We start from the raw sequence: 54,519 nt of genomic DNA, 5'->3' as shown, positions 1-54,519 counted from the left end.
TTGAGCAGGCTCGTCCCGTATGACCGATAACCGTCTCGGCGATTACCTTGACCATATGCGTCAGGCCGCTGGGGATGCGCTGATCTTTGTCGAAGGTTTGAGTAAAGAAGAGTTCTTCGACGACAAACGAACCCCAGCAAGCCGTCATCATGAGCCTCATCATTATTGGCGAGGCCGCGACCAAAATCATGGATCGTTACGTCGAGTACGCCACGCAGAACCCTCAGGTGCCATGGCGCAGCATGCGAGGTATGCGCAACCGCATTGCTCACGGCTACTTCGTTATCAATCTGGAAGTGGTGTGGGATACGGTTCAGGCTGCTTTGCCTGAACTTCTGAAGGTGTTACCCACCGATAAAGACTGATCGCACCTGCCTCACAGCAGGTGCAATCAACACCGTTTAAGGCATCACCGGCGCCGTATACGTCAGCGTCGTCCCCAACGCCCACAGTAGAAACAGCACCAGCGGCGTGTGCACCAGCAGTTGCACGAACGAAAACCCGATCAAGTCCCGTGCCTTCAACCCCAGTACGCCCAGCAGCGGCAACATGTAGAACGGGTTGATCAGGTTCGGCAGGGCTTCGGCGGCGTTGTAGATCTGCACGGCCCAGCCCAGGTGGTAGTTCAGGTCGGTGGCCACTTGCATCACATACGGCGCTTCGATGATCCACTTGCCGCCGCCCGACGGAATGAAGAACCCGAGGATCGCCGAGTACACGCCCATCAGCAGGGCGTAGGTGTCGTGGGACGCGATTTGTACGAAAAAGGTCGAGATGTGGTGCGCCAGGGTCTGCGCGTCAGTGCCTTTGACCGTGGTCATCAACGCAGCGATCGAACCGTACAACGGGAACTGGATCAGCACGCCGGTGGTGGTCGGCACCGCGCGTGACACCGCATCGAGGAAGCTTCGCGGGCGCCAGTGCAGCAAGGCACCGAGCATGATGAACAGGAAGTTGTAGGTGTTCAGGCCGGAAATCGCACTGATCGCCGGTTTGGTCGAGAACTCGTGAAACAGCCACCCGGCCGCCAGCAACACCAGCAGAATCGTCAGCAACGGGCTGTGTTCCAGCCATTCGCCGGGGCGGGTGCGCGGTTGCAATGGCGGCAGGTTGAAGCTCGGGTCGATGCCGCAGGCTTCGGCATCACGGGCCGAGTTCGGGCCGGGTGCGGTGGCGTAGGCAATGATCAGCGAGACCACGATCAGCGCGAGCAGCATGACGCCGGACTGCCAGAGAAAGATCGTTTGTGTGAAAGGAATCACCCCGGTGATCGACAGAATCGACGGCGGCAGGCTGGCCGGGTTGGCCTGCAATTGCGCGGCGGAAGACGACAGGCCCAAGGCCCACACGGCGCCAAGGCCCAGATACGCTGCTGCGCCGGCCGCGCGGTAATCCATTTTCAGATCGACGCGACGGGCGAGGGCACGCACCAGCAAGCCGCCGAATACCAGCGACAGACCCCAGTTCAGTAGCGACGCGACCATGGAAATCAACGCCACCCATGCTACGGCGGAACGGCCGTTCTTGGGGATGCGCGCCAGGCGGTCGATCAGTTTCACGGCGGGAGGCGAGCTGGCAACCACATAGCCGCCGATCACCACGAAGGCCATCTGCATGGTGAACGGGATCAGGCTCCAGAACCCGTCACCGAATGCCATCGCCGCGTCGGTGGGTTTGGCGCCCATGAACAGGGTGGCCACGGCGACGATGATCACCGCCAGCGCGGCGAATACCCAGGAGTCGGGAAACCAGCGTTCGGCAAAACTTGAACAGCGCAGGGCAAAACGGGCGGAGCGGGTATCTTCGATATCAGCAGCCACGGGAGTACCTCGAATTTTTATGTTTGTTGTGGTCTTCAGGGCCGCAGAGGCCCATCTGGACAGGTGCCAACAGTAAATCAATCGGTCACGATTTGTGACGAAGTTTTTAGCCATACGGGACGATGGTCTAACGGGTTGTCCGCTGGCGCATTTGCGTAGACCATGGGCGCCTTGGTTTCTTGTCCATGCCAGAGTTCTTTTTGATGACTGCTCTCAACGATTCGCGCCCGGCACCGTTCAGCCGCTCGGACTACAAGACCCTCGGCCTTGCGGCCCTTGGCGGTGCGCTGGAAATCTACGATTTCATCATTTTCGTGTTTTTCGCCCTGACCCTCAGCCAGCTGTTCTTTCCGCCGGAAATGCCCGAATGGCTGCGCTTGCTGCAAAGTTTCGGGATTTTCGTCACCGGTTACCTGGCGCGGCCGTTGGGCGGGATCCTGATGGCGCATTTCGCCGACCGGCTGGGGCGCAAGAAAGTCTTCAGCTTGAGCATTTTGATGATGGCGCTGCCGTGCCTGCTGATCGGCATCATGCCGACCTACGCCCAGATCGGCTATTTCGCGCCGCTGCTGCTGTTGGCCCTGCGGATTCTGCAAGGCGCGGCGGTGGGCGGAGAAGTGCCGAGTGCCTGGGTGTTTGTCGCCGAGCACGCACCGGTCGCGCACCGTGGTTACGCGCTCGGTTTCCTGCAAGCGGGGCTGACCTTTGGTTACTTGATCGGCGCGCTGACGGCGACCTTTCTGGCGCAGGCGTTCACCCCGGCGGAAATCCTCGATTACGCGTGGCGTTACCCGTTCCTGCTGGGCGGCGTGTTTGGCGTGATAGGCGTCTGGCTACGCCGCTGGCTCAGCGAAACCCCGGTGTTCATGGCGATGCAGTCGAAACGCGATGACGCGGTCGAACTGCCGCTACGCACGGTCTTGCGCGAACATCGCCTGGCGATTTTGCCGGCGATGATTCTCACCTGCGTGCTGACTTCGGCCGTGGTGGTCTTTGTGGTCATCACCCCGACCATGATGCAGAAAACTTTCGGCATGACCGCCAGCCACACCTTTGCCCTGAGCGCGTTGGGCATCGTGTTCCTGAACATCGGCTGCGTGCTGGCCGGTTTGCTGGTCGACCGCATCGGCGCCTGGCGCACGGTGATGCTGTATAGCCTGCTGCTGCCGCTGGGCATTGGCGTGCTCTATACCAGCCTGATCATTGGCAGCCACTGGATCGGTCTGGCGTACGCGATTGCCGGCCTGAGTTGTGGCGTGGTCGGCGCGGTGCCGTCGGTGATGGTCAGCCTGTTCCCGGCGCGGATTCGCGTGTCGGGGATTTCCTTCACGTACAACATTGCCTACGCCGCGTGGGCGAGTATCACACCGCTGTTGCTGATCGGCCTGATGCCGTGGAGTCCGTGGATTTGCGTGATCTTCTGCGCGGTGATGGGCGCGGTGGGTGTGAGCAGCGCGTTGTATTTCGGTGCGCGCATGCCGAGGACAGGCAACTGCCCGGCGGCTGGTGCCATCTGATTGAAGGCGGCGTGGCGCACATGACGAATATTTTTGTAGGACAACCCTGAAACACTCTTCAGAAAATACTCCCAAGGCCGATGGTTAGGCTGCATGCCGCTTTCTATCCCTGCCCATCGGTGCTTTCCCATGTTCAACAAACGCTTGAAGCAAGAGTTGTCGGCTCTTCGCGAAGAACTCTCCAGCCTTCAGCAAGTGAAGGAAAGTCTGGAAAGCGAAATGCTGGTCCTGACCCTTGATCCCGATGGGCGTATTCAATCGGTCAATCAGAATTTTCTCAGCGAGATGCTCTACAAGAGCCACGACCTGATCGATCGTCCGATCGAAGACATCGTGCCGCCCCACGTGAAGTCCGATGAATTCCACCACCGTTTCAAGGCCGCGCTGACCCGTGGCGAGCACTTCTCCGGTGCAGTGCGCCTGCTGCGAGGTGATGGCCAGGAAGCCTGGTTGCGCTCGATCGTGCAGCCGGTGCGTTCCTCGGACGGGCGGATCAAGCATTTCTCGATTTTTTCCAGTGACCTGACCCGCACCATCGAGGCGTCCCGTGAGCATGAGAACCTGATCGGCGCGCTGGTGCGCTCGACGGCGGTGATCGAGTTTGACCTCGCTGGCAACGTGCTCGCAGCCAATGAACGGTTCCTCAACGGCATGGGTTACAGCCTGGCGCAAATCAAGGGCAAACATCACCGCACCTTCTGCGATGCGCAGGAGTACAGCAGTGCCGAGTATCAGGACTTCTGGCGTCGCCTGAATGCCGGAGAGTTCGTCGCCGGCCGCTTCAAGCGCGTGGATAGCCACGGGCGTACGGTCTGGCTGGAGGCGTCCTACAACCCGGTGGTCGACGCCAACAACAAGCTCTATAAAGTGGTGAAGTTCGCCACCGTGATTACCGATCAGGTCAATCAGGAACACGCCGTCGCAGAAGCGGCCAACATTGCCTACGGCACCTCGCAACAAACCGATCAAAGCGCCCAGCGCGGCACGGCCGTGGTGACACAAGCGGTGAACGTGATGCGCGACCTGGCCGAGCACATGCAAACCGCCGGCGAGGGAATCGAAGCGCTGAATGAGCAATCGCTGGTGATCGGCACCATCGTCAAAACCATCAGTGGCATCGCCGAACAGACCAACCTGCTGGCGCTCAACGCGGCCATCGAAGCCGCCCGGGCCGGAGAGCAGGGGCGTGGTTTTGCCGTGGTGGCGGACGAGGTCCGGCAACTGGCTTCGCGCACAAGTCAGGCCACCGATGAAATCGTGTTGGTGGTGCGTCAGAACCAGGACATGGCGCGTAACGCCGTAGCCCTGATGACCGACGGTAAACTTCAGGCCGAACAAGGCCTGGCGCTGGCGGCAGAGGCGGGCACGGTGATTGTCGAAATTCAGGACGGCGCGCAGAAAGTGGTGAATGCGGTCGGACAGTTCGCCAATCAGCTATCGAGTTGATGCCTGCCAACCGGGTGGAAATCGCTACAATCGGCATCTTTCCCCAGGAGCAGATGCCCATGAGCGCTTCCCATCGCCGCCCGGTTCCCTTGTCCAAGGCTTATCGCCTGCTCAATCATGGGCCGACCGTGCTGGTCAGCGCCGCCCATGACGGGCAGCGCAACATCATGGCGGCGGCCTGGGCCATGCCGCTGGATTTCGAACCGCCGAAAATTGCCGTGGTGCTGGACAAGTCCACCTGGACCCGGCAATTGCTGGAAGCGTCGGGCACGTTCGTGCTGAGCGTACCCTGCGCCGCCCAGGCCGATATCGTGCAAACCGTTGGCTCGACGTCCGGCCTGGAGCTGACTCAGGGCCAGGGCCGAGACAAATTCCAGACCTATGACTTGCAGACTTTCAGCGGCGAGCTGATCGATGCGCCGATGCTCGAAGGTTGCGTGGCCTGGCTGGAATGCCGACTGCTGCCGGAGCCCGGCAATCACCAACAGTACGATCTGTTCCTGGCCGAAGTGATTGCCGCCCAGGCGGACGAGCGCGTGTTCAGCGACGGTCGCTGGCACTTCGAGGGGCACGATGCATTGCGCACCTTGCACCACGTGGCGGGAGGGCATTTCCTGACAATCGGTGATCCGGTGGACGGCAAGACCTTACAGCCGTAAGACGTCACACCCAGAGGTCGTTCTGCGCCGTGCGTTCGCCACCCTTGTCACCGGTGTTCAACACGCCTCGGGGTTCGATCAGCAGGAGTTTCACCTCCTGCCCGGCGAACGGCTTGTGCTCGACACCCTTGGCCACCACATACATTTCGCCGGCATTCACCAGCACGTGACCATCGCGAAAATCGATGCGCAACTGGCCTTCCAGAACGATGAAGGCTTCGTCGGTATCGTGGTGGTCGTGCCAGATGAAATCCCCCAGCAACTTCACCACCTTGAACTGATAGTCGTTCATTTCGGCGATGACCCGCGGTGTCCAGTGCGAGTCGATCCGGGAGATTTTTTCGGCGAAATTCAGGCTTTCGTAGGCTTTCATGGCGCAGCTCTCATGGTTGATCGTCAAGCCACGATAGCCAGCGCAGCAGCGTGCTTCTTGTACGATTGTGCGTGGCTCAGCGCCGGTGCATCTTCATCCAGCGCGCGGGCGACAAACCGTAGGTTTTGCTGAACTGGCGGGTCATGTGGCTCTGATCGGTGAAGCCGGCGATCAGTGCGGCGCTGACCAGCGACTGCCCTTGAATCAGCAGCGAACGAACCAGATCGAGTCGGCGCATGGTCAAGTAACGGTAAGGGCTGGTGCCGAACAACAGGCGAAAATCTCGCGACAGACTCCAGCGATCCCGGCCGCTGTGGTGCGCCAGTTCTTCCAGCGTCACGGTGCGATCCAGTGCGCTGTGCATGTATTCCCGCGCGCGCTCCGCGGCCCTGTAGTCGAAGCTTGCATGCCTGGCAGTGACTCCGCCAGCGCTGTTCAAGGCTTGCGCCAGATCGAACAGCGCGTCCTGCGCTTCCAGCGGTTCGAGGGGTATATCGAGGCTGCGCAGCAGGACTTCGGTGGCGGCGAACAGGCGCGGGTCGGGCGACAAGCCGTTCTTGATGAACGGTAGCGGCTGACCGCCGAGCATCTGCTGGATCAGCGCCGGTTCGATGTACATCATTCGGTACTGAAACCCGGTCTCGGTCCCGGCCTCGCCATCGTGGACTTCGTCCGGGTGCAGCACCATCGTCCCGCCGGGCAGGCTGTGGCGCCAACCGCCGCGGTACTGGAAGCGCTGCACGCCGGCGAGGGTGTGGCCGATGGCGTAGGTGTCGTGGCGATGCAGGTCGTAGCCATGTCCGGCAAAAAATGCCTCGAACCGCTGCAGACCCGCCACATCGGGCGCGCGGTGGAACCAGTCATTGTGCGGTGGGTGTCTGGTCATGCTGATCGTTGCCTGGAACTCGATACGGATCACGTTAACCCAGTGATCGGTCGTCTGTCTTCTGGCCGATGGAAGGCCTCGTGCAAGTAGAAAACCGAAGGGAAATGTTGCACTGTGTTGCACATCTTCTGCAGCCACGAAGGCGACCCCCATCATGGAAATGTCCCACCTGAGCTACGCCGCACCCTTGTTGTCGCTGGCGCTGCTGTGGACCGTTGCGGTGGTGACGCCGGGACCGAATTTTTTCAACATCGCGCAACTGGCGGCCAGTCAATCCAAGCGTCATGGCGTGGTAGCCGCGCTGGGCGTGGCGACGGGCACGGTGCTCTGGGGGCTGGCGGGCGGGCTGGGCATCAAGTCGCTGTTCAGCGCGGCGCCGACGCTTTACCTGGGTTTCAAGATTGCCGGTGGCTGTTACCTGATCTATCTGGGTTTGAAGCAGTTCAAGCGCAAAGCGCCGGTGACTGCGGGCGACAACCGCTTGATTGCCGATGCGGGGCGCACGTTGTGGTCGGTGTATGGCCAGGGTTTTCTGGGCAACATGACCAACCCCAAATCCGCACTGTTCGTCGCGACGATCTTCGCGACCGCCATGCCTGCGACGGTGCCGCCGATGTTGCTGGCGCTGGCCGTATTGACCATGGCGACGTTGTCGTTCAGTTGGTATTGCAGCGTGGCGCTACTGTTCTCCAGCCGTCGGATGGCGCGGGTGTACGACCGTTCGCGCACATGGCTGGATCGCTTTGCCGGCAGTTGCTACCTGTTGTTCGGTGCGCATCTGGTGGCCAGTCGTTGAGGAGTTCTGAATGAGTAAACTGCGGATTGGCATTATTTTTGGTGGCCGTTCGGCTGAACATGAAGTGTCGCTGCAATCGGCGAAAAACATCGTCGACGCGCTGGACCGGTCGCGTTTCGAACCGGTATTGATCGGCATCGACAAGCAGGGCCACTGGCATCTCAACGATCCGTCGAACTTCCTGCTCAACCAGGAAAACCCGGCGCTGATCGCCCTCAACCAGTCCAACCGCGAACTCGCCGTGGTGCCGGGCAAGGCCAGTCAGCAATTAGTGGAAACCTCCAGTCAGGAACTGTTGGGGCATGTTGATGTGATCTTCCCGATCGTTCACGGCACGCTGGGCGAAGACGGTTGCCTGCAAGGCTTGCTGCGCATGGCCGATCTGCCGTTTGTCGGCTCCGATGTGCTGGGCTCGGCCGTGTGCATGGACAAAGACATCAGCAAACGTCTGCTGCGCGACGCGGGGTTGGCGGTGACACCGTTCGTCACCCTGACTCGCGCAACGGCCAAGCGCACCGGGTTCGCCGAGGTCCAGGCCAAACTCGGCCTGCCGCTGTTCGTCAAACCGGCGAATCAGGGTTCTTCGGTGGGCGTGAGCAAGGTCAACGATGAAGCCGAATACACGGCAGCAGTCGAACTGGCTCTCGGCTTCGATGAGAAAGTGCTGGTCGAATCAGCCGTCAGTGGCCGCGAGATCGAGTGCGCGGTGCTCGGCAACGAAGACGCCATCGCCAGCGGTTGCGGCGAAATCGTCATCCGCAGCGGGTTCTATTCCTACGACAGCAAGTACATCGACGCACAGGCCGCTGAAGTGGTGGTCCCGGCCGACATCAGCAGCGAAACCAGCGAGCGCATTCGAGCACTGGCTGTCGAGGCGTTTCAGGTGTTGGGCTGTTCCGGGTTGGCGCGAGTCGATGTGTTCCTGACCGACAGCGGCGAAGTGCTGATCAACGAGATCAACTCGCTCCCCGGTTTCACCCGCATCAGCATGTACCCCAAGCTGTGGCAGGCCACGGGCATGACGTACAGCGAGCTGGTCAGTCGTCTGATCGAGCTGGCGCTGGAGAAGCACAAGGCGCGGCAGGCGCTGAAGATTTCTCGCTGAGAAAAGTTAACTGACATCATGAAGGCCTGCGCACGTAACGTATTCAAAGAGGAAAAGGCTGCGCAAGCATGAGGATCAGGATGGGTTCTCCATGGAAAAGGCCTACCACCCGGTAAGCCCTTTCCATGCCGCGCAGGACTCAATCCCCCAACGCTTCTCCCTCCCGCCGCGGATCCGCTCCGCCTGCCAGCGAGGCTTTCCCCTGCGCATCCTTGACCCGGACAATCGCCTGAGTGCCGCTGGTCATGTCGATCTCGGTCACGCTGTGCCCCTTGTCCTTCAACGCCTGAATCAAACCCGCACTGAACTGCCCCTGTTCCAGTTCGGTCGGGCCGTTGCGGCTGCCGAAGTTGGGGAGGTTGATGGCGGTTTGCGGGTCGAGGTTCCAGTCGAGCAGGCCGACCGTGGATTTGGCGACGTATTCAATGATCTGCGAGCCGCCGGGAGAGCCGAGGGTGGCGAGGAATTCGCCGCTCTGGCGGTCGAAGATCAGGGTGGGCGCCATGGACGAGCGCGGGCGTTTGCCGGGTTCGACGCGGTTGGCGACTTTCTGTCCGTTTTCTTCGGGAATGAATGAGAAGTCGGTCATCTGGTTGTTGAGCAGGAAGCCCTGAACCATCAGGTGTGAGCCAAATGCGGATTCGACCGTGGTGGTCATCGACACCGCTCCGCCCAGGTCATCGACGGCCACCACTTGCGAGGTGGAAATGCGCAGCGGCGAACGGTCCGGCGCGTAGGCGACCTGAATGCCCGGCGGCGTGCCAGGCTGGGCCGTGCCCATGCTGCGATCGCCGATCAGGGCGGCGCGGCTGGCGAGATAGGTCGGGTCCACCAGGCCCTTGACGGGGACGGGCACGAAGTCGCTGTCGGCGACGTACTGTGCGCGATCGGCGTAAGCGAGGCGCTCGGCTTCGGAGATCAGGTGCACGGCTTCAGGGGCCGGTTCGATGCCTGCGGGGAGGGTGCTTTTGACTGGCTTCAGTGGCGCCAGGGCATAACGCGGGTCACGGGCTTCCAAGGCCTGCAAGGTGCCGAGGATCTGCGCCACGGCGATTCCGCCCGACGACGGCGGCGGCATGCCGCAGACTTGCCAGCGTTTGTAATCGGTGCACAACGGCGCGCGTTCCTTGGCGGTGTAGCCGTTGAGATCGCTCAGCGACAGGCTGCCGGGGTTGGCGTGGCCCTGAACCTTGGCGACGATTTCCTGCGCGATGGGACCTTTGTACAACGCATCGGGACCTTCCTCTGCGATGCGTTTGAACGCAGCGGCCAGCGCCGGGTTTTTCAGTGAGGTACCGACGGCTTTCGGGCTGCCATCGGCGTTCAGGAAGTACGCCATCATGTCTGGCGAGCGCTGCATCGACGAATCCGACGCGATCAACTGATGCAGGCGTGGCGAGATGGGGAAACCTTGCTCCGCGAGTCTGATCGCCGGCTCGAACAGCTGCGCCCATGGCAGGCGCCCGTGTTTCTGATGGGCCAGTTCCAGGGCCCGCAACACGCCGGGGGTGCCCACGGAACGACCGCCAATCTGCGCCTGAGTGAACGGCATCGGTTTGCCGTCGGCTTGCAGGAACAGCTTCTCGGTGGCGCCGGCCGGCGCGGTTTCACGACCGTCGTAGGTGCGCACGGTTTTGCCGTCCCAGAGCACGATCAATGCACCACCGCCAATCCCCGAGGATTGCGGCTCGACCAGCGTCAGCACCGCTTGCATCGCAATAGCGGCGTCAATCGCCGAACCGCCCTGACGCAACATCGCTCGTCCGGCTTCGGCGGCGAGCGGATTCGCCGCTGCGGCCATATGTTTTGAGGCATGCCGGGTCTGCAGATCGGAGCGATAGCCCGAGGCGGTTTCCGGTGCGAGAGGTAACGTCGAAGCGGGCGGAACGTTGCACGCCGCGAGGGTTAATGCGCCGACAATCAGCGAAAGGGCTGGCAGGCGATAGCGATTCAAGCGAAGGGCTGAGAACACGCGGGGCACTCCGTCCGTGGGAAAGGTCAGAGGACTTTATCGGCCGACAGCCAGTGACGCAAACCACGGGACGTTTTTGTCCTTCTTCCATTGGTAGATTTTCTGTAGGGTCAAGGGCAGCAGACGAGTCAGAAGATCAACAAGAGGCAGGCATGCAGACCGACTTCCCCGCACAGCCGAGCTATGGCGCTCAGCGTGAACAGTTTCTGGCAGCAGCGAATGCGGCCGGCGCGATACTGACCGAGTATCCGCACCCGCTCAAAGGCCCGTTCGGTGAACCTCTGAGCACCGATGTGGCGGTGCTCGGTGATCCGGCCGCCCAGCGCTTGCTGGTCGCGCTGAGTGGCACTCACGGGGTCGAGGGCTTCTATGGCTCGGGTTGCCAGATCAAGTGGATGCAGGAGTTGGGCAAGCGTTCATTACCGGCCGATGTCGCGGTGGTGTTTGTCCATCTGATCAATCCCTGGGGCACGGCGTGGCTGCGCCGGGTCAACGAAGACAACATCGACCTCAATCGCAATCACCTGAACTTCGAACATCCGCTGCCGGACAATCAGGCCTACGCCGCGCTGCACGAAATCTATGCCTGCACTGAGTTGGCAGGCCCCGAGCGTGATCGCGCCGATGCGCTGCTTGATCAGCAGATCCACGAACACGGCTGGCCGGCGGTGATGTCGATTGTCGAGGGCGGCCAGCACAGTCATCCCGACGGTCTGTTTTACGGCGGGCGGGCACCGAGCTGGTCGAACCGCACGTTGCACCGGATCCTTCAAAAACATGTCGCCCACGCCGATGTCGCGATGTGCTTTGACTTGCACACCGGCGCCGGGGAATACGGCCATCCGATGTTGCTGACCATTACCGAGTCCGCTTATCCAGCGTTGCCGGATGCGCAGGCGATTTACGGGCCGTGGCTCTATACGCTGCTGACCGGCGCCGACACGCTGAGCGAAACCGGCGTGGCTGCGACAGCCACCGGCTACACCTCGCAGGCGTTGATCGACGCGCTGCCGCAGGTGCGATTGATGCCTTTCGTGATCGAGTGCGGGACTTATCCGGGGGCCGAGGTTCACCGTCATTTGCGCGATGACCATTGGTTGCATCTGCACGGCAATCCGAGTGATGCGGTAGGGCGTGAAATCAAACTGAATCTGCTGGAGCAGTTCTATCCCGCCGACAGCGACTGGCAGGCGATGGTCTGGCTGCGTACGTGGCAGATATGGGAGCGGGGGTTGTCAGCGTTGGCGGTGATGCGTTCCTGAGGCGTGCTTTCGTTGCCCGAACCCGGCTCGTGGTTCGGGCAACTTTTCTCGAGGCATAAAAAAACGGCCTACCTTTCGGTAAGCCGTTTTTAGTACTTGGTGGCTACACAGGGACTTGAACCCCGGACCCCAGCATTATGAATGCTATGCTCTAACCAACTGAGCTATGTAGCCAAGTGGCGCGCATTATTCACCGGTAATGAAGATGCGTCAAGCGCAAATCTAAAATATTTCTCTACGCTTTCAACCGCTTATCCATCTGAGCCGAAAAACCGGACCGGGGAGGGCGTCAACCGAGCTGGAATCTCCCGGTATTGGCGCTCAGGGCCTTGCTGCCCTGACTCAAGGTGTCAGCTGCCAGGTTCACCGCCCGCGCGCCTTCGAGCAAGCGCACTGCCGCCTGATCGACTTGCTGGATGTTGCCGCTGACTTCGTCGGCAGTGGTTGCCTGCTCATCGACCGCTGTGGCGATCTGCGCCAGGGTGTCGGTGACGCTTTGCACGGCGCTGGCGATTTCCCCCAGTCGCTCGCCGAGGCCGGTGACCGCTTGCGCATCGGATTGCGCCTGGCCGCAGGCGGCTTCCATCAGGCTCACGGCTTCATTCACCGTGTTACGCAAGCTGTCGACGGTGCCGGCGATCTGCGCGGTGGACGATTGGGTGCGTTGCGACAGGCTGCGCACTTCATCGGCGACCACCGCAAAGCCTCGACCCTGTTCACCCGCACGGGCGGCTTCGATGGCGGCGTTGAGCGCCAACAGGTTGGTCTGCTCGGCGACGCCGCGAATGGTGTCGACCACCAATTGAATCTGCTGGCCTTGTTCGCTGACCCGTCCGAGCGCCGCCGCCGTGTCGTTCAAACGCTGGTTGAGCTGTTGAATGCTCGCGGTGGTGCGTTGGCTGTCACGGCTGCTGTCGGCGGCGATGCGCTGAGTGTGCTGAGCGCTGCCGGAGGCCTGTTCGCAACTCTGGGCGACGCCTTGAGAGGTCGCGGCCAATTGCGTTGCCGCTGCGGCGATCTGACTGATCTGCAATTGCTGCGCTTCGACCTCGCCCAACGCACCACTGGAGTGATGGTTGAGCGTGCGCACCGCGTTACTCAGTTGCAGGGTTTCGTGGTCGACCCCCAGCAAGCTGTTGCGCAGTTGCACCACGGCGACGTTGAGCGCAGTGCTGATCGCCGCCAGTTCGTCGCGGCCTTCAACCGGCACTTGCAGGCTCAGATTGCCGTCACGCAAGGCTTCGGCCAGCAGCGTGATGCCACTGGCGCTGCGGCGGATCGAGGCCTGCAAGCAGATGAACAGGTACAACGCGGCCAGCAACAGGCAACCAAAGATCGCTGCCACCACAATGAACTGGCGGATCGCCGAGCCATGGTAGTAATCCAGACGCTGATCCAGCGAGACCAACGATTGCTGCCGTAATGAAGCGAGGTCGGTGAGCAGGCTGTCGAGACTACGTTCGAATTCTTCAGGCTTGAGTTTGATGCTGCCGCCAAACACGCCGTCATCGAGGACTTTCAGCTCGGCGTCGAGGTGTTTGAGGCTGTCATGGTATTGCCCGGCCCAAGTCTGCAAGGCACTGGGCAGGCGCGCTTCGAGCAGGCCAGCGGTTTTAGCCAGCTGCTCACGGGCGTCGCCAATGCGGCTGCGCAGGTCGCGCAACTGCAGACGGCTTTGCAGGGTGAACTGACCGGACACCACCGACGCCTGGCCGACGCTGGCCAGACGGCCTACGCGCTCGATCAGGTCCGGCGCGTGTTGCGTGGAGATCTGCGTCAGCAGATAAGTTTCCAGCCATGGCGCGAGCGTCAGGCGATTGTCCATGGCGATCTGTTCACGCAAGGCTTGCAGCGCGCTCAAGGCATTGGTGAAACGATCGTAACCGTCCGGCCACCAGCCGACGCTGCTCAGGCTTTTCGAGTCGAGGCCATTGAGGGCGGTTTGCAAGGCTTGATAGCGGGCCAGGGTTTCGCCCTCGGCGCCTTCGGCTTGCAAGGCGTTGCCGAGGTCCGTGGTGGCTTGGGCGACAGCGGGTTGAACCGCATCGAACGCCGCCATCGCGGCAAGCGTTGCCGGTGTCGGCTGGCGATTGGTCTCGGTGGCACGCCATCGCGCGGCGCGGTCACGCTGGGCGGCGAGCAGGTTATCCAGTGCATCCAGTGCGAGCAGTTGCCGAACCCCGGCACGCTCGCCGGAAATCAGGTTCAGTTTGGCGCGATAGTCCTGACCGATCATCAGCAGGCTACCCGCCAGCGGCAGGATAAACAGCAGAAACAACAACTGAAATTTACGGGCGAAGCCGAAACGCCCCAGCAACCCGATCCCCGGAGATAAAAAAGCCTGCATGCCCCATGACTCCTCTGGACACCACGCACCAATGGCGTGCGTCGAGGTCATTGCGACCGCGACTCGTGCCCTTTTTAAAGGCCTCGAAAGTTCACCCTCGTCAGCTCTGTAGGCCGACTCTGTAGCGAAACTTCCCATTCTCGGTGCCCTTTGTAAGGGCGCCGCGTTGAAGCGGATAAACAAGGCAAGATTCAGACCATGGCGTTGCGCTATTACTTGCGCAATTTAGTTCGTTAGCTGGCTAAGGGGATGGCGCTGCTGCACTGAAAAATGGCACATTGAGGCACCTGCCCGTGTGCACCCATCTGCTGTACGGAAATTCCCATGGCTATCAGCAATGCCCAGACCGGCACACCGCCGGCGTCCGCGACTTCACAAAGCAGCCCCTTGGTCATGCGCATCATCGGCGCGGTGGCGCTGGCGCATTTGATCAACGACCTGATTCAGTCGGTGCTGCCGTCGATCTACCCGATGCTCAAGGCCAACTACGGTCTGACCTTCACCCAGGTCGGACTGATCACCCTGACCTTTCAGTTGACGGCCTCGCTGTTGCAACCGTGGGTCGGTTACCACACTGATCGTCATCCCAAGCCCTGGCTACTTCCGGCCGGGACGGTGTGCACGTTGATTGGTATTTTGATGATGTCGGTGGTCGGTAACTTTCCGATGATCCTGTTGGCGGCGGGGTTGATCGGTATCGGTTCTTCGACGTTTCACCCGGAAGCTTCTCGTGTGGCGCGATTAGCCTCAGGTGGGCGTTTCGGCTTCGCACAGTCGACGTTTCAGGTCGGCGGTAACGCGGGTTCGGCCTTCGGTCCATTGCTGGCGGCGGCGATCATCATTCCGTTCGGTCAGGGCCATGTCGCATGGTTCGGCCTGTTCGCGGTGTTTGCGCTGTTTGTGCTTTACCGGATCAGCCGCTGGTACGCCAATCACTTGAGCCTGTTCAAGCTCAAGCAAGGTCAGGCGGCGACGCATGGTTTGTCGAAGGGCCGAGTGATCAGTGCGCTGGTGGTGCTCGGGTTGCTGGTGTTCTCCAAGTATTTCTACATGGCAAGTTTCACCAGCTACTTCACCTTCTACCTGATCGAGAAATTTGACCTGTCGGTGGCCAGTTCGCAACTGCATTTGTTCCTGTTTCTGGGGGCGGTGGCGGCGGGGACCTTCTTCGGCGGGCCGATTGGCGACAAGATCGGGCGTAAGGCGGTGATCTGGTTCTCGATCCTCGGCGTGGCACCGTTCACGCTGATCCTGCCGCATGTTGATTTGTTCTGGACCAGCATTCTGAGCGTGGTGATCGGCTTCATCCTCGCCTCTGCATTCTCGGCCATCGTGGTTTATGCGCAGGAATTGGTACCGGGCAATGTCGGGATGATCGCAGGGGTGTTCTTTGGGCTGATGTTCGGTTTCGGCGGGATTGGCGCGGCATTGCTCGGGCATCTGGCAGATGTCCACGGCATCGAATACGTGTACTTCCTGTGTTCGTTCTTGCCGCTGCTTGGGGTGTTGGCAATCTTTCTGCCACGAACCAAAAAAGTCTGACCCGTACCGACCGGTATAGAGATTTTTAGTATTAAAGCGCGCTTGCAGCTGTGATTGCCGTTTGCGCAAATCACTGTCCTGATGGAAACTTCGCGCCTTTCTGGACTCGATAAGGATGCGAGCAGTGGAGTTTGACAGGAATCAATTTATCGCCAATCACGGCATTGTCTTCAACGTCACCCGTTTCAGCGTCACCCCCAGTGATCGAGGTGGCCTCAGGACGCTCCATTTCGGGGAAGCGAAATCGGCCCATTTTGAGGTCAGCAGTTTGCTAGTCGAGCTGTATGACAAGATGCTCGCCCAAGACCTGCCCTGCGTGATGATGGTAGGTATCTCCAACCCGCTGACCCGCAAGCAGGGTGACCTGCTCAACAACCAGCGCATGAGTATTGCCAACATTACTGCCGGGGTCTTTACGGCGGCTGGCTCTAAAGTGCCGGTTATTGGTCTCGCTGTCGGACCGGCGGCAGGCTATTTTGGCCGAGAGTTGGTAAAGAGCAAGTTACCGACCTATCACGCTGGCGATGTCATCGTCAGTCTGGATGCTCAAGTCAGTGGCGGCATCGGACCACAGCGCTCGGTGTCTTCCATGATCATCAAGTCACAAGGGGCATAGACCCATGAGTCTCTATAGTCAGTATGCGTTGGCAGGCGTGGGGATGCTGCTGCTATACACTTGCGTAAGGAGCTACGTACTCAGGAAATGGCTGGGTATTGCTCTGGTCGGTTTGGGCTTTTGCTTGATGCTTGTGCTGCCGCCCTATATAGGCAGTATTGATGTCGGGATCTTTGCAATCGCGGTAGTGGGGGCGGGCGCTTCGATGTTCTTCAATCGGAGGAAGTACCAGGTGTGAGATAGCGGAGCCGCCGTCGCATTTGGTGTGCTGGTTTGATCCATTAAAAAACAGGCACAAAAAAGCCGCGTTTAAACGCGGCTTTTTCTTGGGTCAGTGCTTCGTTCTGAATAACGTCAGACGTTAAAACGGAAGTGCATCACGTCGCCGTCTTTCACGATGTAGTCCTTGCCTTCCAGACGCCATTTACCGGCTTCTTTGGCGCCGGCTTCGCCCTTGTACTGGATGAAGTCGTCGTAGGCGATGACTTCGGCGCGGATGAAGCCTTTTTCGAAGTCGGTGTGGATCACGCCAGCGGCTTGCGGTGCGGTGGCACCGACGCGGACGGTCCAGGCGCGGACTTCTTCGACACCGGCGGTGAAGTAGGTCTGCAGGTGCAGCATTTCGTAGCCGGCGCGGATTACGCGGTTCAGGCCTGGTTCTTCGAGGCCCAGGGCTTCGAGGAACATGTCTTTCTCTTCGCCGTCTTCCAGTTCGGCGATTTCGGCTTCGATCTTGTTGCAGACCGGAACCACCATGGCGCCTTCTTCTTCGGCGATGGCTTTGACGATGTCCAGCAGCGGGTTGTTCTCGAAACCGTCTTCAGCGACGTTGGCGATGTACATGACCGGCTTGGTGGTCAGAAGGTGGAAGCCACGGATCACCGCCTTGTCGTCGGCCGCCATGTTCTTCATCAGGGTGCGCGCAGGCTTGCCGAGGGTGAAGTGAGCGATCAACTGCTCCAGCAGGCCCTTCTGGACAACGGCGTCCTTGTCACCACCCTTGGCGTTACGGGCGACTTTCTGCAGTTGCTTTTCGCAGCTGTCGAGGTCGGCGAAGATCAGTTCCAGATCGATGATTTCGATGTCGCGTTTCGGGTCGACGCTGTTGGAGACGTGAATCACGTTCTCGTCTTCGAAGCAGCGGACCACGTGGGCGATGGCATCGGTTTCACGGATGTTGGCGAGGAATTTGTTGCCCAGGCCTTCACCTTTCGAGGCGCCGGCAACCAGGCCAGCGATGTCGACGAATTCCATGGTGGTCGGCAGGATGCGCTTCGGATTGACGATGGCCGCCAAGGCTTCCAGACGTGGATCCGGCATCGGCACGATACCGGTGTTCGGCTCGATGGTGCAGAAGGGGAAGTTCTCGGCCGCGATCCCGGATTTGGTCAGGGCGTTGAACAGGGTGGACTTGCCGACGTTAGGCAGGCCGACGATGCCGCAATTGAATCCCATGGTGTTTCCCCTCGGGTAAAAGTCAGGCCTTCTGGCTGTGCAGGTTTTTCATCGCGCGGTTCCATTCCCCGGCGAGGATATCCGGCAGCACGCCGAGGGCAAAGTCGATGCTGGCATCGAGTTTTTCCTGTTCGGCGCGTGGCGCACGACCCAGGACGAAATTTGAAACCATACTGGCTACGCCTGGGTGGCCAATGCCAAGCCGCAAGCGGTAGAAGGTATTCTGATTGCCCAGTTGCGCGATGATGTCGCGCAACCCGTTGTGACCGCCATGGCCGCCGCCCTGTTTGAGTTTGGCAACGCCCGGAGGCAGGTCGAGTTCGTCATGCGCCACGAGTATTTCTTCAGGCTTGATGCGGAAGAATCCTGCGAGTGCCGCGACGGCCTGGCCGCTACGGTTCATGTACGTGGTAGGAATCAGCAGACGAACATCCTGACCCTGGTGCGAATAGCGCCCGGTCAGGCCGAAATATTTGCGATCTGCCACAAGGTTGACGCCTTGTGCGTTCGCGATGCGCTCAACAAAAAGGGCCCCTGCGTTATGCCGGGTCTGTTCGTATTCAGCGCCTGGATTTCCCAGGCCAACGATCAGTTTGATGGCAGTCACGATAGGGGCCCTTCCTTGGAGTGGTGGATAACATCGCCGCGACCAGAGTGTGCGGCGAAAGTGGACGACAAGTGCTCATTTACCATTATGTAAACTCCGCGTTCTCGCCCGCTTTCTCGCTACGTTCCAGTCCGCGATGTTACCTGGTCACTCCGGCATCACAGAGTGAATTACTCTGCAGCGCCTTCAGTAGCTTCTGGAGCAACACGTGGAGCGTGGACGTTGGCAACAGCCTTGTCATCGCCGTGTGCCAGAGCAACAAACTCAACGCCTTTAGGGGCTTTGAGGTCGGACAGGTGAATGATCGAACCGATTTCGGCGTTAGCCAGGTCGACTTCGATGAATTCAGGCAGGTCTTTCGGCAGGCAGGAAACTTCGATTTCAGCAACAACGTGCGAAATTTCGCCGCCTTTCTTGACCGGTGCTTCTTCGTTGACGAAGTGCACTGGAACGATAGCGGTCAGCTTTTGGCCGGCAACTACGCGTACAAAGTCAGCGTGCATCACGTGGCCTTTGGCCGGGTGACGTTGCAGAGCTTTGATGATTACGTTTTGCTTGGTGCCGCCAACGTTCAGCTCGATGATGTGGCTGTAAGCCGCTTCGTTTTCGAGCAGTTTGGCAACTTCTTTAGCCAGCATGCTGATGGATTCAGGGGCTTTTTCGCCACCGTAAACTACAGCTGGTACCAGGCTTGCGAGACGACGCAGGCGGCGGCTCGCACCTTTCCCCAGGTCGGAACGCACTTCAGCATTCAGAGTAAATTCGTTCATGTTGTATCTCCAAAATAACCACATTCGCCCCAGCGTTTGCGACCAGCGCTAAAGGCGATATGGGCAAAAAAGCCCCGCCCCGACAGGAATGCCGGGGCGGGGCGCTTTTCGTCAACGAGCTGTACGAGAAGGGCAGGGCCCTTAACGGAACATCGCGCTGATCGATTCTTCATTGCTGATGCGGCGGACCGCTTCGGCAACAACCGGCGCGATATCCAGTTGACGGATACGCGAGCAGGCTTGAGCAGCAGCGGACAACGGGATGGTGTTAGTCACCACCAGTTCGTCCAGCATGGAATTTTCAATGTTTTCGATCGCCCGACCGGACAGCACAGGGTGTGTGCAGTAGGCGAAAACCTTGGCAGCGCCATGCTCTTTCAAAGCCTTTGCCGCGTGGCACAGAGTGCCGGCGGTATCGACCATGTCATCGACCAGAATACAGGTACGCCCTTCGACATCACCGATGATATGCATCACTTCAGAGTGATTGGCTTTTTCACGGCGTTTGTCGATGATCCCGAGGTCCACGCCCAGGGATTTGGCAACAGCCCGTGCACGCACGACGCCGCCAATGTCCGGGGACACGATCATCAGGTTTTCGAAGCGCTGATCTTCAATGTCATCCACCAGAACCGGGGAGCCGTAGATGTTATCTACCGGAATATCGAAGAAACCCTGAATCTGGTCAGCATGCAGATCAACCGTGAGAACACGGTCGATGCCGACTACGGTAAGCATGTCAGCAACGACTTTCGCGCTGATAGCCACACGTGCGGAACGCGGACGGCGATCCTGACGGGCATAACCAAAGTAAGGAATAACAGCAGTAATACGAGTAGCCGAGGAGCGGCGGAAGGCATCAGCCATCACTACCAGTTCCATCAGGTTATCGTTGGTCGGAGCGCAAGTCGGCTGAATAATGAAGACATCTTTACCGCGGACGTTTTCATTGATCTCGGCTGTAATTTCGCCGTCGGAGAACTTACCGACAGAGATGTCACCGAGAGGGATATGCAGCTGACGTACAACACGCCGAGCCAGATCGGGGTTAGCATTCCCCGTAAAGACCATCATCTTGGACACGCGCAGTACCTAGAGGCTGAGGGTAACCTGGATGAGTATAGAAAATGGCAGGGGCGGCTGGATTCGAACCAACGCATGGCAGGATCAAAACCTGCTGCCTTACCGCTTGGCGACGCCCCTGTATCTGTTGCAACGATTACCCAGTAATCGGTTCCTTTAGAGCAGACTTTGCAGCTTGCGATGCAACATCGAAATGTTGCTTCCCTTTGCTACAAACCCTGTAAGGGTCTCTGTAAGAAGGGCCGAGACTTTATCAGCTTCAGCTTTGCTTGGGAAGCCCCCAAACACACAACTTCCAGTTCCGGTGAGTTTTGCTTCGGTAAATTTACCTAACAAATTCAATGCGTTACGTACATCTGGATAACGCCTTGCTACCACCGGTAAGCAGTCATTTCGACTGTTTCCCTTGGGAACGGGGCGCACTTTAATGGGAGAAGAGTTACGTGTCAACAACGGATCTGAAAAAATTTCTGCTGTACTTACAGAGACTTGCGGAACAAGCACGACATACCACGGTTCTTCGGGGTCTACAGGGGTGAGTTTTTCTCCCACGCCCTCGGCGAAAGCCGCGTGTCCACGCACGAAAACCGGGACGTCGGCGCCCAGCGTCAGGCCCAGTGCGGCCAGCCGATCCTCATCCCAGCCCAGTTGCCAGAGATGATTCAGACCGAGCAAAGTCGTCGCGGCGTTTGAGCTGCCGCCACCGATTCCACCGCCCATGGGCAGAATTTTTTCGATCCAGATGTCGATGCCGAGCGAACAACCGGATTGCTCCTGAAGTTTTTTTGCGGCACGAACAATCAGATTGCTGTCGTGAGGCACACCGTCGAATTCAGTGTGCAGTCGGATCACACCGTCGTCGCGCACAGCAAAGGTGATTTCATCGCCGTAGTCGAGAAACTGAAAAATCGTCTGCAACTCGTGGTAACCGTCTTCGCGGCGGCCGAGGATGTGCAGCATCAAATTGAGTTTGGCCGGGGAGGGCAGCGTCAAGCGTGGGGCAGTCATGTTCATTGCCCCAGTTTGCGCGGTTGCCATTCCTTGATCACCAGCGTGACGTCAAGGTCGGTGCCATGCAGTTTGATCCGCTCGGGCAGCCAATAGCCGTTTTGCTCGGCATAACTCAGGTATTCGACTTGCCAGCCATCCTGTTCCAGATTGGCCAGGCGGCTATCGGTATCCAGTGTCAGGCGGCTCTTGCTGTCGGGCGCCGGGAGTCCACGGACCCACCACGCCAGATGGGACACCGGCAACTTCCAGCCAAGCTGTTCTTCGAGCAGCACTTCCGGCGTCGGCGCTTCATAGCGCCCCTGATTGGCGACTTCCAGCGAGACCTTTCCGGGATGTCCGGTCAAGCGTGCGGCGCCACGACCCAGAGGGCCCGAAAGGCGAATGTCGTAATACGACTGGCGCTGCAACCAGAACAGCGTGCCGCTGCCCGAATCTTTTGGCGCGCGAATGCCTATCTTGCCGTTGATCTGCCAGCCGTCGAGACCGGTCAGTTGCTCTTTGTGAATGCGCCACAGACCGGCGTCACCCTGGCCCTGTACCGATTCGCGGGCGCCGAAGCCCGCGCAACCGGCGAGCAGGGCGATGAAACTGAAAACGATGAAGTGGCGCAAAAACATATTCTTAAAGAGTCTCTGATCCGGTCAGGCGCTTGATGGTGCCGCGCAGGATTGGGCTATCGGGTTGTTCCTTGAGGAATTTGCCCCAGATTTGTTTGGCTTCTCGCTGCTTGCCATTGGCCCACAGGACTTCGCCGAGGTGAGCGGCCACTTCCTGGTCGGGAAAGCGATCGAGCGCCTTGCGCAGCAGTTTTTCCGCTTCGTCGAGATTGCCCATGCGGAAATTCACCCAGCCGAGGCTGTCGAGTACCGCCGGGTCTTCCGGATTGATCTGGTGCGCCTGTTCGATCAGGGCTTTGGCTTCGGCATAACGCGTCGTGCGGTCGGACAGGGTGTAGCCGAGGGCGTTCAGCGCCATGGCGTTGTCCGGGTCGCGCTTGATGATCAGCCGCAGGTCTTTCTCCATCTGCGCCAGGTCATTGCGTTTTTCCGCCTGCATGGCGCGGGTGTACAGCAGATTCAGATCGTCCGGGTATTGCTGCAAGGCTTTGTGCAGAACATTCCAGGCCTTGTCCCCCTGTTTATTGGCGGACAACGTTTCGGCCTCGATCAGATACAGCTGAATCGCGTAATCGGGTTGTTCTTCGCGCTCGGTCGCCAGACGGCTTTGCGCCTCGGCGGTTTTGCCGTTGTTCATCAGGATATCGGCCTGGCGCAACTGCGCGGGCAGGTAGTCGTTACCGGGGCCGACCTGGGCGTATTCGATCAATGCGCCTTGGGGATCGTTACGCTCTTCAGCGATACGGCCAAGGTTAAGGTGTGCCGAGTCGACATGGCTTTCCCGGGCGATCAAGTCTTCGAGGTAACCCTTGGCTTCGTCCCAGGCCTTGGCTTCCAGGCACACCAGCGCCAGGGAGTAACGCAATTCGTCATCTTCCGGGTACTGCTGAACCAGGCTGGAGAACTCCGCTTTGGCGTCGTCCATGCGGTCCTGTTCGACCAGCATGCGGGCGTAGGTCAGGCGCAGGCGTTTGTCGTCCGGGTACTTCTTGATGCTTTTTTGCAGCAGCGGCAGGGCTTCATCGCCACGATTGAGCGTTTGCAGCAGGCGTGCGCGCAGCAGAATCGGGGCGATTTCACCGTCGTCCGGCGGATTGTCTTCCAGCAAGGCCAGCGAGCCTTTGCTGTCGCCGTCCTGTTGCATCAACAAGGCCTTGCCGAAAATCAGCTGGCTGTTGTTGGGATGACGCTGCAACAAACGGTCAAAACTTTTCATCAGGCCGTTGCGGGTTTCCTGATCGGTATCGGCCGCGGACAGGGCGAGGAAATCGAAATGCGTGTCGCCCTTGCCTTGCAGGACTTTCTCCATATAGACCATGGAGTCGTCATAACGCCCGGCGCGCGCCAATTGCACGGCCGCGGCTCGTTGCGCCTCGAGGTCGTCCGGAGCGTTTTTCGCCCAGATCAGCGCAGTGTCCAGGGCCGCCTGATCGGCGCCCAGGTACTCGGCGATGCGGAAGGCCCGCTCGGAGATGCCCGGATCCTGGGTGTTGATGGCCTGGGTCACGTAGTTGTCCAGCGCAATGTCGAAACGATTGCGTTGGCCAGCCAGCTCAGCGCTCAACAGGCTGAAGATGGTTTCTTCACTGAATGAGCTATAGACCTTGGGCTTTTCAGGGGCCGGAGTACTGTCTTCGACCGGCGGCGTACCGTCCGGTGAAACGGGTGCCATGACCTGGCAGCCGCTGAGGAAGACAAAAGCGAGGAGCAACGCGGAGGATCTATTCATATAGGAAGAGGACGACTAACCTGCGGTCGGATCATCATGACACAAGCCTTCGGCCAAACATAACCGGCCGGCCATTTTCCCGAATACGCCACACCCTGCAGGAGCTGGCTTGCCAGCGATGGTCGTCAACGATGACGTGTTTCCACAGGAAAGGCGCGGCGTCCGTGAGTCCAGCGCCGGCAAGCCGGCTCCTGCAGCGGGGCGGTATGCGGGGCAAAGTTTGTGTAAACGAGAAGCGCTCGCAACCCCGCGCATCGCCTGCCAAGGCAATAGAGATCGAGTGGTTGTTCTGAATCTGTCGAAGTAGGACAATTGCCGGCTTCACGTCACCATCAGCGACCTTGAATGGCCTTCCTTGCACTCGGTATTAACCACAAGACTGCTTCAGTAGACGTCCGCGAGCGCGTGGCCTTTACCCCTGAGCAACTGGTGGAGGCCTTGCAGCAGCTCTGCCGACTCACCGACAGCCGCGAAGCTGCGATCCTCTCCACCTGCAATCGCAGTGAGCTCTATATAGAACAGGATCACCTTTCGGCTGACGTTGTGTTGCGCTGGCTGGCCGATTATCACCATTTGAGCCTCGAAGAGCTGCGCGCGAGCGCTTATGTGCACGAGGATGATGCGGCAGTTCGTCACATGATGCGGGTCGCCTCCGGGCTCGATTCGCTGGTGCTGGGCGAGCCGCAGATCCTCGGCCAGATGAAATCCTGCTACGCCGTGGCCCGCGAGGCCGGCACCATCGGTCCGCTGCTCGGGCGTTTGTTTCAGGCGACGTTCAACGCGGCCAAGCAAGTGCGCACCGACACCGCCATCGGCGAGAACCCGGTGTCCGTGGCGTTTGCCGCGGTCAGCCTGGCGAAACAGATTTTCAGCGACCTGCAACGCAGCCAGGCCTTGCTGATCGGTGCCGGCGAAACCATCACCCTGGTCGCCCGCCATCTGCATGAGCTGGGGGTCAAGCGCATCGTCGTGGCCAACCGCACCCTGGAACGTGCAAGCATTCTGGCCGAACAGTTTGGCGCGCATGCCGTGTTGCTCTCGGACATTCCGGCAGAGCTGGTGCGCAGCGACATCGTCATCAGTTCCACTGCCAGCCAGTTGCCGATCCTCGGTAAAGGCGCGGTGGAAAGTGCCTTGAAACTGCGCAAGCACAAACCGATCTTCATGGTGGACATCGCCGTACCGCGTGATATCGAGCCTGAAGTCGGCGAGTTGGACGACGTTTACCTTTATAGCGTCGACGATCTCCACGAAGTGGTCGCCGAAAACCTCAAGAGCCGTCAAGGCGCTGCGCAAGCGGCGGAAGAGATGGTCACGGTCGGCGCCGAAGATTTCATGGTCCGCCTGCGCGAACTGGCAGCTGTGGACGTGCTCAAGGCCTATCGCCAACAGAGCGAGCGCCTGCGAGATGAAGAATTGCAGAAGGCCCAGCGGATGCTCGCCAACGGCAGCAGCGCCGAAGACGTCCTGGTGCAACTGGCGCGCGGCTTGACCAACAAACTCCTGCACGCCCCGAGCGTGCAGTTGAAAAAGCTCTCAGCCGAAGGTCGCCTCGACGCACTGGCCATGGCCCAGGAACTCTTTGCCCTCGGTGAGGGCTCATCGGATAGCTTTTCGGATAAAAAACCGCAATGAAAGCGTCACTGCTCAATAAGCTGGACATCCTCCAGGACCGTTTCGAGGAATTGACCGCGTTGCTTGGCGACGGCGAGGTCATTTCCGATCAGACCAAATTCCGCGCCTATTCCAAGGAATACGCGGAAGTCGAGCCGATTGTCGACGCCTATAAACAGTTGCTCAAAGTACAGAGCGACCTTGAAGGTGCCCAGGCACTGCTCAAGGACAGCGACCCGGACATGCGTGAAATGGCCGTGGAAGAAGTCCGCGAAGCCAAAGAGCAACTGATCGACATCGAAGCCAGCCTGCAACGCATGCTGCTGCCCAAGGACCCGAACGACGGGCGCAACGTGTTCCTTGAAATCCGCGCCGGCACCGGCGGTGACGAGGCGGCGATTTTCTCCGGCGACCTGTTCCGTATGTATTCGCGTTACGCCGAGCGGCGTGGCTGGCGGGTGGAGATTCTCTCTGAGAACATCGGCGAACACGGCGGCTATAAAGAAGTCATCGCCCGCGTCGAAGGCGACAACGTTTACGGCAAGCTGAAATTCGAATCCGGCGTGCACCGCGTGCAGCGGGTTCCGGCCACTGAATCCCAGGGGCGTATCCATACCTCGGCGTGCACCGTGGCAGTATTGCCCGAGCCGGACGAGCAGGAAGCGATCGAGATCAACCCGGCGGATTTGCGGGTCGATACCTACCGTTCTTCGGGTGCCGGTGGCCAGCACGTCAACAAGACGGACTCGGCGATCCGCATCACGCACTTGCCGTCCGGTATCGTCGTCGAGTGCCAGGAAGAACGTTCCCAGCACAAGAACCGCGCCCGGGCGATGTCCTGGCTGTCGGCCAAACTCAATGATCAGCAGACCAGCGCCGCCGCGAATGCCATCGCCAGCGAGCGTAAACTGCTGGTCGGTTCGGGGGATCGCTCCGAGCGCATCCGCACCTACAATTTTGCCCAGGGTCGGGTCACCGACCACCGGGTCAACCTGACCCTGTATTCGCTCGACGAAATTCTCGCGGGCGGTGTCGATGCCGTGATCGAACCGTTGCTGGCCGAATACCAAGCCGATCAATTGGCAGCGATAGGTGACTAAATGACGATCATTGCCAGTTTGTTGCGCGCTGCTGATTTACCCGACTCTCCGACGGCGCGCCTGGATGCCGAATTGTTGCTGGCGGCGGCGTTGGGCAAGTCCCGCAGTTTTTTGCACACCTGGCCGGAGCGCATCGTTCCGAGCGACGCCGCGCTTAAATTTGCCGAGTACCTGCAACGCCGTCGTGGCGGTGAGCCGGTGGCCTACATTCTGGGGCAGCAAGGTTTCTGGAAACTTGATCTGGAAGTCGCGCCGCACACCTTGATCCCGCGCCCGGACACCGAGTTGCTGGTTGAAGCCGCGCTGGAATTGTTGCCCGCCACCTCCGCGAAGGTCCTCGACCTTGGCACCGGCAGCGGTGCCATTGCGTTGGCGTTGGCCAGCGAGCGTCCAGCGTGGAACGTGACCGCTGTGGATCGCGTGCTCGAAGCCGTGGCCCTGGCCGAGCGCAATCGTCAGCGTTTGCACCTGAACAACGCCACCGTGCTGAGCAGTCACTGGTTCAGCGCTCTGGAAGGTCAGCGCTTTCAACTGATCATCAGCAATCCGCCGTACATTTCATCCACCGATCCGCATCTGGTGGAAGGCGATGTGCGTTTCGAACCGGCCAGTGCCTTGGTGGCTGGGGTCGACGGGCTCGACGATCTGCGTTTGATTGTCGCCCAGGCCCCGGATTATCTTGAGGCGGGCGGCTGGTTGATGCTCGAGCACGGTTACGATCAAGCCGAAGCCGTGCGCGATTTGCTGCAGACGCGCGGTTTTGATGAAGTCCACAGCCGCACCGATCTGGGCGGTCACCAACGGATCAGCCTGGGGCGCCTGCCGTGCTGAATGATCAGGAATTGTTGCGCTACAGTCGGCAGATTCTGTTGCAACACGTCGACATCGACGGCCAGTTGCGACTGAAAGAAAGCCGCGTGTTGATCGTCGGTCTCGGCGGACTCGGTTCGCCGGTTGCGCTGTATCTCGCCGCCGCTGGCGTCGGTGAGTTGCATCTGGCGGATTTCGACACCGTCGACCTGACCAACCTGCAACGCCAGATCGTTCACGACACCGACAGCGTCGGCCAGACCAAGGTCGATTCGGCCATTCGCCGACTGAGCGCAATCAACCCCGAGATCACCTTGGTCGCCCATCGCACTGCGCTGGACGAAGATTCTTTGGCGGCAGCGGTTGCCGCCGTGGATCTGGTGCTGGACTGTTCCGACAATTTTTCCACCCGCGAAGCGGTCAACGCCGCCTGCGTGGCCGCGGGCAAGTCGTTGGTCAGCGGTGCGGCGATTCGTCTCGAAGGTCAGTTGTCTGTGTTCGACCCGCGTCGCCCGGACAGTCCGTGCTACCACTGTTTATACGGGCACGGCAGCGAAGCTGAACTGACGTGCAGTGAAGCGGGGGTCGTCGGGCCATTGGTAGGACTGGTCGGCAGCCTTCAGGCGCTGGAAGCGCTGAAGCTGCTGGTGGGGTTCGGCGAGCCACTGGTAGGACGGCTGCTGTTGATCGATGCCTTGGGCTCGCGCTTCCGCGAATTGCGCGTCAAGCGTGATCCTGGCTGCAGCGTCTGCGGGCCGAAACATGCGTGAAGCGCCCATTGGCGTGTTCGACTCCGGGGTCGGTGGGCTGTCGGTGCTGGCCGAGGTCCAGCGTTTGCTGCCCAACGAGTCTCTGTTGTACGTCGCCGATTGCGGCAATATTCCCTACGGCGAGAAAACCCCGGAATTCATTCGCCATCGTTGCAGCGTGATGGCCGAGTTTTTTCAGGAGCAGGGCGCCAAGGCCCTGGTGCTGGCCTGCAACACGGCGACGGTTGCCGGTGTTGCCGATTTGCGGCGCGACTTTCCCGAGTGGCCCATCGTCGGCATGGAGCCTGCGGTCAAGCCGGCCGCCGCCGCGACCCGCAGCGGAGTGGTCGGTGTGCTCGCCACCACCGGCACCTTGCAGAGTGCCAAATTCGCCGCGTTACTCGACCGCTTCGCCACTGATGTGCGGGTGATCACTCAGCCGTGCCCGGGGCTGGTGGAGTTGATTGAAAACGGCGATCTGCACAGTCCTGCCCTGCGTGAGTTGCTGGCCCGCTATGTCGGGCCGCTGCTCGCGGCGGGCTGCGACACGATAATTCTCGGCTGCACGCATTACCCCTTTCTAAAGCCGTTGCTTAAGCAGATGATCCCTGAGGACATCAGCCTGATCGACACCGGCGCCGCCGTAGCGCGGCAACTTCAGCGGCTGTTGGCCGAGCGTGAATTGCTCGCTGACGGGCCTGTTCGCGCAGCACAATTCTGGACGAGTGCCGATCCGGAGCATTTCAGAAATATCTTGCCGATCCTGTGGAATAACCCGGGTGTTGTGCGAAGCTTCAACAGGTAAATGAATTTTTGGGGGACACGGGTAATTGGGGTGAACTTCTGATTAAGCGTCGACTTCTATAGTTTTAGTTTCGCTGAGCAACAAAAAAACCATACGAAATCGTTCGGGAAAGGATGTTTCTAATGAAGCGACTATTCTGCTTGGCCGCGATTGCGGCTGCTCTGATGGGGCAAAGTTTTACCGCGCAGGCGGCGGGCGTGGAGTTCGGGGTCGGCCAGACCAGCGATTCGACCATGACCTATCGACTGGGTATGCAGTTCGACTGGGACAAGAGCTGGTTGCAAAGTGATGTCGGTCGCCTGACTGGTTACTGGAGTGGCGCCTATACCTATTGGGAAGGCGACAAGACTTCCAGCAACAACAGCCTCTCGTTTTCGCCGGTCCTTGTTTATGAGTTTGCCGGTCAGAACGTCAAGCCCTATGTAGAACTCGGAGTTGGCGTGGCGTTGTTCTCGAATACCGAACTTGAAGACAACAAACTGGGCAGTGCCTTTCAGTTCGAAGACCGTTTCGGCTTCGGTCTGCGTTTTGCGGGCGGGCATGAAGTCGGGGTTCGTGCGACGCATTATTCCAATGCGGGGCTCAGCAGCCCGAACAATGGTGTAGAAAGTTACGCGTTGCACTACACGATGCCGTTGTAAGGCTCGGTCAAATGTGGGAGCGAGCCTGTTCGCGATAGCGCTCTAACGGTCAACGCTGATGTTGAATGTTAGTCCGTCATCGCGAGCAGGCTCGCTCCCCCATTAGTTCTTCGGTGGTCTGACTTTCAGCGATACGCCGTGGTAATCCCCTGGCGCTCTTCGATGCACTCCGGTGCGCCCATCTCGAACTCCCGGCAGATCAGCGGGCGTTTTTCGTAGATCGTGCACATCATGCTGTTGCGATCCAGCGCGGCGCACCAGCCGTCATCCAGGCGCAGCATGACTTCCCCACCCCAATCATCGGTATCGATAAAACGTTCGGGCACGCCGGTGTCGGTGATCAGCATCACTTCGAGCTGGCAGCAGCAGGCTGCGCAGGTCGAGCAGGTGACCGCCGGCTCGGCGATTTGCGTGTGGGGAATGGTTTTCATGGCGCGCAGTGTAAGTCAGTCGGTCAGCGCTGTGTGAAAGGCCTGACGGACGCTCAGCCGTGGGTGTTGGACGACGCCAGCCGTTGGGCCATGAAATGCAGCGTGGGAAACAGCAGCGCCCAGAGTAATCCGATACCGATCAGCGTCGGTAATTGGCCGTAAGGGAATTGCACTCCCGCCAGTTGTCCTCCCGCGTAATACGACAACGGTCCACCCACGGCGCCCAGCAAGCTGCCCAGCCACCAGGGCGTCGCGGTCCATTGCAGGCAATGCCGCAACGTCGTTGCCAGCAGCGCCCACAACAGCATCAGCCATAGAGGAATCAGCGGCGCGACATCGTTGAACTCGAACACCCCCAGCCAGCGCAATGAACTGTCGACGGTCGTGCCCAGCAGCACAACGCTGAGAATCAGCCGGCCTTCGTCCGCCCAACGACTTATCCACAGCAGATGAATCAACAAAGCGCCCAGCGCCACCAATAACCAAAGACTGTTGCCGCCGATCACGCAGGCAAGCCAGCCGAGCTGGAACAGCGCAGCGTTGGCCAGGCGTTCAAGCATCGAAACGGCCGAGCAGTGGCGCGGTAATCGCCGAAGGCTTGGCCAGCAGCAACTGCGCAGTGCCGATGGTGCGTTCCAGAAAGCCACCTTCGCAGTAGCACAGGTAAAACTCCCACAACCGCAGGAAATAATCGTCGTAGCCCAATTCGCTCAAACGGCCTTGGGCGCGGCGAAAGTTCTCATGCCACAGGCGCAAGGTTCGCGCATAGTGCAAGCCGAAATCCTCCATGTGCAGCAAGTTCATGTCGGTGTCGCGGCTGACGATCTCGAGCATTTTCTGCACGCAGGGCAGCGCACCGCCGGGGAAGATGTAACGCTGAATGAAGTCGACGCTGCCCTTGGCCTGCTCGTAGCGCTGCTCGCGGATGGTGATCGCCTGCAACAGCATCAAACCATTGCTCTTGAGCAAGTGCGCACACTGCTTGAAATAGGTCGGCAAAAAGCGATGGCCCACCGCTTCGATCATCTCGATCGACACCAGTTTGTCGTACTGCCCGGTAAGGTCGCGGTAGTCCTTGAGCAATAACGTGACCTGATCTTGCAACCCGAGGGTATCGATCCGTTGCGCGGTAAAGGCGTACTGCTCTTTCGACAGCGTGGTGGTGGTGACTTTGCAACCATAATGCTGCGCCGCGTACAGCGCCATGCTGCCCCAGCCGGTGCCGATTTCCAGCAGGTGATCGCTGGGTTTGAGGTCGAGCTTCTGGCAGATCCGCTCCAGTTTGTTCAACTGCGCCTGTTCCAGACTGTCCTCGGGGCTCAGAAATTGCGCCGCCGAATACATCATGGTCGGGTCGAGAAACTGTTCGAACAGGTCATTGCCCAGGTCGTAGTGCGCAGCGATGTTTTTCTGCGAACCCTTGCGCGTATTGCGATTGAGCCAATGCAGGCCTTGAACGAACGGACGGCCGAGTTTTGCCAGGCCGCCTTCCAGCGCATCCAGCACATCAAGGTTGCTGACGAACACGCGAACCACCGCCGTCAGGTCCGGCGAACTCCAGTAACCGTGGATGAACGCCTCGCCCGCGCCAATCGAACCGTTACTGGCCACCAGTCCCCACGCTGCGGCGTCGAGGATATGAATTTCCCCCAGCAAATGGCTGCCAGCGGTGCCGAAGACATGCCGCTCGCCGTCTTCGACGACCACCAGTTGCCCGTGCTTGAGGTGCGCCAGTTGCCGCAACACACCGCGACGCAGCAACGTCCCGGTCAGGCCGTTGGTGCGTCGCGTTGTGGCTTTGGCCGAGACACTAGAGGATTTCATGGCGGCGATCCTTGGGCGGAACGGTGGCGGTTTGAAAGCTGCCATCGGCAGCTTGATGAGCAAATATCGGCGCGCGTTTGAGCAGCAGGCGCAGGGCCTGCCAATAAATCGCCAGACAGGTTTTCGCGGTCATCCACGGAAAACGCCGCAAGTAACGGTGCAGGCTGGCGCGACTCAGGGCTTCGCGTTTCAGGTTGAGCGTGGCGTCGAACAGCTTCAGTTCGCCCTGCCAGTCGGCCATGTGCACGCCGAGCTTTTTCGCGACGGGGCTGAAGCTCATGCGATGTTCGAGATCGCGTGGCAGGAACGGCGACACATGAAAGGCCTTGGCCACGGCGAAATGCTGATGGAAATCGCCCAGGTCCTCCGGCGCCCTGGCCGGCAACACGTAGTGATAACGCTCGCGCCATGGGGTATTGGTGACTTCGGCAAGAATCGCCGCCAGTTGGCCGTCGGCTTCATAACAATAGAAAAAACTCACCGGATTGAACGCCAGGCCCCAACTGCGAGGCTGCGTCAGCAGGCACACCGGCCCTTGTGGCGCATGACCAATGGCCAGGCGGACCTGTTCGCGCACCGCATCGATCAGGCGCATGCCGTTGCCGGTGAAGGTTTTGAGGTAGTCGCTTTCGCGAAACGAAAACGGCGAGAAACGGTGGTTGCCCGACAGCGGTGACAACCCGAGCACGGCGTCCTGTTCATCGAGATCGAGGTACAGCAGGCCGATCCGGTAACGGAATTCATGGCGTCTTGGGGCAAACCGTCGATGGGCGATCCAGCCGCTGTAGAGTGCGCTGTTCACAGCACCTCCCCGAACGAGCGGGCCACGCGCAACGCGCTGACCACGCCGTCTTCATGGAAACCGTTGGCCCAGTAGGCGCCGCAATAAAAGCTGTGTTGCGCGCCGTTCAATTCTTCCCAGCGCGCCTGCGCGGCCACGGCCGCCAGGCTGTATTGCGGATGGGCGTAGGTGAATCGGCCGAGCACCATGGATGGGCTGATGCCGGCGCTCTGGTTAAGGCTGACGCAGAACGTGGTGTCGCTCTGGATACCTTGCAGGATGTTCATGTCATAGGTGACCGCGGCCAGCGTATGGCCGGCGCCGCCGAGGCGATAGTTCCAACTGGCCCAGGCGAGTTTGCGCGACGGTAGCAGGCGCGTGTCGGTGTGCAGCACCACTTCGTTGTCGGCGTAGGGCAGGGCGCCGAGGATCGACCGTTCGGCAGCGCTCGGTTCGGCCAGCAGTTTCAGCGCCTGATCGCTGTGACAGGCGAACACCACTTTGTCGAAGCGCTCGCTGCCGGCGCTGCTGTGGATCACGACGCCATCGGCATCGCGCTCGACGCGCGTCACGGGACAGTTGAGGCGGATCTTCTGGTGAAAGGTCGCGGTCAACGGTGCGATGTAAGCACTCGAACCGCCCTCGATCACCCGCCATTGCGGGCGATTGCTGACCGACAGCAAACCGTGATTCTTGAAAAACCGCACAAAGAATTGCAGCGGAAAATTCAGCATCTGCGCCATCGGCATCGACCAGATCGCTGCGCCCATCGGCACGATGTAATGCAGGATGAACCGCTCACCGTAACCGCCGGCCTTGAGGTATTCATCGAGGGTGGTGTCCGCCGCGATCCGCCCCTCGGACAGGTCGAGTTGAGCGCGCTTGTTGAAGCGCAGAATGTCCCGCAGCATGCCCCAGAACCCCGGCGACAGCAGATTGCGACGCTGAGCGAACAGGCTGTTGAGGTTGTTGCCGTTGTACTCCAGGCCGCTGTCCGGATCGGTGACCGAGAAACTCATTTCTGTCGCTTTGAAACCCACGCCGATCTGGCCCAACAGGCGAATGAAATTCGGGTACGTCCAGTCGTTGAACACGATGAAACCGGTGTCCACGGCATATCGCTGGCCATCGACCTGCACGTCCACGGTGTGGGTATGGCCGCCGACCCGGTCGCCGGCCTCGAACAGGGTGATCTCGTGACTGCGATTCAGCAGATAAGCGCTGGTCAGCCCCGAGATGCCGCTGCCTATGATAGCGATGTTCACGGCACGTCCTTGATCGGCGGACTGCTGCGCACCATGCGTTTGCCGATGGCGAGCTTCACCCGGTTGGGCATTTTCGACAGCGGCCAGAGCGCCGCCATGAACAACGCCGGGAAAGCGATCTCCAGTGGCCGGTTTTTCAGTTTGGCGAAGATGTGTTGTGCAGCTTTGCCCACCGGCCAACTGAGCGGCATCGGAAAGTCGTTCTTCGCCGTCAGCGGTGTGTCGACGAACCCCGGGCTGACCACAGTGACTTCGATGCCTTCGGGCGCGAGGTCAATGCGCAACGATTCGAACAGATAACGCAGCCCGGCCTTCGACGCGCCATACGCCTCCGCCCGTGGCAGCGGCAGGTACGTCACCGAACTGGCGACGCCCACCAGATGCGGCGCGGTGCCTTTGCGCAACAGCGGCAGTGCGGCTTCGATGCAGTAACTGCTGGCCAGCAGATTGGTGCGCACCACGTGCTCGACGAGCGACGAATCGAACTGCTTAACGTCGACGTATTCGCAGGTGCCGGCATTGAGAATCACCGTATCCAGCGAGCCCCAGTCATGCGCGATTTGCTCGCCGATTTCGCGTACGGTCTGGCTGTTGGTCAGATCACCCGCCACCACCAGCACTTGCCCGGGATAGCGTTGCGACAAGACTTTCAGCGGTGGCAGTGAGCGTGCACTCACCGCCAGATGGGCGCCGGTTTTCAAAATTTCCTCGGCCAGCGCGGCGCCAATGCCGCTGCTGGCCCCGGTCAGCCAATATCGTCGTGGAGGTGTAAGACTCATCCCATTCTCCTTTTCAGCCAGGCGATTGCCCGGCCCAACACGGGTACATGTTCGTAAAGCAGTGCCCCGGCATCGAAGTAATCCCGGTGGCGATAAACCTTGTCACGCCAGAGCACGTGCGAGCAGCCATCCACCCGAATCAAGCGTCCGCCAGCGAGGCGCGGATGGCGGTAACTCATGACCCAGCGCAGATAACCTTCGCCTTCGCCGATCTGGTCGAAGCCGTAAAAATCAAAACGCAGCTCACGTACGTTGGCGTAGAGCTCACTGAAATAGCTGCGCAAATGCTCGATGCCCTTTACGTCGTGCAACGGATCGGTGAAGTGCACGTCGTTGGCATACAACTCATTCAGGCGCTGCAGGTTGTCTTTGTTCAGCTCGGCAAACTGGCGGGCAAAGCGGCGCAGAAAATCACTCATAACCACCTCCGGCATTTTGTCGTGATGGCAGGTTTTTGAACGCGGCCAATGCGCGCGCGCGACTCGTATTTAGATTGACGATTGGCGAGGGATAACCTGCCACCCCAAACAAACCGCCAAGGTTCGCCGGGTTGTGCACGTCTTTCTTGTTCAGCCCGGCGAGCTCCGGCAGCCAGTGCTTGATGAACAAGCCTTCGCTGTCGAATTTTTCCGATTGGCTGAGCGGGTTGAAAATCCGGAAGTAGGGCGCGGAGTCGGTGCCGGTGGATGAGCTCCACTGCCAGCCGCCGTTGTTCGCCGCGAGGTCGCCATCGATCAGGTGCTGCATGAAAAAACGTTCGCCTTCACGCCAGTCGATCAACAGATTCTTTGTGAGGAACATCGCCACGACCATGCGCAAACGGTTGTGCATCCAGCCGGTTTCGAGCAGTTGGCGCATGGCCGCGTCGATGATCGGCAGACCGGTGCGCGCTTCTTGCCAGGCCGCCAGTTCTTCGGGGACGTCGCGCCAGGCCAGGGCTTCGGTTTCCGGGCGGAAAGCGCGGTGACGGGAGACGCGCGGGTAGCCCACCAGAATGTGTTTGTAGAACTCGCGCCAGAGCAATTCGTTGATCCAGGTGACGGCGCCGACTTTGCCGCTTTCGAACTCGCCCTGATTGCTTTGCAGGGCGGCGTGCAAGCACTGGCGTGGGGAAATCACGCCGGCCGCGAGGTAAGCCGACAGTTGACTGGTGCCGGGTTTGGCCGGGAAGTCGCGTTCACTTTTGTAGTAGTCGATCTGCGCATCGGCGAAGGTGTCGAGGCGGCGCCGGGCTTCGGCTTCACCGGCGGGCCACAGCGCGCGCAAGGTATCGCCGGGCGTGGCGAAGCCCGCAACGCTTGAGGGGATTTCATCGCTGTCGACAGTCAGGCGCGATTGAGCGATTGGCGCGCTCACCAGGCTCGGCAACGACCTGTGCAGACGGTCGTAGCAAACCTTGCGGAACTGACTGAAGACCTGGAAGTACGTGCCGGTTTTGGTCAGCACGGTGCCAGGCTTGAACAGCAGCTGATCGAGGTAGCTATGGAAGTCGATACCCTTGGTTTTCAATGCGTCGGCTACCGCCGCATCACGACGGCTTTCGTGAATGCCGTACTCCTCGTTGACGTGCACCGCGTCGATCTTCAACTGCTGGCACAGATCGAGCAAAACCTTCGGCGCTTCATCCCAGCGAGAGGCCGTGCGGATCAGCAACGGGATGTTCAACTCGCCGAGTGCGCGGCTCAGTTCGCGGAGGTTGCGCAGCCAGAAATCCACTTTGCACGGCGCGTCGTCATGCTCGCGCCATTGTTCCGGGCTCAACAAGTACACCGCCACGCTCGGACCCCGGGAAGCGGCGGCCGAGAGGGCGGTGTTGTCATGTAGGCGCAAGTCGCTGCGCAGCCAGATCAATTGCATGGTGGTGTCCGTACGATTCATTTAAATAAGCCCGCGCTGAACCAGGTCCTGATGCGCCGATAACGGATCTTCGGCCAGGAACAATTCAGCAATCTCTGTGGTTTTTACGGACAACTCGGCGTGGTGGATGCACACCGTTGGTCCGGCAATCATTTTTGGGCAATTGACGCCGTTGAAAAGTTTCGGCAACTGCCCAAGGTTCATGGCTTTGCTGGAATACAGCAGTACACCGCGAGCTTGCAGGTGATCGACCGCCAGTGCGAGTTCACCCGCCGGCAGCGGCCAGTCGAACACTTCCACCGGGCAATCGGCGCTGCTGATCAACCACGCGGTGAGCCACAGATGGGGTTCCAGCGGCAGGTCGGAGTGATTGATCAACAGCAGCGGTGCGGTGCGCAATTGACGATTGTTATGGTAGATGCGCGCGCCAAATTTGCTGCGTAACCAGGAGTAAAAAAACACGCGCTCCATCTGCGCGCCAAACTGGCCCTGCCAGCGTTGTTCAAGCTCGGCCAGCAACGGCATCAGCAGTTGTTCACACAAGGTCCGCGGCGGGTACAACGCGATCGCCTGGTTGACGCTGTCATCGAGGGTGCGTTCGTTGAGCGAAGTGACCGATTGCAACAGCGTGTTGCACAGCACCTGCCAATCGTTTTCGACCGATTCGCTTAAGGCTTGCGGGGAGTCGAGCAGTTGCTTGACCTGGCTGACCGCCACGCCGCGATTGAGCCAGGTGAGGATCGTCAGGATGCGTTGCACGTGTTCGTCGCTGAACAGCCGATGCCCTTTGGGCGTGCGTTGCGGCACGATCAGCCCGTAACGTCGTTCCCAGGCGCGCAAGGTGACGGCGTTGACGCCGGTCTGCCGGGCCACTTCACGAATCGGCAGCCAGCCTTCATCGAGGGCTTTTTTGAAGTCGGCGCCGAGGTCTTCGCGGGCACTGGTATCGATTGGGGTTTTCATCAGATCGCGTTTCGCAGGCTGAGGTTTTCCGGGTGCGGTTGCAGGTAAACCTGTTGCGCAATGTAGGGATCCGGGTGTTGGCGAAAGTGATGTTTGAGCAGCGTCAGCGGCACCACCAGCGGCACGATGCCGTGAAGGTATTGGCCGATGACGTGTTGCACTTCCTGTTTGTCTTCAGCGCTGATGACCTGCTTGAGGTAACCGCTGATGTGTTGCAGGACATTGGTGTGGGTGCGGCGCGTTGCGCATTTGCTCAAGGCCGTCATCAGTTCGCTGAAATAGCGTGGGCCGAGTTCTTTCGGGTCAATCTGGCCCATGTTGCCCAGCAGATTGCCCAGGGTTTTGTACTGCACCGGGTTGTGGGCCATCAGCAGGTATTTGTAGCGCGAGTGAAATTCCGTCAGGGCGCGGCGAGTCAGGCCGGCTTGCAGCAACTGTTGCCAGGCGCTGTAGGCGAACACCCGGGTGAGAAAGTTTTCCCGCAGCACCGGGTCGTTGAGCCGACCGTCTTCTTCCACCGGCAGGTCCGGGTGCAACGCGCAGAAAGCCTGGGCATAGATGCCTCGGCCACCGCCGTCTACCGGTGCACCGTTGGCGTGGTAGACCTTGACTCGATCCAGCCCGCACGACGGCGATTTCTGCATGAAGATGTAGCCGCAGATATCGTCCAGCTCGGAGGCCATTCTCTGGCCGTAGTCGGCCAGCGGCCGGGTGACATTCAGTTCGGGGTTAACAGTGCCGATGGCTTCAGGGTTTTCAGCATCGCCGACCAGCCGGATGGGCTGGCGAGGAATGCCCAGGCCGATGGCGACTTCCGGGCACACCGGAACGAAATCGAAATACTCGGTGAGGGTGCGGCTGCACAGCCGCGATTCCTTGTGCCCGCCATTGAAACGCACCTCGGCGCCCATCAGGCAGGCGCTGATGGCGATTTTCGGTTTCGCGCTGGCTTGGGACATCGGAGCACCTCGAATCTAAACCTGTACAGAACTCAATTTCTGTACAACATGTACTTCATCATAGATTCAAAGGTGTACAAGTCAATTTATTTGTATAGGTTTTTGCGGGGGCCTGTAGGAGCGAGGCTGCTCACGATGAACCTGAGACCGCTGAGGCGTGTCAGGTTTAAAGCTTCAGCGTTGACGGACATCGCGAGCTCGCTTCTACAGGCGATCTATTTCCAGCCTAGGATCCAGGTGTCGCTGTTTTTCAGCGATTGCCAGTCGAGCCGTTCACTGCGCTTGGTCAGCACCGCCTGTAATTCGATGTCCAGCACCGTGCCTTCCTCGTCGCGGAACAGCTCGGTGACCAGAAAATGTTTTTCGCGGTTTTGCGGCTGGGCTGCTGTCCATTTCGACAGCAGCAATTTGCTCGGGTTGATGCGGTTCATTGCAGGTGCTCGTGCAGGCGGCGAGCGGCTTCCTGACCACTGAGCCATGCCCCCTCGACACGACCGGAAAGGCACCAGTCGCCACAGGCGTAAAGGCCCAGATCGGCATCGGCCAGCGTGCCCCATTCATGGCTGCTGGCGGGGCGGGCGTAGAGCCAGCGGTGTGCCAGACTGAAGCTCGGCGCCGGCATGGCGCTGTGGAGCAGCTCGGCGAACGCACCGTGCAATTGCTCGATCACCGCTTCCTTGGACAGGTCGATATGTTGTCGGCTCCAGGTGCTGGTCGCGTGCAGAACCCAAGTGTCCTTGGTGTTGTCGCGCCCTGGTTTGCTGCGGTTGCGCGCCAGCCAGTCGAGTGGGCTGTCCTGCACGAAACAGCCTTCGATGGGCGTGTCCAGCGGTGTATCGAAGGCCAGTGCAACGGCCCAGGTCGGGTCCATTTTGACCCCGGCGGCGGCACCCGCGAGTTTCGGCGCGGAGGCCAGCAGGGCGGTCGCTTGCGGGGCAGGCGTGGCGACCACCACATGACTGAACGGGCCATGGGTAAAGCCTTCGGCATCTTGCAGATGCCAGTGCTCTTCGCCGCGATAGACCTCGGTGATGCGGCAGGCAAAATGCACTTCCAGATCGCCGAGCAGGCCACGGGTGATGGCGCTCATGCGTGGCGTGCCGACCCAGCGCGTCTGTTCGTCCGGCGACAGGTTGAGCTGGCCACCGTGGTAGGTGTAGAGCTGCGGCGTCCACTCGGCGACCCAGCCTTTGGCTTGCCAGCGCTGGACTTCCGTGACAAAGCGGCGATCACGCGCAGTGAAATATTGCGCGCCCATGTCCAGCACACCCGCATCGCTGCGCTTGCTCGACATGCGTCCGCCACTGCCGCGGCTCTTATCGAAAAGTTGAACGACATGCCCCGTGTCCGTAAGGGCCTGGGCGGCTGAGAGCCCGGCGATGCCGGTGCCGATGATTGCGATAGGTACAGTCATAGGGGCCTCGTTTACCTTTCTGTACAGACTACGCCGTGGATTAAACCTGTACAATATTGTTTTTTGGTATAACTTTTAGCGTTCTCGTTCTGACAGCTTGGCCTATTGTTAAACACAGACACTGCCCGATATCAAAGATCCCTGCTTATAAAAATAGACTAGTGATCAGGGTAAAACGCCACGCGAGGAAGAAGTCATGCACATATTGCTGACCGGCGGTACTGGTTTGATAGGACGTCAGCTCTGCCGCCACTGGTTGAGTCAGGGCCATCAACTGACTGTCTGGAGCCGGACCCCGGCCAACGTCGCGAAAATCTGCGGCGCCCAAGTGCGCGCGGTCGCCCGACTCGAGGACCTCGGTCAGGAACCGGTGGATGCGATTATCAACCTCGCGGGTGCGCCGATTGCCGACCGGCTCTGGACTCACCGGCGTAAAGCCTTGCTGTGGAGCAGCCGCATCACCCTGACGGAAACCTTGCTGGCGTGGCTCGATACCCGCGAACAGAAACCGCAGGTGTTGATTTCGGGCTCTGCCGTTGGCTGGTACGGCGACGGCGGCGAGCGCGAGTTGACTGAACAATCACCACCGGTGATCGATGATTTTGCCAGTCAGTTGTGCATTGCCTGGGAAGAAACCGCGCAGCGTGCCGAGGCCTTGGGCATTCGTGTGATCCTGATTCGCACGGGGCTGGTGTTGTCAGCCGAGGGCGGCTTTTTGTCGCGGCTGTTGTTGCCGTTCAAACTGGGGCTGGGCGGGCCTCTGGGCAGTGGTCGGCAGTGGATGCCGTGGATCCATATCAAGGATCAAATCGCCCTGATTGATTTTCTTCTGCATCGGAAAGACGCTAGCGGTCCTTATAATGCCTGCGCGCCCAAACCGGTGCGCAATCGCGAATTTGCCAAGACGCTGGGCAGCGTGCTGCATCGCCCGGCGTTCATGCCCATGCCGACCTTGGCCTTGAAGGTGGGCCTGGGCGAATTGTCATTGCTGTTGCTGGGCGGCCAGAAGGCCGTACCGGCTCGCTTGCTGGAAGCGGGTTTCACTTTCCAGTTCACTGATTTGCGCGCGGCTCTGGACGACTTGTCCAGCCGCCTTTGAAATAGGACGTTGCATGACCGATCACGCGTTGCTTCTGGTCAACCTGGGTTCACCTGCCTCCACGTCGGTGGCGGATGTGCGCAGCTACCTCAATCAATTTCTGATGGACCCGTACGTGATCGACCTGCCATGGCCGGTGCGCCGTTTGCTGGTCTCGCTGATTCTGATCAAGCGCCCGGAGCAGTCGGCCCACGCCTATGCCTCGATCTGGTGGGAGGAGGGCTCGCCACTGGTGGTGCTCAGTCGTCGCTTGCAGCAGGCCATGACCGCACAGTGGAAACACGGACCGGTGGAGCTGGCAATGCGTTATGGCGAGCCGTCGATTGAATCGAAACTGCTGCAATTGGTCGCCCAAGGGCACAAGCGAATCACCCTCGCACCGCTGTACCCGCAGTTCGCCGACAGCACCGTGACGACGGTGATCGAGGAAGCCAAGCGGGTGGTGCGGGAGAAGAACCTCGACGTGCAGTTGTCGATCCTTCAGCCGTTCTACGACCAGCCGGAATACCTCGACGCATTGGTGGCCAGTGCCAAACCTTATCTGGAGCAGGATCACGATCATCTGCTGCTGAGCTTCCACGGTTTGCCGGAGCGGCACCTGAAGAAGATCGACCCTACCGGTCACCATTGTTTCCAAAGCGATAATTGCTGCCTGAACGCTTCGCCAGAAGTATTGGCGACCTGCTACCGCGCCCAATGCCTGCGCACTGCCGCCGAGTTCGCCAAGCGGCTGGGGTTGGCGGACGGCAAATGGTCGGTGGCGTTTCAGTCGCGGCTGGGCCGGGCGAAATGGATCGAACCCTACACCGAAGCGCGCCTCGATGAGTTGGCGGGAATGGGCGTGAGGAAGGTGTTGGTGATGTGCCCGGCGTTCGTTGCCGATTGCATCGAGACGCTGGAAGAGATCGGTGATCGCGGCGCAGAGCAGTTCCGCGAAGCGGGAGGGGAGGAGTTGGTGCTGGTGCCGTGTCTCAACGATGATCCGCAGTGGGCGAAGGCGTTGAGCACATTGTGCGAAAGAGCGCCGTTGGCACTTTAAAAGCATCGTCGGAACGCCGCCCGGGGCAAGCCCGCTCCCACAGGTTTTGCGCAAATCCTGTGGGAGCGGGCTTGCCCGCGATGGCGTACTTGAGAACAGCCTAGATCAGCGGCTCATCCGCCTTCTTGTGCTTCCAGCTGTCATTGCCCGGCAGCAACAGGTTCAGCGCAATCGCCACCACCGCGCACAGCGCGATGCCTTTGAGGCCGAAGTCGTCCGGACCGGTGCCGGTGCCGACCAGCACGCCGCCAATCCCGAACACCAGCGTCACCGAAACGATCACCAGGTTGCGCGCTTCGCCCAGGTCGATCTTGTGGCGAATCAGCGTGTTCATCCCCACCGCCGCAATCGAACCGAACAACAGGCACAGAATCCCGCCCATCACCGGCACCGGAATGCTTTGCAGCAGCGCGCCGAACTTGCCGACGAACGCCAGGCTGATGGCAAAGATCGCCGCCCACGTCATGATTTTCGGGTTGTAGTTCTTGGTCAGCATCACCGCGCCCGTCACTTCGGCGTACGTGGTGTTGGGCGGGCCGCCGAACAGGCCGGCGGCGGTGGTGGCAATGCCGTCGCCGAGCAGCGTGCGGTGCAGGCCAGGCTTCTTCAGGTAGTCGCGACCGGTCACGCTGCCCACGGCGATCACGCCGCCGATGTGCTCGATGGCCGGGGCCAATGCCACCGGAACGATGAACAGAATCGCCTGCCAGTTGAATTCCGGCGCGGTGAAGTTCGGGATCGCGAACCACGGTGCCGCGGCAATTTTCGCGGTATCCACCACGCCGAAATAGAACGCCATCGCAAAACCGACCAGCACGCCGGAGATGATCGGTACCAGGCGGAAAATGCCTTTGCCGAACACCGCGACGATCAGGGTGGTCAGCAGGGCTGGCATCGAGATCAGCATGGCCGTCTGGTAGTGAATCAGCTCGCTACCGTCGCCAGCCTTGCCCATCGCCATGTTGGCGGCGATCGGCGCCATGGCCAGGCCGATGGAGATGATCACCGGGCCAATCACCACCGGTGGCAGCAAACGGTCGATGAAACCGGTGCCTTTGATCTTCACGGCGAGGCCGAGGAAGGTGTAGACGAAGCCCGCCGCCATCACGCCGCCCATGGTCGCCGCAAGACCGAACTGGCCCTTGGCGAGAATGATCGGGGTGATAAAGGCGAAGCTCGACGCCAGGAACACCGGCACCTGACGCCCGGTGACGATCTGAAACAGAATCGTCCCCAGGCCCGCCGTGAACAGCGCCACGTTCGGGTCGAGGCCGGTAATCAGTGGCATCAACACCAGCGCGCCGAACGCCACGAACAGCATCTGCGCACCCGACAGCACCGTGCGCCAGAGCGGATCGTTGAACTCTTGCTGCATGCTCAAGCGTCCTTCTGCTTGGTGCCGAAGATCTTGTCACCGGCATCGCCCAGGCCTGGGATGATGTAACCGTGTTCGTTGAGTTTCTCGTCAATGGACGCGGTGTAGATGGTCACGTCCGGGTGAGCCTTCTCCACAGCGGCGATGCCTTCCGGCGCGGCGACCAGCACCATCGCGCGGATGTCGCGGCAACCGGCCTTTTTCAGCAGGTCGATGGTGGCGACCATGGAGCTGCCGGTGGCGAGCATCGGGTCGATGATCATTGCCAGGCGTTCGTTGATTTCCGGAACCAGTTTTTCCAGATAAGTGTGGGCTTGCAGCGTCTGTTCGTTGCGGGCCACGCCCACGGCGCTGACTTTGGCGCCCGGGATCAGGCTCAGCACGCCTTCGAGCATGCCGATACCGGCGCGCAGGATCGGCACCACGGTAATCTTCTTGCCGGCGATTTTCTCGACCGACACGGTGCCGCACCAGCCTTCAATGTCGTAAGACTCCAGCGGCAGGTCTTTGGTGGCTTCATAGGTCAAAAGGGCGCCGACTTCCTGAGCGAGCTCACGGAAATTCTTGGTGCTGATGTCTGCGCGGCGCATCAGGCCGAGTTTGTGGCGGATCAGCGGATGGCGGATCTCGAGGATGGGCATGGGAAAGGCTCCGGCGGCGGGCAAAAAAACCGGCCTAGATTAATCTATCCGAGGGTGTTGTCCTATAGACATAGAGTACGTTAGTCCACAAACGCTTGATCTGGCCGTGCGGGATGCGTACCTTTGCCCGCTTTTCCTGAACCGTCCCTCCCCCTCAAACCCCCTTGGAGAGCGCCATGTCCGCTGATCTCGAGCATATCCGTCAAATCATGCGAGAGGCTGACTGCCTGTACACCGAAGCTGAAGTCGAGGCGGCCATCGCCCGCGTCGGTGCACACATCAACGAACAGCTGGCTGACACTAACCCGGTGGTGTTCTGTGTGATGAACGGCGGCCTGATTTTCGCCGGCAAGCTGCTCACCCATCTGCAATTCCCGCTGGAAGCGTCCTACCTGCATGCCACCCGTTATCGCAACGAAACCAGCGGCGGCGACCTGTTCTGGAAAGCCAAGCCGGAAGTATCGTTCATCGACCGTGACGTGCTGATCATCGACGACATCCTCGACGAAGGTCACACCCTGGGCGCGATCATCGACTTCTGCAAACACGCCGGCGCGCGCAAAGTGCACACCGCAGTGCTGATCGACAAGGACCACGACCGCAAGGCTCGCCCGGACCTGAAAGCCGATTTCGTCGGCCTGCCTTGCATCGACCGTTACATCTTCGGTTACGGCATGGACTACAAAGGCTACTGGCGTAACGCCAACGGGATTTTTGCCGTTAAAGGAATGTAAGCACATGGCCGCGCCGAGCTTTCTTGATCAAGCCCTGTTCGCTGAGTTGGCCGAGAAGTCTGCGGCCAACCCGCGTGGACGCCAGCACCACAACTTCCATCAGATGGAAGACGCTTGCCATCGCATGGCGGTGGGGTTGCAGCCGTCCACGTATATCCCGCCTCATCGGCATCTGGGGGACAACAAGGCTGAAACCTTGCTGGTCCTCAAAGGGCGGCTTGGTGTGTTGATCTTCGACGAGTCCGGCGTGGTGGTGAGCAAGCACGTCCTGCAGGCCGGTGGCGACTGTGTGGGCGTGGACCTGCCAGCCGGTGTGTTTCATGGTTTGGTGGTGCTGGAAGCCGACAGCCTGATGTTCGAGTGCAAGGCCGGCCCTTATCGCCCCGTCGGTGAAGGAGAGCTTGCTCACTGGGCGCCGCGCGAAGGCGAGCCTGGTGTGGCTGAATATCAGACGTGGATGCGCGCGCAGTTCGCCTGAAGCGCGCTCAATTTCCCCCGGCCAGCCAGCGTTCGCTTTTGCGACGAGCCTGTTCCAGGTTGTTCACGTAGGCCAACTTACGCTGCTCCCGATGGATACCCGCGCGTCTGAGCTTCAGGCGCACCCGTGGGGTGGTCGCCACCAGAATCAGGCCAATGCCGTCCGTGCGGTAATCCCTGAGGATATTGTCGAAGGCGGCCAGCGCCGTCATGTCCAGCATGGGCACGGCGCTCATCTCGACGATCACCACTTTGACCTCCGGACTGAATTTGCGCAGCACCCCCAGGGCTTTTTCGGCCGCGCCGAAGAACAGCGGCCCGCGTATCGCATAGCAACGAACATGCGCCGGCATGTCCTGCAAGGCTTGATGGTAGGCGCGTGGCAGTTCGGCGGTGTCCGTCAGATCGCTCATGCGCTTGATAAATAACCCGGCGGCCAGCAACAGGCCGACGCCGACGGCCATCACCATGTCGAACAACACCGTCAGGCTCAGGCAGGTCAGCAAGACCAGCACATCGCTGCGGGGCGCGATGCGCAAGGTATGCAGCACGTGCCGGGCTTCGCTCATGTTCCACGCCACCATGACCAGCAATGCGGCCAGCGCAGCCATCGGCAGGTAGCTGAAAAGCGGCGCGAGAACGAGTATTGCCATCAGCACCACCGCGCTGTGAATGATGGCGGCCAATGGCGAAAAGGCTCCGCTGCGCACATTGGTGGCACTACGGGCAATGGCCGCCGTGGCGGTAATGCCGCCAAACAACGGTGCGATCAGGTTGCCCAGGCCTTGGCCCAGCAGTTCTGCGTTGGGGTCGTGTTTGCTGCCGGTCATGCCATCCGCCACCACGGCACACAACAAGGATTCGATGGCGCCGAGCATGGCAATGGCGAACGCCGGCGCCATTAATTGACGGATCAAGTCGTAGGACAGGTGCAGCGGCTGGCCGTCGGGACCGGGTAGATTCCACGGCCAATCGAAGCTTGGCAGGAACGGCGGAATGCCGGGATGGCTGACGCCCTCGACCATGTAGCTGAAACGCTCACCCAAGGTCGCCACCTCCAACCCGCCGTGTTCCAGCACCAACCCCAGGAGCGCGCCGATGGTCAGCGCCACCAAATGCCCCGGAATCCTCGGCACCCACCGTGGCCAGACAATCAGCACGGCCAGGCAGGCGATGCCGATGATCCCGTCCCCCAGCCGAGCGCTGGGCAACGCGAGAATCAGTACGCCCAGCTGCTCGATGTAGTGTTGTGCCTGACCGGCGGTGTCCAGGCCCAGCAAATCCTTCAATTGCAGGGTGGCAATGACAATGCCGATCCCGGCAGTAAAGCCCAGGGTGACCGGATACGGAATGTACTGAATCAGCCGCCCGGCCCGAATCAGCCCCAGGGCAATGAGGATGACCCCGGCAAGCATGGTGCAGAGCAGCAGGCCGCCCAGGCCATATTGTTGGGTGATGGGCAGCAGGATGACCACGAACGCGGCAGTCGGCCCACTGACATTGAAACGCGAACCGCCAGTCAGGGCGATCAGGGGGGCGGCGATCAGTACCGTATACAACCCTTGCTGGGGCGGTACACCTACGGCAATCGCCAGGGCCATGGCCAATGGGATGGCGATGATCCCTACCGTCACCCCGGCACTGATGTCACCGCGCAAGCGTCTGAGGGTGTAGCCGGCGTGCCAGGTCTGACGCCAGGCAGCGAACAACGGGGGAACGGAGAACGACATGAGCACTCCACGGTAGACGGTGCGCCGTTTTAGACGGCTGAAAGCTCTTCCAGTATGGCCAGCTGGGTACTGCGAAGTATTGACCCATATCGCGAATTCGCGCGGTTGATCCTCGTGCTAGAGTGCTCGGCTTCACCCTGGGAGCCCGTCATGAGCCTTTTGATCCGCAGCTGCGCCGCCCTGTTGCTGACGCTCAGCCTGCCGCTGGCCGCCGCACCGGCGCCGATGCATGCGCAGTTCCTGCCACCGGACGACCTGACCCTGCGTGATGCCGTACCTGAGCAGCAACAACTGCTGCAGGTCACCGAATATTCGGTGGTGGTCGGCAGTCAGCGCCAGTCCACCCAACAACCGATCCCGGTGACGTCTCCATTGCTGATCCGCCTCAAGGGCAAATCCTTGAACAAGGGCGCGACCATCAATCAGGTGCTGGTCAACTTCGATGGCGAAAGCAAAAGCCTGAAAAAGCCGATCTACGACGAAAAAAGCAAAACCCTGACGCTGTTTTATCCGATGGCGCAGTACCGCGTAGTGATCGATTTGCTGCGCAACGACACGGTGTATTGCCAGTTCCTCAGCTACGCCAACGGTCATGTTTGGGCCGATCTGCACACCGGGGCGGTTCGTCCGCGTTGAGCCCGGCGGCCAGTGAGGGGTAAACTGCCCGCCCCGTGAAATGTCTGCGAGCTGGAGTCGGCAATGCGTAAAGATAAGAAACAAGTGATTGGTGACGAGATCGGCGACGAGCAGATCAAGTTGTTTCTCGATTTCGAACCGGTCGACGCCACTTCGCCGTCCCTGCACAAACTGATCAAGGCTTACCGCGGCCTGCGCATTGACGACTTCGAGCGTTTTCTGACGTTCTTTGTTGAAGCCGGTTTTGATCTGGACGGCAAGGACGAGCACGGTAATGACTTTGTCGCGGTGATCAAGGATCAGCGCAACGCAGCCGAGTACATCGAGCTGATTGCCAAGGCCCGCGGTTAAACTGCTGTCCTGAATCGGTGGTGTTTGTGCTGGCCCTATCGCGAGCAAGCTCGCTCCCACAGTGGAGCGGTGTACACCCATCAAATGTTGGCGCGAGCTTGCTCGCGATGAGGCCGGTACTAGCCCTCAATATCCCGGATCATCCGTTTCAACGCCCATAAAAAAACGCCCCGCTCTCAGAGAGAACGGGGCGTTTTTTATGCGCGACGATCAAGCGAAGCTTGGGGTCTCGCTGCTTTCTTCAACCAGTTCCAGCGCGATGTTGTTCTGCGTGTTGATCTTGCGATACAGCGCAGCATCGGTTTCCAGGACCTTTTCACGGGCCGGGAAGATTTCCGCCAGTTTGGCCGCCCACTCGCCGGACGCTTTGGCCGGGAAGCATTTTTCGATCAGCTCCAGCATGATCGAAACGGTCACCGAAGCGCCTGGCGAAGCACCGAGCAGGGCAGCAAGGGAACCGTCCTTGGCCGCGACCAGTTCGGTGCCGAACTGCAGAACGCCGCCTTTTTTCGGGTCTTTCTTGATGATCTGCACCCGTTGGCCGGCCACTTCCAGGCGCCAGTCTTCGGCTTTCGCTTCAGGGTAGAAGCGGCGCAGGGAATCCAGACGTTGCTCCATCGACTGCATCACTTCGCTGACCAGGTACTTGGTCAGGTCCATGTTGTTTTTTGCCACGGCCAGCATCGGGCCGATGTTGCCGGCGCGAACCGACATCGGCAGGTCCATGAAGGAGCCGTGCTTGAGGAACTTGGTGGTGAAACCGGCGTAAGGTCCGAACAGCAGGGACTTCTTGCCATCGACCACGCGGGTGTCCAGGTGCGGCACCGACATCGGGGGCGAACCCACCGCAGCCTGGCTATACACCTTGGCCTGGTGGTGTTTGACCACCTCCGGGTTGTCGCAACGCAGCCACTGGCCGCTGATCGGGAAGCCGCCGAAGCCTTTGCTTTCTTCGATGCCCGAGGCCTGCAGCAACGGCAATGCCGCGCCGCCCGCGCCGAGGAACACGAACTTGGCGTCGACTTCACGGGAGTTGCCGCTGTTGACGTCCTTGATGCTGACGGTCCAGCCGCTGCCGTTACGCTTCAGGCCGGTGACGCGCTTGCAGTATTTGACCTGGGCATCGGGTGCGCTGGTCAGGTGCTTGAGCAATTGGTTGGTCAGCGCGCCGAAATTGACGTCGGTGCCGTTCATCACACGGGTCGCGGCAACGACTTCGTCAGCCGGACGACCAGGCATCATCAATGGCATCCAGTCGGCCATTTTCGCCTTGTCTTCGGTGTATTCCATGTCGGAGAAGGCGTGGTGCCTGCTCAGCACGTTGAAGCGTTCCTTGAGGAAGGACACGCCACCATCGCCCTGTACGAAGCTCAGGTGTGGCACCGGGCTGATGAAGGTCTTGCACGAGCCGAAGGTGCCTTTTTTGGTCAGGTAGGACCAGAACTGCTTCGACACTTCAAACTGAGTGTTGATGTGCACGGCTTTCTTGATGTCGACGGTGCCGTCGGCGGCCTGCGGCGTGTAATTGAGCTCACACAGCCCGGCGTGACCGGTACCGGCGTTGTTCCACGGGTTCGAACTCTCCGCGGCACCGGAATCCATCAGCTCGACGACTTCCAGCTTGATCGCGGGGTCGAGCTCTTTGAGCAGTACAGCGAGGGTGGCACTCATGATGCCGGCCCCAACCAGTACTACGTCGACTGCTTCGTTATGCGCCATTTAACGCGTCTCCAAAATCTGCAGCACCAAATTGTCGGCATGGCTGCCAGGCGTTCGGGGCGTGTCAGTGATGCCCCAGGTACCCATGGCAGTGTCGCCATGTCCGAATCTTCGCAATTTATCGCAACTTCGACGGACGCTACCGGCCGGGTCAATGAGGTCCATGAACTCATTTCAACGCGCGACTGGCAATTCGACTTATGGTCGAGACATCCGTTTGTGCAACCAAATCCGTAGCGGACAGGCTTCAGGCTCCGGTGTTCGAGGAATACTCGGTCCTGTGTCGTTGGGCTGTTCCAGACGCTAATGGTGCATATTCAGACGCAAAACTATTCATTTGCTCGCCACACTCTTGTGAAGTTGTGAAAACCCGTTTTTTTCACGCTCTTTTGAAGACGTGAACCTCAAAAAAGGGCTGCCCCAGCCTGGCACCGTGCCCGGATGGATTGCCGTCATGGGATGCATGACAGGCAAAACGGGCAAACAGCTCAGTGACCGAGCGTAATGACAGCTCTGCAGATTCGCGAAAAGTGGGGGTTTTGCTCAAGGAACAGCAAGCGCGCCAGCTTCACTCGATCTGTGTGGGCGGCTCTCTGTGGGCGGTGCGGGGTGCCAATACCGAAGCATTGACGATGCTGCGAGGCCCGATCAGGAGACGTCCTTATAATCGGGGGGAGATTGTATCTAAGAAACGCAGGGAAATGGACGTGTTTAATGACTTTTATTAGGCGTCTGGTCAGGTCGCCAGCAGTTGTTGAGTGCGAGCACGGGGTTGGCGCTGGTTGACACGGGCACTGGCGGGCAGGGGATGGTGTAGCCAGTTGAGGCGGATTTCTTCGATTTCGACCCAGCCATCGCCCATCGGCTGGAGGCTGCACTGCTTGAACGCCTGGCAATGGCCGTTGCGGTCGAGCAGGGCGAAGCTGCGGTGCAGCGGGCGTGGCGCAAACAGCGAAATGAGATAACGCATGGCGAAGTACCTTGTGGGGTGGCTTCGGTGAAGTGTCCCGCAGTGCCGTGACGCGAAAGTGTATGGGGGATGACAGATGCGTGACAGGAACCGGCTTACCAGGGGGGTGTCAGACATTTCAGTATTCATTGCGAGGTGCTAGTTAGCGACGATGGCGCACCGCTATACTGCCGGCCTGTTTGTGCCTGATTCTGGAGAGAAGAGCATGTTGCAACGCCTGTTGTTCGGTTTGATCACTGTGACCAGTTTGACGCTGGTTGGCTGCGCCCACAGCCCGCAACAACTGAACCCGGAACCGAAGCTGACGACTCAGCTGGCCCCGGTCGGCCATGGCCAACAAGTCGTGGTTCGAGTGGTCGACGGTCGTCCGTCGCCAACCCTGGGCACCCGTGGTGGCTTGTACCCTGAGACGAGCGCAATCACCGTGCAGGGCGCGCAGATTCTGCCGAAGCTGCAGGCCCAGGCCGAAGCCGCCGTGCGTTTGCTGGGCTTCACCCCGGTGTCCAATGGCATGAATGCACCGCAACTGACCGTGACCCTGGCCGAGTTGAAGTATCAGTCGCCCAAAGAAGGCATGTACGTGACTGAAGCGACCATTGGCGCGACCTTCCGCTCTGATGTGCAGAACGCCAACCGTCGTTACAGCGGCCGTTATGGGGCCTCCCTGGATCAGCGTTTCGGCATGGCACCGAATCAGGAAACCAACACCAAGCTGGTCAGTGATGTGTTGAGCGATGCGTTGACGCGTCTGTTCAAGGACCCGACCGTGGGTCAGATTCTCGGCGAATAAATTTTCGCTGAAATCAAAAAGCCCGGCGCCAGTGATGGCCTCGGGCTTTTTTGTGCGTGCTGATTTATCAAATTCAACTCGCCCCCCTGTAGGAGCCAGCTTGCTCGCGATGACGTAATCACATTCAACACCTGTTTCGAATGACAATCCGCAATCGCGAGCAAGCTGGCTCCTACAAGGGGGCTGCGGTGTCAGGCAGCCTGCGAATAAAACTCCAGCACACTCACGCCCGTCAGCAGGTCCGTCTCCGGCAGATCCGCATGTTGATGCCCGCCGAGCGCGCAATACACCAGCCAGTGGCGATCCTGAACGTTGAAGGCAAGGCTGCCGACCAAGGCTTGTTGTTCGTCGCTTTGGGCAATGAGATAGAGGCGATCCTGGTTTTCAGCGTGCAGCATGACGGTTTCCATGTCGGTTTCGGTGGGGCGAGAGACTGGCGCATTCAGATGACGAAGCCGTGACGCAGGACAGGAATCTGCCAAATGGTTCGTTACTTGTCGTAAAGCCAAGCGTGGGGCAGAGTGCTTTCGGTAGAATCCGCGCCGCGGTCGTCGATCTGGCGTCCGCCACACCTGTTTTGTCCGAGGTTCGTGATGTCGCTGCATTTGATGACGCTGTTTACCGCCCATCCCGCCAAATTGATCAACCTGCTCGCCCTGCTGCTGGCCTTCCCGGGCAGTTGGCTGCTGCACGCGACGCGTCGTCGTGAACAGCGCGCGTTGGCCAACCTTGAAGCGCAGAGCCAGAGCCGTCGCATCGATGAGCCGATGATGCTGCTGGATGGGGCGACCTTGCGCATGAATCGGTTTTTCTATCGCTTCGGTTTTGCCTGCCTGGGGTTGGCGCTGCTGGTGTCGTGGATCAGTACGCGGGTCTGACACCTTCAGCGTGGAAACAAAAACGGCGCCCGAAGGCGCCGTTGTCGTAGCTGGCAAAAAATCCTACAGCGGCAATCCCGCTTTCACGCGGTACTGATTGCGTACCGGCGTGGCGTATTGCAGTACCAGAAACGGACGATGTTCTTCCGGGCAGGCATCAAGACGCTGCTGCCATTGTTCCTGAGCCTTCGCCAGTTCGTCGGCAGCAAACACTTCGGTGGCGCTTGGCACCTGCAACTGCGGGTCGGCGTCCTTCCACTGCGCATAAGCCAGGTAGTGCACCGGGAACAAGCGGTAGCCGCCGAGGATCTGCTTGTCCATTTCGATCGCCAGTTGCTTGGTGTCTTCGAACAGCTCGGTAATCGGCGCGGCGAAGTTCACATGGACGCGGCCCTTGTAGCCGGTAATGCCCTTGGCGATGCTGACGTCGTCCTCGCCCGGCACTTTGGTGTAGGTGCCGGTGGTGGCGCGGATATAAAGCTCGCGGGCCTTGGCCTGGTCGCACGGGTCGTACTCGTAGCTGATCGACACCGGGGTGACGTTCAGCGAGCGGATGACTTCGCCGAATGGCTCGTCCTTGCGGCTCATGTGGAACATCTTGAGGATCGCCGACTCGGTACGGTCGTCGCCGTCCTTGGCCCGGCCTTCGGCCTGAGCGATCCAGATCGAAGCGCAATCGTTGCGGATCGAGTGGTTGATGTACGCCGACAACAGCTGATAAGCCGCCATTTTTTCGCGGCGACCGGTGATCGAACGGTGCACGATGAAGCTCTTGTTCAGGCGCATCAGGTCGCTGACAAACGGCTTTTGCAGCAGGTTGTCGCCAATCGCGATGCGCGGCGTCGGCAGGCCAGCGTGGTACACGGCATAGTTGACGAAGGCCGGGTCCATCACGATGTCGCGGTGGTTGGCGATGAACAGGTAGGCGCTGCCGGACTTGAATTGCTCGACGCCGGTGTAAGTGACACCGTCCGTGGCACGCTCGATGGTGTGGTCGACGTAATACTCGACTTTGTCCTGCAGCGTGGCCACCGAATCGATGCCGGCGAACTCACGGCGCAGCCGATGAGCTATAAGAGGTTTGAGCATCCAGCCGAAGGCACCGGCAAAACGCGGGAAGCGGAAGTGGGTGAGGATATCTAGAAACGCCTTGTCGCCGAGCAAGCGTGCCAGCACCGCTGGGACTTCGCTGTCGTCGTAAGGTCGGATGGCATCGAATTCGCCCATCATGCTCTCTTGTTAGAAACGGCTAGGGTAAGTAAAGGTTTTGATCGAAAACCAACGGGGCACGGTCTGAAAAGTCAGCCAGACAAAAATAGCCCTGCAAATAGACCGGCGATTATACGCACAAGTCACCTGGGAGACCGCGATGCTGGAATCTGTAGAGTATGAATGCCCGTATTGCGGTGAAGAGGTCGAGACATCGGTGGATCTTTCTGGTGGAGATCAAACCTATATTGAAGATTGTCAGGTGTGTTGTCGGCCGATTAAGTTTGTGTTGCAGGTTCACGGTGAGGAATGGCATCTCGAAGTGTTCAGCGAGAACGAGTGAGGGGGGCATCCATGCAGCGAATCTACGAACCGGAAAACCTGATGGAAGGCGAGTTGCTGCAAAGCATGCTGGCCAGCGAGGGCGTCGAGGCGCATCTGGTCGGCCGCGATTTGCTCGGCGGCACCGGCGAATTGCCGATCTTCGGCCTGCTGGGCTTGTCGGTGGATAACGACCAGGCCGAATACGCCCGTGAACTGATCACTGCGTACAATGCCGCGCTGCCGCTACCTGGCGATGAACCGGAAAGCTTTCCCGGCACGCTGGTCTGTTAGGCTGACGTTCGTTTTATCAAGAGTCGTGTTGCCCCATGTGTGGACGTTATGCCCTGTTTCGCTGGAACCCCGCCTTCGCGGCCCTGCCCGGCTTCCCCGCCGATCAGCAGGCCCAGTGGAATATTTCTCCCAATGATTCGGTGTTGATGCAGCGTGCCGGCGCCGACGGCCAGCGCGAGTTGGCCCGCGCCCGTTGGGGTTTGACGCCGCCGTGGCTGACCGATCTGTCCCGTACGCCGGCCCATGCCCGGGCCGAAACCGTGGCCGAGCAACCGATGTTCCGTCAGGCCCTGCGCGAACGCCGCTGCCTGCTGCCGGCCAACGGTTTTTACGAATGGCGCGGCACGACGCGCAAGCGGCCTTACTGGCTGACGCCGGGTGAGGGCTCGACGCTGTTTTTCGCGGCGATCTGGGAGGCGTATCCGGTGCAGGAGCAGGTGTGGTTGAGCACGGCCGTGATTACGCAACCGGCGGCGAGTCAGCGGCGGCCGTTGATTCTGGATGCGGCGGGGCAGGAAGCGTGGCTCGATCCGGAGACGCCGTTGCATGTGTTGCAGGGGTTGTTGGCCAGTGAACCCGCAGCGTTGCGCGAGCGGGTGTTGGCGAATCTGGTGAATGATCCGAAGTTGAACGGGCCGGAGTGTCTTACAC

General features: G+C 60.0%; 59 protein-coding genes, 2 tRNA genes and 1 pseudogene (1 of these 62 cut by a window edge). 29 read left to right on the top strand and 33 right to left on the bottom strand.

Going from position 1 to position 54,519, the window contains the following annotated elements; translation table 11 throughout:
• Positions 1 to 23, top strand: partial view of a nucleotidyltransferase family protein gene (locus tag Q7W83_RS23650; RefSeq protein WP_150639835.1) — the 3' portion only. It extends 268 nt beyond the left edge of the window; the window shows 23 of its 291 coding nt (coding positions 269–291); its start codon lies beyond the left edge, outside the window; it ends in the stop codon at positions 21 to 23.
• Positions 24 to 149: 126 nt separating this feature from the next.
• Positions 150 to 365, top strand: coding sequence for a HepT-like ribonuclease domain-containing protein (locus Q7W83_RS23645; RefSeq protein ID WP_473657259.1), 216 nt, complete (start codon positions 150 to 152; stop codon positions 363 to 365).
• Positions 366 to 401: 36 nt separating this feature from the next.
• On the opposite strand, the gene Q7W83_RS23640 is transcribed toward Q7W83_RS23645, so the two are convergent.
• A complete protein-coding gene (locus Q7W83_RS23640; protein ID WP_150639834.1) occupies positions 402 to 1,820 on the bottom strand; it encodes a short-chain fatty acid transporter in 1,419 nt (472 codons plus the stop codon).
• 203 nt (positions 1,821 to 2,023) lie between these two features.
• Between Q7W83_RS23640 and Q7W83_RS23635 the strand changes: the two genes are divergently transcribed.
• From Q7W83_RS23635 to Q7W83_RS23620, 4 genes and pseudogenes are all read left to right on the top strand, one after another.
• On the top strand, positions 2,024 to 3,337 hold the full coding sequence (locus Q7W83_RS23635) for an MFS transporter (RefSeq protein WP_473657257.1): 1,314 nt from the start codon (positions 2,024 to 2,026) through the stop codon (positions 3,335 to 3,337).
• 93 nt (positions 3,338 to 3,430) lie between these two features.
• Positions 3,431 to 4,192: pseudogene (locus Q7W83_RS23630) on the top strand (PAS domain-containing protein); the annotation flags it as partial.
• Positions 4,175 to 4,783: a methyl-accepting chemotaxis protein gene (locus Q7W83_RS23625; protein ID WP_412071785.1), complete on the top strand. Its 609-nt coding sequence runs from the start codon at positions 4,175 to 4,177 to the stop codon at positions 4,781 to 4,783. The pseudogene Q7W83_RS23630 and the gene Q7W83_RS23625, both read left to right, overlap by 18 nt.
• 59 nt (positions 4,784 to 4,842) lie before the next feature.
• The gene (locus Q7W83_RS23620) at positions 4,843 to 5,442 is read left to right on the top strand and encodes a flavin reductase family protein (RefSeq protein ID WP_150633058.1); all 600 of its coding nucleotides are present in this window, start codon (positions 4,843 to 4,845) and stop codon (positions 5,440 to 5,442) included.
• A gap of 4 nt (positions 5,443 to 5,446) precedes the next feature.
• Here Q7W83_RS23620 and Q7W83_RS23615 read toward each other — a convergent pair whose 3' ends face one another.
• On the bottom strand, positions 5,447 to 5,815 hold the full coding sequence (locus tag Q7W83_RS23615) for a cupin domain-containing protein (RefSeq protein WP_150633059.1): 369 nt from the start codon (positions 5,813 to 5,815) through the stop codon (positions 5,447 to 5,449).
• 76 nt (positions 5,816 to 5,891) lie between these two features.
• The gene (locus Q7W83_RS23610) at positions 5,892 to 6,701 is read right to left on the bottom strand and encodes an AraC family transcriptional regulator (protein ID WP_150633060.1); all 810 of its coding nucleotides are present in this window, start codon (positions 6,699 to 6,701) and stop codon (positions 5,892 to 5,894) included.
• Between the two features lie 154 nt (positions 6,702 to 6,855).
• Between Q7W83_RS23610 and Q7W83_RS23605 the strand changes: the two genes are divergently transcribed.
• A complete protein-coding gene (locus Q7W83_RS23605) occupies positions 6,856 to 7,497 on the top strand; it encodes a LysE family translocator (protein ID WP_473657253.1) in 642 nt (213 codons plus the stop codon).
• Between the two features lie 10 nt (positions 7,498 to 7,507).
• A complete protein-coding gene (gene ddlA, locus Q7W83_RS23600; RefSeq protein ID WP_150654031.1) occupies positions 7,508 to 8,602 on the top strand; it encodes a D-alanine--D-alanine ligase in 1,095 nt (364 codons plus the stop codon).
• A 139-nt stretch (positions 8,603 to 8,741) separates the two neighbouring features.
• Here the strand turns inward: ddlA and ggt are convergent, their stop codons facing one another.
• Positions 8,742 to 10,574 carry a gamma-glutamyltransferase gene (ggt, locus tag Q7W83_RS23595; protein WP_473657250.1) on the bottom strand — a complete coding sequence of 611 codons (1,833 nt, stop codon included), beginning with the start codon at positions 10,572 to 10,574 and terminating at the stop codon, positions 8,742 to 8,744.
• Between the two features lie 152 nt (positions 10,575 to 10,726).
• On the opposite strand from ggt, the gene Q7W83_RS23590 reads away from it, so the two are divergent.
• Positions 10,727 to 11,836 carry a DUF2817 domain-containing protein gene (locus Q7W83_RS23590; RefSeq protein ID WP_473657248.1) on the top strand — a complete coding sequence of 370 codons (1,110 nt, stop codon included), beginning with the start codon at positions 10,727 to 10,729 and terminating at the stop codon, positions 11,834 to 11,836.
• Positions 11,837 to 11,933: 97 nt separating this feature from the next.
• Here the strand turns inward: Q7W83_RS23590 and Q7W83_RS23585 are convergent.
• Positions 11,934 to 12,010: transfer RNA gene (locus tag Q7W83_RS23585), tRNA-Met, on the bottom strand.
• A gap of 115 nt (positions 12,011 to 12,125) precedes the next feature.
• Positions 12,126 to 14,183: a methyl-accepting chemotaxis protein gene (locus Q7W83_RS23580; protein WP_150633065.1), complete on the bottom strand. Its 2,058-nt coding sequence runs from the start codon at positions 14,181 to 14,183 to the stop codon at positions 12,126 to 12,128.
• Positions 14,184 to 14,507: 324 nt separating this feature from the next.
• Here Q7W83_RS23580 and Q7W83_RS23575 point away from each other — a divergent pair, with 324 nt between their 5' ends.
• The 3 genes from Q7W83_RS23575 to Q7W83_RS23565 all read left to right on the top strand — a co-directional run bounded on the left by Q7W83_RS23575 (position 14,508) and on the right by Q7W83_RS23565 (position 16,579).
• Complete coding sequence (locus Q7W83_RS23575) at positions 14,508 to 15,725, top strand: MFS transporter (RefSeq protein WP_150633066.1); 1,218 nt, start codon at positions 14,508 to 14,510, stop codon at positions 15,723 to 15,725.
• Positions 15,726 to 15,849: 124 nt separating this feature from the next.
• Entirely contained in the window at positions 15,850 to 16,341 is a 492-nt protein-coding gene (locus Q7W83_RS23570) for a hypothetical protein (protein ID WP_150639826.1), read from the top strand.
• Between the two features lie 4 nt (positions 16,342 to 16,345).
• Positions 16,346 to 16,579 (top strand): hypothetical protein, encoded by a 234-nt coding sequence (locus Q7W83_RS23565; RefSeq protein WP_150633068.1) that lies wholly within the window; start codon positions 16,346 to 16,348, stop codon positions 16,577 to 16,579.
• Positions 16,580 to 16,695: 116 nt separating this feature from the next.
• On the opposite strand, the gene ychF is transcribed toward Q7W83_RS23565, so the two are convergent.
• From ychF to Q7W83_RS23525, 8 genes are all read right to left on the bottom strand, one after another.
• On the bottom strand, positions 16,696 to 17,796 hold the full coding sequence (ychF, locus tag Q7W83_RS23560) for a redox-regulated ATPase YchF (RefSeq protein WP_017340760.1): 1,101 nt from the start codon (positions 17,794 to 17,796) through the stop codon (positions 16,696 to 16,698).
• A gap of 22 nt (positions 17,797 to 17,818) precedes the next feature.
• The gene (gene pth / locus Q7W83_RS23555; RefSeq protein ID WP_008037207.1) at positions 17,819 to 18,403 is read right to left on the bottom strand and encodes an aminoacyl-tRNA hydrolase; all 585 of its coding nucleotides are present in this window, start codon (positions 18,401 to 18,403) and stop codon (positions 17,819 to 17,821) included.
• A gap of 170 nt (positions 18,404 to 18,573) precedes the next feature.
• Positions 18,574 to 19,173 carry a 50S ribosomal protein L25/general stress protein Ctc gene (locus Q7W83_RS23550; RefSeq protein WP_150633114.1) on the bottom strand — a complete coding sequence of 200 codons (600 nt, stop codon included), beginning with the start codon at positions 19,171 to 19,173 and terminating at the stop codon, positions 18,574 to 18,576.
• 141 nt (positions 19,174 to 19,314) lie between these two features.
• Positions 19,315 to 20,256: a ribose-phosphate pyrophosphokinase gene (locus Q7W83_RS23545; protein WP_003208392.1), complete on the bottom strand. Its 942-nt coding sequence runs from the start codon at positions 20,254 to 20,256 to the stop codon at positions 19,315 to 19,317.
• Positions 20,257 to 20,301: 45 nt separating this feature from the next.
• Positions 20,302 to 20,376: transfer RNA gene (locus Q7W83_RS23540), tRNA-Gln, on the bottom strand.
• A 36-nt stretch (positions 20,377 to 20,412) separates the two neighbouring features.
• Positions 20,413 to 21,264 (bottom strand): 4-(cytidine 5'-diphospho)-2-C-methyl-D-erythritol kinase, encoded by an 852-nt coding sequence (ispE, locus tag Q7W83_RS23535; RefSeq protein WP_473657240.1) that lies wholly within the window; start codon positions 21,262 to 21,264, stop codon positions 20,413 to 20,415.
• A 2-nt stretch (positions 21,265 to 21,266) separates the two neighbouring features.
• A complete protein-coding gene (gene lolB, locus Q7W83_RS23530) occupies positions 21,267 to 21,884 on the bottom strand; it encodes a lipoprotein insertase outer membrane protein LolB (RefSeq protein WP_150633070.1) in 618 nt (205 codons plus the stop codon).
• Positions 21,885 to 21,888: 4 nt separating this feature from the next.
• The gene (locus Q7W83_RS23525) at positions 21,889 to 23,613 is read right to left on the bottom strand and encodes a tetratricopeptide repeat protein (RefSeq protein WP_150633071.1); all 1,725 of its coding nucleotides are present in this window, start codon (positions 23,611 to 23,613) and stop codon (positions 21,889 to 21,891) included.
• Positions 23,614 to 23,958: 345 nt separating this feature from the next.
• Here Q7W83_RS23525 and hemA point away from each other — a divergent pair, with 345 nt between their 5' ends.
• The 6 genes from hemA (at position 23,959) to Q7W83_RS23495 (ending at position 29,332) form a co-directional block, all read left to right on the top strand.
• Entirely contained in the window at positions 23,959 to 25,248 is a 1,290-nt protein-coding gene (gene hemA / locus Q7W83_RS23520; RefSeq protein WP_150633072.1) for a glutamyl-tRNA reductase, read from the top strand.
• Positions 25,245 to 26,327, top strand: a complete 1,083-nt coding sequence (gene prfA, locus Q7W83_RS23515; RefSeq protein WP_150633073.1) for a peptide chain release factor 1 — start codon at positions 25,245 to 25,247, stop codon at positions 26,325 to 26,327. Before hemA ends, prfA begins: the two co-directional genes overlap by 4 nt.
• Entirely contained in the window at positions 26,328 to 27,158 is an 831-nt protein-coding gene (gene prmC / locus Q7W83_RS23510) for a peptide chain release factor N(5)-glutamine methyltransferase (RefSeq protein ID WP_150633074.1), read from the top strand.
• Positions 27,152 to 27,907: a molybdopterin-synthase adenylyltransferase MoeB gene (locus Q7W83_RS23505; protein ID WP_473657237.1), complete on the top strand. Its 756-nt coding sequence runs from the start codon at positions 27,152 to 27,154 to the stop codon at positions 27,905 to 27,907. Before prmC ends, Q7W83_RS23505 begins: the two co-directional genes overlap by 7 nt.
• On the top strand, positions 27,900 to 28,691 hold the full coding sequence (gene murI, locus Q7W83_RS23500) for a glutamate racemase (protein WP_150639823.1): 792 nt from the start codon (positions 27,900 to 27,902) through the stop codon (positions 28,689 to 28,691). The genes Q7W83_RS23505 and murI overlap by 8 nt, the downstream gene beginning before the upstream one ends.
• Before the next feature lie 122 nt (positions 28,692 to 28,813).
• Positions 28,814 to 29,332, top strand: coding sequence for an acyloxyacyl hydrolase (locus Q7W83_RS23495; RefSeq protein WP_150633077.1), 519 nt, complete (start codon positions 28,814 to 28,816; stop codon positions 29,330 to 29,332).
• A gap of 125 nt (positions 29,333 to 29,457) precedes the next feature.
• Here the strand turns inward: Q7W83_RS23495 and Q7W83_RS23490 are convergent, their stop codons facing one another.
• From Q7W83_RS23490 to Q7W83_RS23435, 12 genes are all read right to left on the bottom strand, one after another.
• Positions 29,458 to 29,763, bottom strand: a complete 306-nt coding sequence (locus Q7W83_RS23490; RefSeq protein ID WP_150633078.1) for a YkgJ family cysteine cluster protein — start codon at positions 29,761 to 29,763, stop codon at positions 29,458 to 29,460.
• Between the two features lie 53 nt (positions 29,764 to 29,816).
• Complete coding sequence (locus Q7W83_RS23485) at positions 29,817 to 30,323, bottom strand: DUF2878 domain-containing protein (protein WP_473657234.1); 507 nt, start codon at positions 30,321 to 30,323, stop codon at positions 29,817 to 29,819.
• Positions 30,316 to 31,587, bottom strand: a complete 1,272-nt coding sequence (locus Q7W83_RS23480; RefSeq protein WP_150633080.1) for an SAM-dependent methyltransferase — start codon at positions 31,585 to 31,587, stop codon at positions 30,316 to 30,318. Before Q7W83_RS23480 ends, Q7W83_RS23485 begins: the two co-directional genes overlap by 8 nt.
• A complete protein-coding gene (locus tag Q7W83_RS23475) occupies positions 31,574 to 32,389 on the bottom strand; it encodes a DUF1365 domain-containing protein (RefSeq protein WP_150633081.1) in 816 nt (271 codons plus the stop codon). The genes Q7W83_RS23480 and Q7W83_RS23475 overlap by 14 nt, the downstream gene beginning before the upstream one ends.
• Positions 32,386 to 33,633, bottom strand: a complete 1,248-nt coding sequence (locus tag Q7W83_RS23470) for an NAD(P)/FAD-dependent oxidoreductase (protein WP_150633082.1) — start codon at positions 33,631 to 33,633, stop codon at positions 32,386 to 32,388. The genes Q7W83_RS23475 and Q7W83_RS23470 overlap by 4 nt, the downstream gene beginning before the upstream one ends.
• Positions 33,630 to 34,412 (bottom strand): SDR family NAD(P)-dependent oxidoreductase, encoded by a 783-nt coding sequence (locus Q7W83_RS23465; protein ID WP_150639821.1) that lies wholly within the window; start codon positions 34,410 to 34,412, stop codon positions 33,630 to 33,632. The genes Q7W83_RS23470 and Q7W83_RS23465 overlap by 4 nt, the downstream gene beginning before the upstream one ends.
• Positions 34,409 to 34,831, bottom strand: a complete 423-nt coding sequence (locus tag Q7W83_RS23460; protein WP_150633084.1) for a nuclear transport factor 2 family protein — start codon at positions 34,829 to 34,831, stop codon at positions 34,409 to 34,411. The genes Q7W83_RS23465 and Q7W83_RS23460 overlap by 4 nt, the downstream gene beginning before the upstream one ends.
• Positions 34,824 to 36,269, bottom strand: a complete 1,446-nt coding sequence (phrB, locus tag Q7W83_RS23455; protein WP_150639840.1) for a deoxyribodipyrimidine photo-lyase — start codon at positions 36,267 to 36,269, stop codon at positions 34,824 to 34,826. The genes Q7W83_RS23460 and phrB overlap by 8 nt, the downstream gene beginning before the upstream one ends.
• Before the next feature lie 21 nt (positions 36,270 to 36,290).
• Positions 36,291 to 37,232, bottom strand: coding sequence for a MerR family transcriptional regulator (locus Q7W83_RS23450; protein ID WP_473657228.1), 942 nt, complete (start codon positions 37,230 to 37,232; stop codon positions 36,291 to 36,293).
• A complete protein-coding gene (locus Q7W83_RS23445; RefSeq protein ID WP_473657226.1) occupies positions 37,232 to 38,191 on the bottom strand; it encodes a YbgA family protein in 960 nt (319 codons plus the stop codon). Before Q7W83_RS23445 ends, Q7W83_RS23450 begins: the two co-directional genes overlap by 1 nt.
• A gap of 215 nt (positions 38,192 to 38,406) precedes the next feature.
• Positions 38,407 to 38,622, bottom strand: a complete 216-nt coding sequence (locus Q7W83_RS23440) for a TIGR02450 family Trp-rich protein (protein WP_473657223.1) — start codon at positions 38,620 to 38,622, stop codon at positions 38,407 to 38,409.
• Complete coding sequence (locus tag Q7W83_RS23435) at positions 38,619 to 39,605, bottom strand: NAD(P)/FAD-dependent oxidoreductase (protein ID WP_150633089.1); 987 nt, start codon at positions 39,603 to 39,605, stop codon at positions 38,619 to 38,621. Before Q7W83_RS23435 ends, Q7W83_RS23440 begins: the two co-directional genes overlap by 4 nt.
• 196 nt (positions 39,606 to 39,801) lie before the next feature.
• Here Q7W83_RS23435 and Q7W83_RS23430 point away from each other — a divergent pair, with 196 nt between their 5' ends.
• Together Q7W83_RS23430 and hemH are read left to right on the top strand one after the other, a co-directional pair.
• Positions 39,802 to 40,704, top strand: coding sequence for a TIGR01777 family oxidoreductase (locus Q7W83_RS23430; protein ID WP_150639818.1), 903 nt, complete (start codon positions 39,802 to 39,804; stop codon positions 40,702 to 40,704).
• Positions 40,705 to 40,717: 13 nt separating this feature from the next.
• Positions 40,718 to 41,743, top strand: coding sequence for a ferrochelatase (hemH, locus tag Q7W83_RS23425; protein ID WP_150639817.1), 1,026 nt, complete (start codon positions 40,718 to 40,720; stop codon positions 41,741 to 41,743).
• 100 nt (positions 41,744 to 41,843) lie between these two features.
• Here the strand turns inward: hemH and Q7W83_RS23420 are convergent, their stop codons facing one another.
• A complete protein-coding gene (locus Q7W83_RS23420; protein WP_150633092.1) occupies positions 41,844 to 43,118 on the bottom strand; it encodes a uracil-xanthine permease family protein in 1,275 nt (424 codons plus the stop codon).
• A gap of 2 nt (positions 43,119 to 43,120) precedes the next feature.
• Positions 43,121 to 43,759 (bottom strand): uracil phosphoribosyltransferase, encoded by a 639-nt coding sequence (gene upp, locus Q7W83_RS23415; RefSeq protein WP_008025893.1) that lies wholly within the window; start codon positions 43,757 to 43,759, stop codon positions 43,121 to 43,123.
• A gap of 176 nt (positions 43,760 to 43,935) precedes the next feature.
• On the opposite strand from upp, the gene Q7W83_RS23410 reads away from it, so the two are divergent.
• Entirely contained in the window at positions 43,936 to 44,493 is a 558-nt protein-coding gene (locus tag Q7W83_RS23410; protein WP_109634772.1) for a hypoxanthine-guanine phosphoribosyltransferase, read from the top strand.
• 4 nt (positions 44,494 to 44,497) lie between these two features.
• Positions 44,498 to 44,971 carry a WbuC family cupin fold metalloprotein gene (locus tag Q7W83_RS23405; protein ID WP_150639816.1) on the top strand — a complete coding sequence of 158 codons (474 nt, stop codon included), beginning with the start codon at positions 44,498 to 44,500 and terminating at the stop codon, positions 44,969 to 44,971.
• Positions 44,972 to 44,978: 7 nt separating this feature from the next.
• Here Q7W83_RS23405 and dauA read toward each other — a convergent pair whose 3' ends face one another.
• Positions 44,979 to 46,700, bottom strand: coding sequence for a C4-dicarboxylic acid transporter DauA (dauA, locus tag Q7W83_RS23400; RefSeq protein ID WP_150639815.1), 1,722 nt, complete (start codon positions 46,698 to 46,700; stop codon positions 44,979 to 44,981).
• Between the two features lie 150 nt (positions 46,701 to 46,850).
• Here dauA and Q7W83_RS23395 point away from each other — a divergent pair, with 150 nt between their 5' ends.
• On the top strand, positions 46,851 to 47,336 hold the full coding sequence (locus Q7W83_RS23395; RefSeq protein ID WP_150633095.1) for a hypothetical protein: 486 nt from the start codon (positions 46,851 to 46,853) through the stop codon (positions 47,334 to 47,336).
• Between the two features lie 63 nt (positions 47,337 to 47,399).
• Complete coding sequence (locus Q7W83_RS23390; protein ID WP_092278109.1) at positions 47,400 to 47,687, top strand: PA4642 family protein; 288 nt, start codon at positions 47,400 to 47,402, stop codon at positions 47,685 to 47,687.
• Positions 47,688 to 47,897: 210 nt separating this feature from the next.
• On the opposite strand, the gene mqo is transcribed toward Q7W83_RS23390, so the two are convergent.
• Both mqo and Q7W83_RS23380 read right to left on the bottom strand, forming a co-directional pair.
• Positions 47,898 to 49,406 (bottom strand): malate dehydrogenase (quinone), encoded by a 1,509-nt coding sequence (mqo, locus tag Q7W83_RS23385; RefSeq protein ID WP_150633096.1) that lies wholly within the window; start codon positions 49,404 to 49,406, stop codon positions 47,898 to 47,900.
• 736 nt (positions 49,407 to 50,142) lie between these two features.
• Positions 50,143 to 50,376, bottom strand: a complete 234-nt coding sequence (locus tag Q7W83_RS23380; protein WP_150633097.1) for a hypothetical protein — start codon at positions 50,374 to 50,376, stop codon at positions 50,143 to 50,145.
• A gap of 205 nt (positions 50,377 to 50,581) precedes the next feature.
• Between Q7W83_RS23380 and Q7W83_RS23375 the strand changes: the two genes are divergently transcribed.
• Positions 50,582 to 51,166 (top strand): YajG family lipoprotein, encoded by a 585-nt coding sequence (locus Q7W83_RS23375; RefSeq protein ID WP_123410123.1) that lies wholly within the window; start codon positions 50,582 to 50,584, stop codon positions 51,164 to 51,166.
• A gap of 191 nt (positions 51,167 to 51,357) precedes the next feature.
• On the opposite strand, the gene Q7W83_RS23370 is transcribed toward Q7W83_RS23375, so the two are convergent.
• Complete coding sequence (locus Q7W83_RS23370) at positions 51,358 to 51,564, bottom strand: hypothetical protein (protein WP_473657693.1); 207 nt, start codon at positions 51,562 to 51,564, stop codon at positions 51,358 to 51,360.
• Between the two features lie 195 nt (positions 51,565 to 51,759).
• Between Q7W83_RS23370 and Q7W83_RS23365 the strand changes: the two genes are divergently transcribed.
• On the top strand, positions 51,760 to 52,044 hold the full coding sequence (locus tag Q7W83_RS23365) for a hypothetical protein (protein WP_150633099.1): 285 nt from the start codon (positions 51,760 to 51,762) through the stop codon (positions 52,042 to 52,044).
• Between the two features lie 63 nt (positions 52,045 to 52,107).
• Here the strand turns inward: Q7W83_RS23365 and Q7W83_RS23360 are convergent, their stop codons facing one another.
• Positions 52,108 to 53,271: a 1-acyl-sn-glycerol-3-phosphate acyltransferase gene (locus tag Q7W83_RS23360; protein WP_191623728.1), complete on the bottom strand. Its 1,164-nt coding sequence runs from the start codon at positions 53,269 to 53,271 to the stop codon at positions 52,108 to 52,110.
• Between the two features lie 142 nt (positions 53,272 to 53,413).
• On the opposite strand from Q7W83_RS23360, the gene Q7W83_RS23355 reads away from it, so the two are divergent.
• The 3 genes from Q7W83_RS23355 to Q7W83_RS23345 all read left to right on the top strand — a co-directional run.
• A complete protein-coding gene (locus Q7W83_RS23355; RefSeq protein WP_150633101.1) occupies positions 53,414 to 53,596 on the top strand; it encodes a CPXCG motif-containing cysteine-rich protein in 183 nt (60 codons plus the stop codon).
• Between the two features lie 11 nt (positions 53,597 to 53,607).
• Positions 53,608 to 53,868 (top strand): putative signal transducing protein, encoded by a 261-nt coding sequence (locus tag Q7W83_RS23350; protein WP_123435102.1) that lies wholly within the window; start codon positions 53,608 to 53,610, stop codon positions 53,866 to 53,868.
• 35 nt (positions 53,869 to 53,903) lie between these two features.
• On the top strand, positions 53,904 to 54,519 hold a 616-nt coding region (locus Q7W83_RS23345), incomplete at its 3' end, for an SOS response-associated peptidase (protein WP_473657212.1).

The sequence above is a fragment of the Pseudomonas sp. 300 genome (assembly GCF_055803035.1).
Note: the sequence above shows the minus strand (reverse complement) of the source record. Positions and strands in the feature narration are given on the sequence as shown.

Excerpts from the sequence above, each read along its gene's own strand:
- Q7W83_RS23645 (WP_473657259.1), top strand. The coding sequence starts at position 150 with ATGAGCCTCATCATTATTGGCGAGGCCGCGACCAAAATCATGGATCGT.
- Q7W83_RS23635 (WP_473657257.1), top strand. The coding sequence starts at position 2,024 with ATGACTGCTCTCAACGATTCGCGCCCGGCACCGTTCAGCCGCTCGGAC.
- Q7W83_RS23620 (WP_150633058.1), top strand. The coding sequence starts at position 4,843 with ATGAGCGCTTCCCATCGCCGCCCGGTTCCCTTGTCCAAGGCTTATCGC.
- Q7W83_RS23615 (WP_150633059.1), bottom strand. The coding sequence starts at position 5,815 with ATGAAAGCCTACGAAAGCCTGAATTTCGCCGAAAAAATCTCCCGGATC.
- Q7W83_RS23610 (WP_150633060.1), bottom strand. The coding sequence starts at position 6,701 with ATGACCAGACACCCACCGCACAATGACTGGTTCCACCGCGCGCCCGAT.
- Q7W83_RS23605 (WP_473657253.1), top strand. The coding sequence starts at position 6,856 with ATGGAAATGTCCCACCTGAGCTACGCCGCACCCTTGTTGTCGCTGGCG.
- ddlA (WP_150654031.1), top strand. The coding sequence starts at position 7,508 with ATGAGTAAACTGCGGATTGGCATTATTTTTGGTGGCCGTTCGGCTGAA.
- Q7W83_RS23590 (WP_473657248.1), top strand. The coding sequence starts at position 10,727 with ATGCAGACCGACTTCCCCGCACAGCCGAGCTATGGCGCTCAGCGTGAA.
- Q7W83_RS23580 (WP_150633065.1), bottom strand. The coding sequence starts at position 14,183 with ATGCAGGCTTTTTTATCTCCGGGGATCGGGTTGCTGGGGCGTTTCGGC.
- Q7W83_RS23575 (WP_150633066.1), top strand. The coding sequence starts at position 14,508 with ATGGCTATCAGCAATGCCCAGACCGGCACACCGCCGGCGTCCGCGACT.
- Q7W83_RS23565 (WP_150633068.1), top strand. The coding sequence starts at position 16,346 with ATGAGTCTCTATAGTCAGTATGCGTTGGCAGGCGTGGGGATGCTGCTG.
- ychF (WP_017340760.1), bottom strand. The coding sequence starts at position 17,796 with ATGGGATTCAATTGCGGCATCGTCGGCCTGCCTAACGTCGGCAAGTCC.
- Q7W83_RS23550 (WP_150633114.1), bottom strand. The coding sequence starts at position 19,173 with ATGAACGAATTTACTCTGAATGCTGAAGTGCGTTCCGACCTGGGGAAA.
- ispE (WP_473657240.1), bottom strand. The coding sequence starts at position 21,264 with ATGACTGCCCCACGCTTGACGCTGCCCTCCCCGGCCAAACTCAATTTG.
- lolB (WP_150633070.1), bottom strand. The coding sequence starts at position 21,884 with ATGTTTTTGCGCCACTTCATCGTTTTCAGTTTCATCGCCCTGCTCGCC.
- Q7W83_RS23525 (WP_150633071.1), bottom strand. The coding sequence starts at position 23,613 with ATGAATAGATCCTCCGCGTTGCTCCTCGCTTTTGTCTTCCTCAGCGGC.
- hemA (WP_150633072.1), top strand. The coding sequence starts at position 23,959 with ATGGCCTTCCTTGCACTCGGTATTAACCACAAGACTGCTTCAGTAGAC.
- prfA (WP_150633073.1), top strand. The coding sequence starts at position 25,245 with ATGAAAGCGTCACTGCTCAATAAGCTGGACATCCTCCAGGACCGTTTC.
- prmC (WP_150633074.1), top strand. The coding sequence starts at position 26,328 with ATGACGATCATTGCCAGTTTGTTGCGCGCTGCTGATTTACCCGACTCT.
- murI (WP_150639823.1), top strand. The coding sequence starts at position 27,900 with ATGCGTGAAGCGCCCATTGGCGTGTTCGACTCCGGGGTCGGTGGGCTG.
- Q7W83_RS23495 (WP_150633077.1), top strand. The coding sequence starts at position 28,814 with ATGAAGCGACTATTCTGCTTGGCCGCGATTGCGGCTGCTCTGATGGGG.
- Q7W83_RS23490 (WP_150633078.1), bottom strand. The coding sequence starts at position 29,763 with ATGAAAACCATTCCCCACACGCAAATCGCCGAGCCGGCGGTCACCTGC.
- Q7W83_RS23485 (WP_473657234.1), bottom strand. The coding sequence starts at position 30,323 with ATGCTTGAACGCCTGGCCAACGCTGCGCTGTTCCAGCTCGGCTGGCTT.
- Q7W83_RS23480 (WP_150633080.1), bottom strand. The coding sequence starts at position 31,587 with ATGAAATCCTCTAGTGTCTCGGCCAAAGCCACAACGCGACGCACCAAC.
- Q7W83_RS23465 (WP_150639821.1), bottom strand. The coding sequence starts at position 34,412 with ATGAGTCTTACACCTCCACGACGATATTGGCTGACCGGGGCCAGCAGC.
- Q7W83_RS23460 (WP_150633084.1), bottom strand. The coding sequence starts at position 34,831 with ATGAGTGATTTTCTGCGCCGCTTTGCCCGCCAGTTTGCCGAGCTGAAC.
- phrB (WP_150639840.1), bottom strand. The coding sequence starts at position 36,269 with ATGCAATTGATCTGGCTGCGCAGCGACTTGCGCCTACATGACAACACC.
- Q7W83_RS23450 (WP_473657228.1), bottom strand. The coding sequence starts at position 37,232 with ATGAAAACCCCAATCGATACCAGTGCCCGCGAAGACCTCGGCGCCGAC.
- Q7W83_RS23445 (WP_473657226.1), bottom strand. The coding sequence starts at position 38,191 with ATGTCCCAAGCCAGCGCGAAACCGAAAATCGCCATCAGCGCCTGCCTG.
- Q7W83_RS23440 (WP_473657223.1), bottom strand. The coding sequence starts at position 38,622 with ATGAACCGCATCAACCCGAGCAAATTGCTGCTGTCGAAATGGACAGCA.
- Q7W83_RS23435 (WP_150633089.1), bottom strand. The coding sequence starts at position 39,605 with ATGACTGTACCTATCGCAATCATCGGCACCGGCATCGCCGGGCTCTCA.
- Q7W83_RS23430 (WP_150639818.1), top strand. The coding sequence starts at position 39,802 with ATGCACATATTGCTGACCGGCGGTACTGGTTTGATAGGACGTCAGCTC.
- hemH (WP_150639817.1), top strand. The coding sequence starts at position 40,718 with ATGACCGATCACGCGTTGCTTCTGGTCAACCTGGGTTCACCTGCCTCC.
- Q7W83_RS23420 (WP_150633092.1), bottom strand. The coding sequence starts at position 43,118 with ATGCAGCAAGAGTTCAACGATCCGCTCTGGCGCACGGTGCTGTCGGGT.
- upp (WP_008025893.1), bottom strand. The coding sequence starts at position 43,759 with ATGCCCATCCTCGAGATCCGCCATCCGCTGATCCGCCACAAACTCGGC.
- Q7W83_RS23410 (WP_109634772.1), top strand. The coding sequence starts at position 43,936 with ATGTCCGCTGATCTCGAGCATATCCGTCAAATCATGCGAGAGGCTGAC.
- Q7W83_RS23405 (WP_150639816.1), top strand. The coding sequence starts at position 44,498 with ATGGCCGCGCCGAGCTTTCTTGATCAAGCCCTGTTCGCTGAGTTGGCC.
- dauA (WP_150639815.1), bottom strand. The coding sequence starts at position 46,700 with ATGTCGTTCTCCGTTCCCCCGTTGTTCGCTGCCTGGCGTCAGACCTGG.
- Q7W83_RS23395 (WP_150633095.1), top strand. The coding sequence starts at position 46,851 with ATGAGCCTTTTGATCCGCAGCTGCGCCGCCCTGTTGCTGACGCTCAGC.
- Q7W83_RS23390 (WP_092278109.1), top strand. The coding sequence starts at position 47,400 with ATGCGTAAAGATAAGAAACAAGTGATTGGTGACGAGATCGGCGACGAG.
- mqo (WP_150633096.1), bottom strand. The coding sequence starts at position 49,406 with ATGGCGCATAACGAAGCAGTCGACGTAGTACTGGTTGGGGCCGGCATC.
- Q7W83_RS23380 (WP_150633097.1), bottom strand. The coding sequence starts at position 50,376 with ATGCGTTATCTCATTTCGCTGTTTGCGCCACGCCCGCTGCACCGCAGC.
- Q7W83_RS23375 (WP_123410123.1), top strand. The coding sequence starts at position 50,582 with ATGTTGCAACGCCTGTTGTTCGGTTTGATCACTGTGACCAGTTTGACG.
- Q7W83_RS23370 (WP_473657693.1), bottom strand. The coding sequence starts at position 51,564 with ATGCTGCACGCTGAAAACCAGGATCGCCTCTATCTCATTGCCCAAAGC.
- Q7W83_RS23365 (WP_150633099.1), top strand. The coding sequence starts at position 51,760 with ATGTCGCTGCATTTGATGACGCTGTTTACCGCCCATCCCGCCAAATTG.
- Q7W83_RS23360 (WP_191623728.1), bottom strand. The coding sequence starts at position 53,271 with ATGGGCGAATTCGATGCCATCCGACCTTACGACGACAGCGAAGTCCCA.
- Q7W83_RS23355 (WP_150633101.1), top strand. The coding sequence starts at position 53,414 with ATGCTGGAATCTGTAGAGTATGAATGCCCGTATTGCGGTGAAGAGGTC.
- Q7W83_RS23350 (WP_123435102.1), top strand. The coding sequence starts at position 53,608 with ATGCAGCGAATCTACGAACCGGAAAACCTGATGGAAGGCGAGTTGCTG.